This is a genomic window from Psychrobacillus sp. (genome assembly GCF_032154225.1).
Taxonomy (GTDB): Bacteria; Bacillota; Bacilli; order Bacillales_A; family Planococcaceae; genus Psychrobacillus.
Genome location: NZ_JALDYF010000013.1, coordinates 57,672 through 103,535, shown reverse-complemented (window position 1 = coordinate 103,535; position 45,864 = coordinate 57,672). Strand labels below are relative to the sequence as shown.

At 36.6% G+C, this 45,864-nt stretch carries 38 protein-coding genes and 2 pseudogenes (1 of these 40 cut by a window edge); all 40 read left to right on the top strand.

The window, feature by feature from the left end; all coding sequences use genetic code 11:
• On the top strand, nucleotides 1–232 hold a 232-nt coding region (locus RUH95_RS15545), incomplete at its 5' end, for a hypothetical protein (RefSeq protein ID WP_313893805.1).
• 128 nt (nucleotides 233–360) lie between these two features.
• Entirely contained in the window at nucleotides 361–786 is a 426-nt protein-coding gene (locus RUH95_RS15540; protein WP_313893804.1) for an RbsD/FucU family protein, read from the top strand.
• 18 nt (nucleotides 787–804) lie between these two features.
• Nucleotides 805–1,572, top strand: a complete 768-nt coding sequence (locus RUH95_RS15535; RefSeq protein ID WP_313893803.1) for a DeoR/GlpR family DNA-binding transcription regulator — start codon at nucleotides 805–807, stop codon at nucleotides 1,570–1,572.
• Between the two features lie 153 nt (nucleotides 1,573–1,725).
• Nucleotides 1,726–3,204, top strand: coding sequence for a sugar ABC transporter ATP-binding protein (locus tag RUH95_RS15530; RefSeq protein WP_313893809.1), 1,479 nt, complete (start codon nucleotides 1,726–1,728; stop codon nucleotides 3,202–3,204).
• A gap of 50 nt (nucleotides 3,205–3,254) precedes the next feature.
• Nucleotides 3,255–4,214 carry an ABC transporter permease gene (locus RUH95_RS15525; RefSeq protein WP_313893808.1) on the top strand — a complete coding sequence of 320 codons (960 nt, stop codon included), beginning with the start codon at nucleotides 3,255–3,257 and terminating at the stop codon, nucleotides 4,212–4,214.
• Between the two features lie 58 nt (nucleotides 4,215–4,272).
• Nucleotides 4,273–5,256, top strand: a complete 984-nt coding sequence (locus RUH95_RS15520) for an ABC transporter substrate-binding protein (RefSeq protein WP_313893802.1) — start codon at nucleotides 4,273–4,275, stop codon at nucleotides 5,254–5,256.
• A 223-nt stretch (nucleotides 5,257–5,479) separates the two neighbouring features.
• Nucleotides 5,480–6,451, top strand: a complete 972-nt coding sequence (locus RUH95_RS15515; protein WP_313893801.1) for a Gfo/Idh/MocA family protein — start codon at nucleotides 5,480–5,482, stop codon at nucleotides 6,449–6,451.
• A 15-nt stretch (nucleotides 6,452–6,466) separates the two neighbouring features.
• On the top strand, nucleotides 6,467–7,111 hold the full coding sequence (locus tag RUH95_RS15510) for a class II aldolase/adducin family protein (protein ID WP_313893800.1): 645 nt from the start codon (nucleotides 6,467–6,469) through the stop codon (nucleotides 7,109–7,111).
• Between the two features lie 12 nt (nucleotides 7,112–7,123).
• Entirely contained in the window at nucleotides 7,124–8,560 is a 1,437-nt protein-coding gene (locus tag RUH95_RS15505; RefSeq protein ID WP_313893799.1) for a rhamnulokinase, read from the top strand.
• 14 nt (nucleotides 8,561–8,574) lie between these two features.
• Complete coding sequence (locus tag RUH95_RS15500; RefSeq protein WP_313893798.1) at nucleotides 8,575–10,359, top strand: L-fucose isomerase; 1,785 nt, start codon at nucleotides 8,575–8,577, stop codon at nucleotides 10,357–10,359.
• Nucleotides 10,360–10,371: 12 nt separating this feature from the next.
• Nucleotides 10,372–11,952, top strand: a complete 1,581-nt coding sequence (locus RUH95_RS15495; RefSeq protein WP_313893797.1) for a ribulokinase — start codon at nucleotides 10,372–10,374, stop codon at nucleotides 11,950–11,952.
• Nucleotides 11,949–13,988 carry a bifunctional aldolase/short-chain dehydrogenase gene (locus tag RUH95_RS15490; RefSeq protein WP_313893796.1) on the top strand — a complete coding sequence of 680 codons (2,040 nt, stop codon included), beginning with the start codon at nucleotides 11,949–11,951 and terminating at the stop codon, nucleotides 13,986–13,988. The genes RUH95_RS15495 and RUH95_RS15490 overlap by 4 nt, the downstream gene beginning before the upstream one ends.
• Before the next feature lie 560 nt (nucleotides 13,989–14,548).
• Nucleotides 14,549–15,274 (top strand): (Fe-S)-binding protein, encoded by a 726-nt coding sequence (locus tag RUH95_RS15485; protein WP_313893795.1) that lies wholly within the window; start codon nucleotides 14,549–14,551, stop codon nucleotides 15,272–15,274.
• 2 nt (nucleotides 15,275–15,276) lie between these two features.
• Entirely contained in the window at nucleotides 15,277–16,710 is a 1,434-nt protein-coding gene (locus RUH95_RS15480; protein ID WP_313893794.1) for a LutB/LldF family L-lactate oxidation iron-sulfur protein, read from the top strand.
• Nucleotides 16,703–17,323 carry a LutC/YkgG family protein gene (locus RUH95_RS15475; protein WP_313893793.1) on the top strand — a complete coding sequence of 207 codons (621 nt, stop codon included), beginning with the start codon at nucleotides 16,703–16,705 and terminating at the stop codon, nucleotides 17,321–17,323. Before RUH95_RS15480 ends, RUH95_RS15475 begins: the two co-directional genes overlap by 8 nt.
• A gap of 2 nt (nucleotides 17,324–17,325) precedes the next feature.
• Nucleotides 17,326–18,204, top strand: a complete 879-nt coding sequence (locus RUH95_RS15470) for an ROK family protein (protein ID WP_313893792.1) — start codon at nucleotides 17,326–17,328, stop codon at nucleotides 18,202–18,204.
• A 959-nt stretch (nucleotides 18,205–19,163) separates the two neighbouring features.
• Nucleotides 19,164–21,197, top strand: a complete 2,034-nt coding sequence (locus RUH95_RS15465) for a hypothetical protein (protein ID WP_313893791.1) — start codon at nucleotides 19,164–19,166, stop codon at nucleotides 21,195–21,197.
• 235 nt (nucleotides 21,198–21,432) lie between these two features.
• Entirely contained in the window at nucleotides 21,433–21,951 is a 519-nt protein-coding gene (locus RUH95_RS15460; RefSeq protein WP_313893790.1) for a tetratricopeptide repeat protein, read from the top strand.
• A complete protein-coding gene (locus RUH95_RS15455; RefSeq protein ID WP_313893789.1) occupies nucleotides 21,948–23,495 on the top strand; it encodes an O-antigen ligase family protein in 1,548 nt (515 codons plus the stop codon). Before RUH95_RS15460 ends, RUH95_RS15455 begins: the two co-directional genes overlap by 4 nt.
• Nucleotides 23,492–24,415 (top strand): Wzz/FepE/Etk N-terminal domain-containing protein, encoded by a 924-nt coding sequence (locus tag RUH95_RS15450; protein ID WP_313893788.1) that lies wholly within the window; start codon nucleotides 23,492–23,494, stop codon nucleotides 24,413–24,415. Before RUH95_RS15455 ends, RUH95_RS15450 begins: the two co-directional genes overlap by 4 nt.
• A gap of 16 nt (nucleotides 24,416–24,431) precedes the next feature.
• The gene (locus RUH95_RS15445; RefSeq protein WP_313893787.1) at nucleotides 24,432–26,270 is read left to right on the top strand and encodes a polysaccharide biosynthesis protein; all 1,839 of its coding nucleotides are present in this window, start codon (nucleotides 24,432–24,434) and stop codon (nucleotides 26,268–26,270) included.
• 56 nt (nucleotides 26,271–26,326) lie between these two features.
• On the top strand, nucleotides 26,327–26,725 hold the full coding sequence (locus tag RUH95_RS15440) for a sugar 3,4-ketoisomerase (protein WP_313893786.1): 399 nt from the start codon (nucleotides 26,327–26,329) through the stop codon (nucleotides 26,723–26,725).
• Nucleotides 26,726–26,795: 70 nt separating this feature from the next.
• Nucleotides 26,796–27,992 carry an ankyrin repeat domain-containing protein gene (locus RUH95_RS15435; protein ID WP_313893785.1) on the top strand — a complete coding sequence of 399 codons (1,197 nt, stop codon included), beginning with the start codon at nucleotides 26,796–26,798 and terminating at the stop codon, nucleotides 27,990–27,992.
• 77 nt (nucleotides 27,993–28,069) lie between these two features.
• Entirely contained in the window at nucleotides 28,070–29,164 is a 1,095-nt protein-coding gene (locus RUH95_RS15430; RefSeq protein WP_313893784.1) for a DegT/DnrJ/EryC1/StrS family aminotransferase, read from the top strand.
• Nucleotides 29,165–29,175: 11 nt separating this feature from the next.
• Nucleotides 29,176–30,429, top strand: coding sequence for an O-antigen translocase (locus RUH95_RS15425; protein ID WP_313893783.1), 1,254 nt, complete (start codon nucleotides 29,176–29,178; stop codon nucleotides 30,427–30,429).
• Nucleotides 30,430–30,463: 34 nt separating this feature from the next.
• Nucleotides 30,464–32,017 (top strand): glycosyltransferase, encoded by a 1,554-nt coding sequence (locus tag RUH95_RS15420; protein ID WP_313893782.1) that lies wholly within the window; start codon nucleotides 30,464–30,466, stop codon nucleotides 32,015–32,017.
• Between the two features lie 66 nt (nucleotides 32,018–32,083).
• Nucleotides 32,084–32,965, top strand: coding sequence for a glucose-1-phosphate thymidylyltransferase RfbA (gene rfbA / locus RUH95_RS15415; RefSeq protein WP_313893781.1), 882 nt, complete (start codon nucleotides 32,084–32,086; stop codon nucleotides 32,963–32,965).
• Nucleotides 32,962–33,525 carry a dTDP-4-dehydrorhamnose 3,5-epimerase gene (rfbC, locus tag RUH95_RS15410; RefSeq protein ID WP_313893780.1) on the top strand — a complete coding sequence of 188 codons (564 nt, stop codon included), beginning with the start codon at nucleotides 32,962–32,964 and terminating at the stop codon, nucleotides 33,523–33,525. Before rfbA ends, rfbC begins: the two co-directional genes overlap by 4 nt.
• Nucleotides 33,525–34,376 carry a dTDP-4-dehydrorhamnose reductase gene (gene rfbD / locus RUH95_RS15405; protein WP_313893779.1) on the top strand — a complete coding sequence of 284 codons (852 nt, stop codon included), beginning with the start codon at nucleotides 33,525–33,527 and terminating at the stop codon, nucleotides 34,374–34,376. The genes rfbC and rfbD overlap by 1 nt, the downstream gene beginning before the upstream one ends.
• Nucleotide 34,377: 1 nt before the next feature.
• A complete protein-coding gene (gene rfbB, locus RUH95_RS15400; RefSeq protein WP_313893778.1) occupies nucleotides 34,378–35,400 on the top strand; it encodes a dTDP-glucose 4,6-dehydratase in 1,023 nt (340 codons plus the stop codon).
• Nucleotides 35,397–35,630: pseudogene (locus tag RUH95_RS15395) on the top strand (sugar nucleotide-binding protein). The gene rfbB and the pseudogene RUH95_RS15395 overlap by 4 nt, the downstream one beginning before the upstream one ends.
• A 55-nt stretch (nucleotides 35,631–35,685) precedes the next feature.
• Nucleotides 35,686–36,243, top strand: a pseudogene (locus RUH95_RS15390) (SDR family oxidoreductase); the annotation flags it as partial.
• A gap of 135 nt (nucleotides 36,244–36,378) precedes the next feature.
• Nucleotides 36,379–37,266, top strand: a complete 888-nt coding sequence (locus RUH95_RS15385; protein ID WP_313893777.1) for a glycosyltransferase family 2 protein — start codon at nucleotides 36,379–36,381, stop codon at nucleotides 37,264–37,266.
• Nucleotides 37,267–37,293: 27 nt separating this feature from the next.
• Nucleotides 37,294–38,292 carry a glycosyltransferase gene (locus RUH95_RS15380; protein ID WP_313893776.1) on the top strand — a complete coding sequence of 333 codons (999 nt, stop codon included), beginning with the start codon at nucleotides 37,294–37,296 and terminating at the stop codon, nucleotides 38,290–38,292.
• 122 nt (nucleotides 38,293–38,414) lie between these two features.
• A complete protein-coding gene (locus RUH95_RS15375) occupies nucleotides 38,415–39,491 on the top strand; it encodes an EpsG family protein (protein WP_313893775.1) in 1,077 nt (358 codons plus the stop codon).
• A 59-nt stretch (nucleotides 39,492–39,550) separates the two neighbouring features.
• Complete coding sequence (locus tag RUH95_RS15370) at nucleotides 39,551–40,765, top strand: glycosyltransferase family 4 protein (protein ID WP_313893774.1); 1,215 nt, start codon at nucleotides 39,551–39,553, stop codon at nucleotides 40,763–40,765.
• Between the two features lie 1,069 nt (nucleotides 40,766–41,834).
• Nucleotides 41,835–42,428, top strand: coding sequence for a sugar transferase (locus RUH95_RS15365; RefSeq protein WP_313893773.1), 594 nt, complete (start codon nucleotides 41,835–41,837; stop codon nucleotides 42,426–42,428).
• Nucleotides 42,429–42,447: 19 nt separating this feature from the next.
• On the top strand, nucleotides 42,448–43,077 hold the full coding sequence (locus RUH95_RS15360) for an acetyltransferase (RefSeq protein WP_313893772.1): 630 nt from the start codon (nucleotides 42,448–42,450) through the stop codon (nucleotides 43,075–43,077).
• A complete protein-coding gene (locus RUH95_RS15355; protein WP_313893771.1) occupies nucleotides 43,078–44,217 on the top strand; it encodes an aminotransferase class I/II-fold pyridoxal phosphate-dependent enzyme in 1,140 nt (379 codons plus the stop codon).
• A 402-nt stretch (nucleotides 44,218–44,619) separates the two neighbouring features.
• Nucleotides 44,620–45,864, top strand: partial view of an MBOAT family O-acyltransferase gene (locus RUH95_RS15350; RefSeq protein WP_313893770.1) — the 5' portion only. 240 nt of this gene lie beyond the right edge of the window; the window shows 1,245 of its 1,485 coding nt (coding positions 1–1,245); it begins with the start codon at nucleotides 44,620–44,622; the stop codon falls past the right edge of the window.

Sequence of the window (45,864 nt, the reverse complement as noted above, 5' to 3'; positions counted from 1 at the left end):
AAGGGACAAAGTCACCAGCGAAAGCCCCAAACTAGCTCACGAAAGGGACAAAGTCACCAGCGAAAGCCCCAAACTAGCTCACGAAAGGGACAAAGTCCCCAGCAATAACCCCAAACTAGCTCACGAAAGGGACAAAGTCACCAGCGAAAGCCCCAAACTAGATCACGAAAGGCGCAAAGTCGCCTTCGAAAGACCCAAAGTAGCCTTTGAAAGCCCCAAAGCCGCAATATAAACACCTCAGCCCACCACATAACGACCCGAACTCACCACAAAACCACCACCCAACAAAAAAACTCTTTCAATTTTCCGATTATTTGCTATTATAAAAGAAAACCAAAAACAAACAAAGGAGAAACAAGAATGCTCAAACATATTCCAAAATGTCTTTCCCCAAATTCATTAAAAATCTTAATGGAAATGGGACATGGAGATGAGATTGTCATTGCGGACGGAAACTTTCCTGCAGCGTCGCATGCGCAAAACTTAATCCGGCTCGATGGCTTGAACATACCAGAAATACTAGAAGCAATACTCACTTTAATGCCGCTTGATCCATATGCAGACGCGGCTATATTTTACATGATGCATGGCCCAGAGCTAGCTACACCGCCAATCTGGTCCGAGTACGAAACCATTCTCACAAAAACAGAAAATACCAATTTCACACCAACTAAACTCGAACGATTCCAATTCTACGACCAAGCAAAACAGGCGTACGCAATCATTGCCACGAGCGACCAAGCGCTTTACGCAAACGTCATTCTAAAAAAAGGTGTCATCACTTAAAGAAAGGGGAAATTCAATATGTTAGTTCCAGAAAGACATAAGAAAATCATCAGCATCGTGAATGCCAATAAAACAGCACGCGTTTCCGAACTAAGTAAAAGCTTGAAAGTGACGGAGGAAACAATCCGACGAGACTTAGAAAAACTAGAATCCGAAGGCAAACTTGCGCGTACGCATGGTGGTGCTGTTTCGACAGAACAGGAAGAGGGGGACATCCCGTATTTCCAGCGTGAAGTGATGAATAAGGAAGAGAAATTAGCGGTAGCAAAAGAAGCGGTCAAACTCATACAAGAGGATGACATCATTTTCCTGGATGCAAGTACGACTGCGCTCTACCTTGCGCGCCTAATGCCGAATCACAGAATGACAGTGCTGACAAACTCGATTCGCGTCGGAGTGGAGCTTGCGAATCATTCGAACATACAAGTGGTCGTTGTTGGTGGCAATCTATCACCATCTTCTCTTTCATTAGTTGGCCCATTAACTGTAAGTGCGCTCGAGCGTTACCATGTCAATAAAGTCTTTTTCTCCTGTAAAGGTTTGCATAAACAATGGGGGATTAGTGACTCCAATGAACAACAGGCGCTCATCAAGCGGAAAATGATTGAAATGGCAGATGAAAAAATTCTGCTACTAGACCACACAAAACTGGAGAAAAAAGCATTCGCCTATATCGCAAAAGAAGATGTTATCAACACAATTATTGTAGATGACGAAGCAAATAAAACATATTTAAACTATTTCGAAGAAAAAAACATATCCATTTTGTATGCGCAACTAGGTTGAAGCGCATCTTTGCATCATACAATAAAATAAATATTCAGAAATAATCGAATGTTCTATTGATTTTTAAAAATACTTGTTTTATAATCAACAAAAACACAGAAAAACAAAAGTAAAACAACAAAGGTGGGATGATAAGTGGAACCTTTATTAAAAATGGAGCATATAACTAAATCTTTCCCAGGAGTTAAAGCGCTTTCAGATGTGCAAGTGGACCTACAATACGGCGAGGTACTTGCACTAGTGGGAGAAAATGGAGCCGGAAAATCTACGCTCATGAAAATATTAACCGGCATTTATCAAAAGGATGAAGGAACCATTACACTGCAAGGCAATGAAATCAATGTCACATCACCAAAACAAGCGCAAGAACTTGGAATATCAATTATTCACCAAGAACTTAACTTGATGAGAGATCTCACCATTGCCGAAAATATTTTCATAGGCAGGGAACCAAAAGGAGCGCTGAACCTTCTGGTAGACGACAAAAAACTAAACAACCAAACAAAAGAACTTTTCGAAAAACTCAACTTAGACTTAGACCCCAAGACAAAGGTGCAACATTTGACCGTAGCAAAGCAGCAAATGGTAGAAATAGCAAAAGCACTTTCCTTCAATTCCAAAATACTCATCATGGACGAACCAACAACAGCCTTAACCGAATTAGAAATCGAAGTACTCTTTGAAATTATTAATAGCCTTAGAGAAAAAGGCGTCGGAATCATCTACATCTCCCACAGAATGGATGAACTTAAAAGAATTTCCGACCGAATTACCGTTATGCGAGACGGGACATACGTTGACACGCTAATAACTGCTGAAACAGAAATGAGTAAAGTGATTCAACTTATGGTCGGCAGACATGTGTACATAGAATCGAAGCCGAACATCGCAGAAGGCGAAAAAGAAATAGTGCTTCAGATGAAGAACATTTCCACAAAAGCATTATTAAAAGATGTTTCATTCGAATTAAAAAAAGGAGAAATCCTCGGATTTGCCGGCTTAATGGGAGCAGGACGCACAGAAGTTGCGAGAGTGCTATTTGGAGCAGATCCAGCAACAACCGGAACGATTAATCTCCATGGCAATGAAGTAAAGATAAAATCTCCGGCCGTGGCAGTAAAACATGGAATTGGCTACTTATCAGAAGACCGAAAACAATTTGGATTACTCGTCAACATGGATGTCAAATCGAATATTGCCCTTGCAACGATTAAAGACTATCAATCTAAAGCGATGTTTGTAAGCGATTCCAAAATAAAAAAAATAGCCATCGAATACGTCGACCAGCTCAAAATCAAAACACCATCCGTTGACCAAGAAATTAGATTGCTCTCTGGAGGAAACCAGCAAAAAGTAGTTATCGCAAAATGGTTGCAAAGAGATTGCGACATCCTCATATTCGACGAACCGACGAGAGGAATTGACGTAGGAGCCAAAGGGGAAATTTACAAACTGCTCGACGAACTTGCAGCGAGCGGAAAATCAATCATTATGATCTCCTCAGAACTGCCTGAAATACTTCGAATGAGTCACCGAATTGTCGTCATGGCAGAAGGCAAAATTACCGGAGTACTTTCATCCGAGGAAGCAACGCAAGAAAAAATAATGGAGTATGCAACGCAACTCCACTAACAATAGGGGTGAAGTAAGTGAATATCGAATCAGTAATTGAAAAAGAACCAATGAAGAAAAAGGTTATACCACCCGGAGCAATTCAACAAACACTCGCTTTCGGAAGCTTAATCGCCTTAGTTGTATTTTTCTCCTTTGCATCGAGTAGCTTTCTGCAATGGAGCAATATAATTGGTATTTTATTATCCACAGCAGTAATTGGTATTTTAGCACTTGGGGCAACATTCGTTATTATCACAAGCGGAATCGACTTATCCGTTGGTACTGTAATGACGCTATCTTCGGTTATTACCGGAGTCGTCATTGTAAATGCCGGACTTCCGATCATTGCTGGTGTGTTTGCAGGAATCGCGACAGGTGCGTTTTGTGGATTTCTTTGTGGAATCGCCATAACGAAGCTGAAAATACCGCCTTTCATTGCAACGCTTGCAATGATGATGATTGCAAAAGGGTTAGCACTTGTTATTTCAGGAGCAGCTCCAATTTATTTCACGGATCATAAAATTTTCACGAAAATCGCACTTGGATCAATCATTCCAGGCGTTAACATTCCAAATGCGGTTCTTATTTTCTTCATCTCTGCAATTATCGGAGCAATCATTCTTTCGAAAACGATTTTAGGTCGTTATAATTTCGCAATCGGAAGCAATGAAGAAGCGACAAAGCTATCAGGAGTAAATGTCAACTTTTGGAAAGTGGCTATTTATTCATTAGCTGGAGCTTTCACAGGAATTGCGGGTGTCATTATGGCATCACGATTGAACTCAGCGCAACCGGCACTCGGTCAAGGGTATGAATTAGAAGCAATTGCCGCAGTAGTAATCGGCGGAACTTCGTTAAGTGGTGGTAAAGGGACGATCGTTGGAACAGTAATTGGAGCACTAATCATGAGTGTTCTAACAAACGGACTCCGCATCATGTCGATCCCGCAAGAATGGCAAACGGTCGTTGTCGGCTTAGTTATCATTCTAGCAGTATATATGGATATTCTGAGAAGACGTAAAGAATAAAAACGGTTTTTAGTCCAAGTGACTTCAAATATAAAATAATGGGAATGGGGAGAAATAAATGAAGAAAAGATCTTGGTTTTTAGGAAGTATGCTAGCTGTATCTATGATTTTAGGTGCATGTAACTCAGAAGAAACAGGAACTGAAAGCGGCAGCTCAGACAGCGGAGATAAACAACCTTATGTAGCCATTGTTTCGAAAGGTTTCCAACATCAATTCTGGCAATCAGTTAAGCAAGGGGCAGAAAAAGCGGCAGATGAATTTGATGTGAAAATTACATTTGAAGGACCTGAAACGGAATCACAAGTTGATAAACAAATAGAAATGCTTCGCGCAGCATTAGACAAAAAGCCAGATGCTATTGGCTTTGCAGCTCTTGACTCGCAAGCAGCAACTCCATTATTAGAAGAAATGAAAGAAAAAAATATTCCAGTCATCGCATTTGACTCAGGTGTAGACAGTGATATTCCACTAGCAACAGCATCAACAGACAACAAAGCTGCTGCAGCACTTGCGGCAGACAAAATGGCTGAGTTCATCGGAGAAAAAGGAAAAATTGCGATGATCGTACATGACCAAACTTCTGTAACAGGAGTACAACGTCGTGATGGCTTCAAAGAGCAAATCGAGTCAAAATATCCAAACATCGAAATCGTTGATATCCAATACGGCGGCGGAGATCACTTAAAATCGACTGACCTTGCAAAAGCAATTATGTCAGCTCACAGCGACCTTAAAGGAATTTTCGGTTCTAATGAAGGATCAGCAATCGGTGTAGTAAACGCAGTACAAGAGTTAAACAAATCAGGCGACCTAGTAGTTGTAGGCTTTGACTCTGGTAAACAACAAATTGATGCGATTAAAGACGGCTTAATGGCTGGAGCGGTAACGCAAAACCCAGCAGGTATCGGCTATGAAACAGTAAAAGCAGCAGTAGACGCTATGAACGGCAAAGAAGTAGCAAAAACAATCGACACTGGATTCTACTGGTATGACAAGGACAATATGGAAGACGCAGACATCAAAGCAGCAATATACGAATAAAAAACCAAGGGGCTGACTATAGTCGGCTCCTAAACTAATAAAAACCTAAAGGCGAGGGCCGCGAAAGGCTCAAACAGAGTCACGAAAGCCCTAAACAGGGACACGAAAGCCACAAAGAGGGCCGCGAAAGCCACAAACAGGGTCACGAAAGCCACAAAGAGCGACACGAAAGCCGCAAACAAAAACAATCATCATCATTCAAACCAAAAGGAGGCTTGCTTTAATGAAAAAACTGCGGTGGGGCATTATCGGTGCAGCTAATATTGCAAAAAAACAAGTCATTCCAGCAATCCAACAAACAAGCGACGCAGAAATCATAGCAATCGCAAGTCGAAGTGAAGAAAAAGCACAACAATTCGCAAACGACTTCAACATCCCAAACATATACAACACGTACGAAGAGCTAATCGAATCACCAGAAGTCGATGCAGTGTACATAGCACTTCCGAACACGCATCACAAAAAATGGGCACTTGCAGCAATCCGAGCGAAAAAACATGTGCTTTGCGAAAAGCCAATCGTCATGCATGCTGCTGACTTACAAGATCTTCAAAGTGAAAGCAACAAACACGGCGTCATCTTAATGGAGGCGTTCATGTATCGTTTCCACCCGCAAATTGCCAAAGCCAAAGAACTTCTAAAGCAAGGAGTAATCGGAGACGTACTAACGATCCGTTCTCGATTCCATTTCACGATGGCAGATTGGGACAACGATATTCGGCTGAATCCAAATCTCGGCGGAGGAGCATTCAATGACATCGGCTGTTATCCGTTAAATGCAATTCACCATTTAATAGAAGAAACTCCGATAAATGTCCAAGCATTAGCTGGTAGATCCGACAAACAAGTCGATACGCATATTGCGGTGCAGCTCAATTATCCATCTGGCATACTTGCACAAATCGACGCTAGTTTTTTCGCTCCAATGACCCAAATGATTGATATTATCGGCACAAAAGGAACGATGCAGCTGCCATTCGCATTTCGTTCAGACTTAAACAATCACGAAGGAATTATTCAATACGAATCAAACAACGAAACGTATGTCATTACCGAAACCGCAAATGCATACGTAGAACAAATAAAAGCATTTCAACTAGCGATCCATCAAAACGAATTACCCCCAAATTACACAGCAGCACAAATGCTACAACAAGCAACGGAACTTGAAAAAGTTAACCAATTATTGCGCTAGAAAGGAAGTGTCCAAATGTCCAAAGTCATTGAAGAACTAACAAAATATGCCCACAAACTAGTAGATCAAGGGCTAGTTGTAGGAGCAGGCGGCAACTTAAGTATGAGAGATGGAGACGATATGTACATTTCTCCAAGTGGCTTTGACTTAAAAGAAATCGAGCCGCATCAATGGGTGAAAGTGAACATTACAACTGGGGATATAGCTGGAGATCTACGTCCATCATCCGAAGTATTAATGCATTTGGAGTGTTTTAGAAAAAGCGAGGAAATTCAAGCAGTACTTCATGCCCACCCTACTTATTCAGTTGGCGTTTCATCTGCTGGAAAAGACATTCCTGCTTTATTCCCAGACTTTCCAGCAATGGTGAAAAGCGTTGGGTATATCGACTATGTGATTCCAACGACAAATGAGCTAGCGGAAAAAGTAGCGGAGCTTGTAGGAAAGCACGAAGTAATGATTTTGCGAAACCATGGTGTTCTAACACTCGGTAAAACGATGAAAGAAGCATACTTTTTCATGCAGTTAACGGAGGAATCGGCAAAAGTGTATGCAATTAGCAGCATTTTCGGAGGACCAAGAATTTTAACCGAGCAAGAATGTGTAGATCTTCGAAACCTTTCGGCAGAAAAATATCGTTCTGAATTGCTTAAAGAATAGGAGGTAAACGAGATGAAAACAGTTATTGCCTATGATTTAGGTGCGTCTAGTGGTCGACTTGTTGCCCAAAACTTCAACGGAAACACGCTCGAAATGACCGAAATTCATCGTTTCACAAACAAGCCAGTTTACGAAAACGGACATTATTACTGGGATTATGATCACTTGATTCGCGAACTAAATGCTGGTCTGAGCAAGGTCAATTTCCCTACAGAATCAGTTGGTATCGATACATGGGGCGTAGATTTCGGGCTACTTCAACCAAATGGCACACTCGTTTCCAAACCCTTTTCGTACCGAGACACGTACACCGAACCTTACGTAAACCAAGCAACAAACAGCATTCCAGCATACGAATTATTTCAACAAACTGGCAATGAAATATCCGCCATCAACACATTATTTCAGCTAATGGCAATCCAACAGCGCTACCCGCAATACCTACAACAAACAGCACAAATACTCATGACACCAAACCTACTTATGCACGCATTATCAGGTATCGCGATAAACGAATTTACGATCTCATCTACATCACAGCTAGTAAACGCAAACAAGCAATGGGACGAACATATTCAAAACACTTTTTTCAATAAAACACTCCCATTTGCACCAATCGAAATGCCGCACCAAATCGTCGGTAGCTTAACAGCATACAAAAACATTAAAATGGCACTCGTACCAGGGCATGACACAGCATGTGCATTATCCGCACTGCCGATTCAAAAAGCCGATTCCATTTTCATGAGCATTGGCACATGGGGACTTGTCGGAAAAGAAATGGAAACACCAAATACAACAATAGAAGCGTTCCAAGAAGGCTTTACAAACGAAGGAACGAGCGAAGGGCATTACCGATTCCAAAAAAATGCAATGGGATTTTGGATTCTACAAAAGTTGAGAGAAGAGTGGAAGCAACAAGGACTCCACTTCACATATGAACAAGAAATTCACGAGCTAACAACAGCTACACCGTTTCAAACATTTATCGACCCGGACGATGCAGTCTTTTTCAACCCATCGTCGATGACCGAAGCAATAAAAAACTATTGCAATAAAACAAATCAGCAAGCCCCTACAACAGTCGGGGCACAAATTCGCTGCTTCGTCGAAAGCTTGGCACTAAAATATGCACACACGATCAAACAAATAGAAAAAATCACCCAAACGAACACATCCGAAATTCATATCGGCGGTGGGGGAACGCAAAACAAAAACCTATGCCAATTTATCGCAAATGCAACGCAAAAAACAGTTTACACTGGGTCAGCAGAAGCGAGTTCTATTGGAAACGGATTATCTCAGCTCCGTGCACTTGGAGAAATTCATACGATTGAAGAAGGTCGACAACTTGTCGCAAACTCCTTCAACATGATGGAATATGAGCCACAGCATACAAGCGAATGGCAAGAAGCAACAGCAAAATTTCAACAAATATTACATAACTAATGGAGGGTACAAACATGACAAAAGAACGCTATATTGGAACACTACCGAAAATAGGAATTCGCCCAACGATAGATGGTCGCCGCAATGGAGTGCGTGAATCACTAGAAGGCACGACGATGAATATGGCAAAAAACGTCGCAAAATTTCTATCTGAAAACCTTAAATACTACAACGGCGAACCAGTAGAATGTGTTATTGCCGACACATGCATCGGTGGAGTTGCAGAAGCAGCGCATGCAGCAGAAAAGTTCAAAAAAGAAGGAGTCGGTGTATCTATTACCGTTACCCCTTGTTGGTGCTACGGAAGTGAAACGATGGATATGGATCCACATTTACCAAAAGCAGTTTGGGGCTTTAACGGAACAGAGCGTCCAGGAGCAGTTTATCTTGCTGCCGTACTAGCAGGCTATAACCAAAAAGGATTGCCTGCTTTCGGAATTTACGGGCATGATGTGCAAGATGCTGGAGATCAGAACATTCCAAATGACATACAAGAAAAACTTCTTCGCTTTGCGAAAGCCGGACTAGCTGCTGCAATGTTAAAAGGAAAGTCATATCTTGCAATGGGCTCCGTTTCGATGGGGATTGCAGGAAGTATTGTAAAAGACGATTTTTTCCAAGAGTATCTTGGAATGCGCAATGAATACATCGATATGAGTGAATTTATTCGCCGTATGGACCTTGAAATTTACGATACAGAAGAATACGAAAAAGCACTTCAATGGGCGAATGAAAACCTAACTCGTGGAAAAGACAATAACAAAGAAGCATTCAAACGTACCGACGAAGAAAAACAAAGTGATTGGGAACGTTCAATCAAAATGACGCTCATTTCACGTGACTTAATGGTCGGCAATGAAAAGCTGAAAGAAAAAGGCTTTGAAGAAGAAGCAAATGGCCGCAACGCATTAATCGCTGGATTCCAAGGGCAACGTCAATGGACGGACCACTTTCCGAATGGTGACTTTATGGAAACAATTCTTAACTCATCATTCGACTGGAACGGCAAACGTGCACCGTATTTACTTGCAACGGAAAACGATAGTTTGAACGGTGTCACAATGGCAATGGGTCACTTGCTAACAAACACTGCACAAATTTTCGCCGATGTACGCACATACTGGAGTCCAGAAGCAGTAGAACGAGTAACAGGAAAAAAACTAACTGGCAGAGCGGAAAATGGCTTTATTCATCTGATTAACTCTGGCTCAGCTGCACTAGACGGGGCAGGTCGCCAAAAGATAGATGGCAAGCCAGCGATTAAACCTTTCTGGGAAATTACAGACGAAGAAGTGAAAGAAACACTCGAAAACGTTCAGTGGCGTCCGGCGTCTACCGAATACTTCAGAGGTGGCGGCTACTCGACAGACTTCACAACTAAAGGGGATATGCCTGTCACAATCGCACGTCTCAATTACGTAAAAGGCTTAGGACCAGTACTGCAAATTGCGGAAGGGCACACAATCGAACTCGAAGACGATATGCATGACACATTAGATCTTCGTACAGATCCAACGTGGCCAACAACTTGGTTTGTGCCAAACTTAACGGGCGAAGGTGCATTCACAGATGTCTATTCTGTTATGAACAACTGGGGAGCGAACCACTGTGTCGCAAGCTACGGACATATCGGCGCAGACTTAATCGCACTTGCGTCCATCTTGCGCATTCCTGTTAACATGCATAACGTCGAGGCATCGTCCATTTTCAGACCGAGTGCTTGGAGCATGTTCGGAACAGAACAAAGCGAAGCAGCAGACTTCCGTGCATGTCAAAACTTTGGCCCTCTTTATAAATAGGAGGTTACCTTCATGAAATACACAATCGGCATCGACTATGGAACCGAATCAGGTCGTGTGATTTTAGTAAATATCGCAAACGGCGAAATCGTTGCAACTAGTGTGACGCCATACCCCCATGGCGTCATCGCTGGGCAGCATGGAAAAGAAACCGCACTTCAAGTGCCGCAAGATTATCTAGACGTACTTGCAAAATCGATTCCAGAAGTAATAAAAAACATCGATCCATCTGACGTAATCGGCATCGGCTTAGACTTCACATCGTGTACAATCTTACCTGTGAATGAAAAGCTAATACCGCTATGCGATTTAAAACAGCATAAAGAAAACCTACATGCCTTCGTCAAATTGTGGAAGCATCATGAAGCAGAAGACGAAGCAAAGCAATTAACAAAAATAGTACAAAATGAAAAATGGATTCAACGATACGGGGGCATCATTTCATCTGAATGGATGCTCCCTAAAATAATGGAAATCGCAAATGACGATCCTATACTTTTCAATGAAACTGCATTTTTCCTAGAAGCAGGAGATTGGGTCGTTTCCAAACTAACAAACACACTCACGCGCAATAGCTGTTCCGCTGGCTACAAAGGAACATGGCATAAAGAAACAGGCTATATTGCAAATGAAACATTAAAAAAAATCCATCCTGCGCTCGACAATATATATAATACGAAGCTTGCAGGAGAAGTAAAATCAACAGGCACAAAAGCAGGAACCTTGTCTAAAGAAATGAGCGAACTTACAGGGTTACATGAAGGAACACCAGTAGCGGTAGGCATTATTGACGCACATGCAGCATTGCCAGGAGCGGGAGTAAGTGAACCAGGGACACTTGTTATCGTAATGGGCACTTCTTCTTGCCATCTACTACTCAGTGATAAAGAAGTGCTTGTCTCTGGTATTAGTGGTGTAGTAGAAGATGGAATCCTACCGGGCTATTATGCATACGAAGCTGGGCAAGCGGCAGTCGGCGATCTATTTGCACATCTCGTTAAAAAATATAATGCAGACTTTCAAACATTAACGGAACAAGCGCAAACACTTAAACCGGGAGAAAGTGGCTTAATTGCACTTGATTGGCATAACGGCTGTAGAACGCCGTATGTAGATTCCACTCTCTCTGGACTATTAGTCGGTGAAAAGCTTTCCACACAACCGTATGAAGTTTATCGGGCTTTATTGGAAGCGACTGCTTTTGGAACTCGTGTCATCGTTGAACTATTCGAAAACAACGACATCCCGATAAACAAAGTAGTTGCAACGGGTGGAATACCGAAGAAAAATACATTGCTTATGCAAATTTACGCAGACATTTTACAAAAAGAAATTACCGTCATAGAAAACGACCAAGCACCAGCGCTTGGCGCAGCCATACTAGGAGCAGTTGCAGCAAATGCATACAACTCTTTCCCAGAAGCGATCAACCAAATGGCATCGAAGCAATCCATCACATACAAACCAAACAAAGAAAACGAACAAACTTACAACAAGCTATTCGATATGTATGAAAAACTAAGTACGTACTTTGTACAACAGTCATCCATCATGTACGACCTGCACAAATTGAAAGGGGAGAAACAACAATGATTGAAAACCTATGGGAAACATCCACGAAAACAGTCGAAGCAGACACACTTGAAGAACTAACATTCCGCTCGAACCTAATCGGAACAGATCGTCGCGTCTGTAACTGGGGAGGCGGCAACACATCCTTCAAAACGAAAGCACTTGATTTCCGTGGGCAAGAAGTAGATATTATGTGGGTAAAAGGAAGTGGCTCGGACCTTGCAACGATGAAAGAGTCTAACTTCACAGCACTCCACCTAGAACATATTCTCCCACTTCAAGAGCGTGAAGACATGACGGACGAAGAGATGGTCGACTTTTTAGGGCATTGTATGATCAACAAATCGCATCCACGTGCCTCCATCGAAACACTTTTACATGCGTTCCTTCCATACAAACATGTGGACCATACGCACCCAGATAGCATCATTAGCATTTGCTGCGCACCAAACGGCAAAGAAATCGCCAAAGAAATTTTCGGTGACCGATTTGTGTGGGTTCCATACATACGGCCAGGATTTCTTCTATCTAAAATGATTGCAGACGGCGTAAAAAACAACCCAAACGCAGAACTAGTCCTAATGGAAAAACACGGCCTAGTCGTATGGGGAGAAACAGCGCGCGAAAGCTACGACAAAACACTCGAAGTGATTAACGAAGCAAAAGCATATATCGATGGAAAACTAGCAACAGCACCTGCATTCGGTGGCCAAACAGAAGAAGTATTTTCAGCCGAAAAACGACAAGAAGTATTAAACGAGATCCTTCCACTTATCCGTGGTCAAGTATCGAAAAACAAAGGAATGATGGTCTCATACGACGACGCCGATGACGTACTTGAATTCGTCAACAGCGCACGAGCAAGCGAACTATCACAAGTCGGAGCTGCATGCCCAGACCATCTCGTACACACAAAACGTGTTCCATTATTCGTTGACGATATCGCAACACTTGAAACAAGCATCGAAAACTACCAAAACGACTACAAAAAATATTTTGAAACATACGCATCAGAAAACGACGAAATGTTCGACCCATCGCCACGCGTTATTCTAATAAAAGGCATCGGAATGATCAACACAGGAAAAGACAAAGCATCCGCATTAGTAAGTGGAGCACTTTACCACCGAGCAATTTCCGTTATGAAAGGCTCCGACGCATTAGGCGGATTCACATCCCTATCAGCAGAAGAATCATTCGGCATCGAATACTGGCCGCTTGAACTATACAAACTATCACTTGCACCAAAAGAAGCCGAATTCTCCAGAAAAGTAGCATTCGTTACAGGAGGAGCAGGCGGAATCGGTTCCGAAACTTGCCGACTATTCGCATCCCAAGGTGCACATGTAGTCCTAGCTGACCTAAACCTTGAGGGTGCAGAAAAAATCGCAAGCGACATAAATGCCACATACGGAGCAGGTCGTGCAATAGCAGTGCAAATGGACGTAACGAATGAAGAGCAAATTATCGCATCGTTCCAGCAAGTCATCCGCACATACGGCGGAATCGACATACTAGTCAACAACGCAGGACTAGCAACATCTAGCCCATTCGAAGAAACAACATTAAAAGAATGGAACCTAAACATGAACGTACTAGGAACAGGCTACTTCCTCGTATCGCGCGAAGCATTCAAAGTAATGAAAACACAACAAACAGGAGGCAGCATGGTATTCATCGGCTCGAAAAACTCGATCTACGCCGGCAAAAATGCCTCTGCCTATAGCGCAGTAAAAGCACTCGAAGTCCATCTTGCACGATGTATCGCAGCAGAAGGTGGAGACTTCGGCATCCGTGCCAACTCAGTCCTACCAGACGCAGTCCTACAAGGCTCCGCAATCTGGGGCTCCAAATGGCGCGAAGAACGAGCAGCAGCATACGGCATCGAACCAGACGAACTAGAAAATCACTACAAAGAACGCACAGTACTAAAACAAAACATCTACCCAAGCGACATCGCCGAAGCAATCGCCTTCTTCGCATCCAGCAAATCAGCCAAAACAACCGGCTGCATGCTAACAGTAGACGGCGGCGTAGCAGCAGCGTTTACAAGATAAAACCAACGCTGGGGAAACTGCCAAACTAACTGTCGAAAGCCCCAAAGAGCGACGCGAAAGCCACAAACTAGTCATCGAATGCCACAAATCTTAAAGAAGGGAGCTTTTCGCCCGCGAAAAGCAATCTAAATGCAAAAGGAAACTTGCTGTACCAGCAAGTTATTTAAACAAAACCTGGGGAAACCGCTAAACTAAATGTCGAAAGCCACAAAGAGTGACGCGAAAGCCCCAAACTAGTCATCGAAAGCCACAAAGAGCAACATGAAAGACCCAAACTAGTCAACGAAAGCCACAAACAGCAACATGAAAGCCACAAACCTTAAAGAAGGAAGCTTTTCGCTCGCGAAAAGCAATCTAAATGCAAAAGGAAACTTGCTGTACCAGCAAGCTATTTAAAACAAACCAAACTAAGTAGTACAAATGAATCATTCACCACATAAACTACTCAGAGCACCACATAACCAAGCAAAACAAACACATAAAGCACCAAAATCACCACATAAAAAAACAAAAAAGTCGCTTCCCACAGAAGCGACTTTTTCAGAAAGGACCGATAACCGATGCGTGTAACCTTATTTTCCACCTGCCTAATCGACCTATTCCAGCCAAGCGCCGGCATCGCAACAGTAGAACTACTCGAAAAACTCGGCTGTAAAATCGACTACCCAACTGGCCAAATCTGCTGTGGCCAACCAGCCTACAACAGCGGTTACCTAAACGAAGCCAAACCAGCAATGATCCACCTGCTCGAAACATTTCAACACGCCGAATACATCGTCACACCATCCGGCTCCTGCGCCGTCATGCTAAAAGAATACGCACATATATTCCAAGACGACCCAAAATGGAGCAAAATCGCAAAATCCGTCGCCGACAAAACGTACGAACTTACACAATTCATCGTCCACGTACTCGGCGTCACAAAAATCGACACATCACTACCCGGAACTGCCGTATTCCACACATCTTGCCATATGACTCGTTTACTCGGCGTTCGCGAAGAACCAAAGCAACTACTAGACCAAGTTGCCGATTTAACAATGAAACCCCTTAAAGGTGCCGACCAATGCTGCGGCTTCGGTGGAACATTCTCTGTCAAAATGGGTGACATCTCAGCAGAAATGGTCAAAGAAAAAGTCAGCAACATCGTAAACGCAAACGTCGACTACCTCATTGGAGCAGACTGCGCATGCCTCATGAACATCGGCGGCCGACTATCACGCGAAAACCAACCAGTCCAAGTATTACATATTGCCGAAGTACTAAACCGAGGAATGGAGGGATAACCATGTCAATCAAAATAAAAGCAGGACCATTCAAAAAACGCATGACTGCCGAACTCAAAAACGACTTCATGCGAAAAGCAGTATCTGGCGCACAAGACGGCCTGGGCGCTAGAAGAAACCTCGCAACCGAACAACTCGGCGAATGGGAAAAATGGCGTGAAGCCGGACAAGAAATCCGCCAACACACAGTTAACAACCTAGCACATTACCTAGAACAATTCAGCGAACAAGTAACGAAAAGCGGAGGTCACGTCTACTTCGCAAAAGACGACCAAGAAGCAACACGCTACATCCAAGAAGTCGTACAAAAAAAGAACGCCAAAAAAATCGTCAAAGCAAAATCGATGGTTACCGAAGAAATCGGTCTAAACGCCGCACTCGAATCAATCGGCTGTGAAGTAGTCGAAACCGATCTAGGGGAATTCATTCTTCAAGTCGACGACCACGACCCGCCATCGCATATCGTCGTACCGGCATTACATAAAAAGAAAGAACAAATCCGAGACGTTTTCGTCAAAAAACTAGGCTACACAAAATCCGCCGACCCAGACGAACTCGCAAAACACGCACGCTACACACTCAGAGAAAAATTCTTACAAGCCGATGTCGGTATTACTGGCTGTAATTTTGGAGTAGCCGAAAGCGGAACAATCTGTCTCGTGACGAATGAAGGAAATGCCCGCCTTGTCACCACTATCCCTAAAACACAAATTACCGTCATGGGAATGGAAAGACTCGTCCCAACATTCGAAGACTTAGACGTTATGGTAAGTCTACTAACAAGAGCAGCCGTCGGACAACGCATCACAAGCTACGTCACACTTCTTACCGGACCTAAAAAACAACAAGAAGTCGACGGTCCAGAGGAACTGCATGTCGTAATCGTCGATAACGGACGCTCGAAAATTCTCGGCACTGATTTTCAAGAAATCTTGCAATGCATCCGCTGCGGAGCTTGCTTAAACGTCTGCCCAGTATACCGTCACATCGGCGGTCACGCATACGGCTCCATCTATCCAGGTCCAGTCGGAGCAGTACTCACACCACTACTCGACGGCTACGAAGATCACAAAGACTTACCATACGCTTCAACCCTATGCGGCGCATGCACAGACGTCTGCCCAGTGAAAATCCCACTGCACGGCTTACTATTAAAACATCGCCAAGTAATCGTCGAAACAGAAGGAAAAGCACCAATTAGCGAACGTCTCATGATGAAAGCATTCGGCTTCGGAGCATCGACAAACTCCGTCTACACAGGAGGCTCCAAAATAGCAGCAGTCAGTCTCAAAATGCTACTCAAAAACAAACAAATGATATCGAACGGCCCAGGACTTCTAAAAGAATGGACAAATAGCCGAGACTTCCCAACGCCAAAACAAAGCCGCTTCCGCGATTGGATGAAAGATCACGAGGAGGCTAAATCACATGAATAAACTCGAACGAAAAAAAGTAGAGATCCCTATTTCAACTGTCTACAGAGAACTCGAAACACACTCATTAAAAAAAGTATTCATCGAATCGGCCAAACTCATTCGTGCAGAAATTTTCGAAACAACACCGGCGGATCTAATAAACGCCTTAAACCTTATTGTAGAAGGAACACATGCAAATGAAATACTATCATCCATACAAGATGCACCCAAAAAGCTAGAAAATTGGCTACAACAACACACGACAAAATGGGACCCGACCCTTGGTAATAAAAACATCCAAACAGCAGAACAAGCCAAATTTGGCATCACATATTGCGACCAAGCCCTAGCAGAGTCAGGAACAGTTGTCCTTTTAAACGAAAATAACAAAGGTAGATCCGTCAGTCTACTACCCGAAATTCATATCGTTCTCATCCTGGCAAACACAATCGTCCCACGCCTACAAGAAAGCATGAGAAAACTACATGAACGAATAAAAGAAGGAAAAGGAGTTCCATCTTGTATAAACTATATAACAGGACCAAGTAACTCCGCAGACATCGAAAGCTACCTAGTCGTCGGAGTCCATGGCCCACTAAGAACCATTTACGTCATCATCGAAGAGGAGGCTTAACTATGCTAGGATCAATAGAAGCTGGAGGCACAAAAATGAACTGCGCTATCGGAGATGAACACGGCAACATCATCAAACAAGCTCAGTTCCCAACAACAACACCCGAACAAAACATGCAACAATTCATCGAATTCTTTCAAACGAACCCGGTCGACGCAATCGGAATAGGTGCATTCGGACCAGTAAACGTCGATCGACAAAGCAAACAATACGGAACAATACTCGACACGCCAAAGTTAGCCTGGCGTTTCTTTCCGTTCCTACAAACACTAAAACAAAACCTAAACATCCCAATCGAACTCCAAAGTGACGTAAACGTAGCGGCTCTCGGAGAAGCGGTACACGGCAGTGGCAAAAACGACCGTGCAGTCCTGTACATTACAATAGGAACTGGAATCGGCGGAGGAGTAGTCACAAACAAACAATTCCTCCAAACAGCCCAACATCCCGAAATGGGTCACGTCTGGATCAAACGAACACCTGAAGACACAGCACTGAGCAACTGCCCATTCCACACCGACTGCTTCGAAGGCTTAGCATCCGGCCCAGCAATCGAAAAAAGATGGAACACAAATGCAAAAAATCTCCCAGCAGATCACCCTGCATGGGAGCTAGAAGCAAACTATATCGCACAAGGCGTCTACCAAATGATGCTCGCCCACGCCCCTAACCGCATCATCATCGGAGGCGGCGTCATGAACCAACCCCAGTTACTACCGAAAATAAAACAAAACATTAAAGCACAGCTAAACGGTTACACCTACTACCAAGCCTTAGCTAACCTAGAAGAAACCATTGTCCTTCCTGAACTAGGTGACAATGCAGGGCTTGTTGGTGGATTGGTCTTTGCCGCACAAATAAAAAATGATAAAATAGTATAAGCAACAGCATAAAGCGGATGGGCGGTCGGCACTCCCTTGAGAAAGGGGGTGTTTATACATGGTGACATATGAAGCGATGAATAAATATGCTATTTCAATTCGGTATATTCCTAGCAACAGCTGCAACTGCAGTTGTTGCACTCGTTGCTCTTTACACCAATAGAAAAAAGTAACCGCCCCTCCTCTCTGACTAAGTAGATGGGTGGTTACTTTTTTTAGTTAAACATTCTTTCCAACTGGTCAACCGCTCTTCATGCGGTATGTTTGTTGCATTGACTGGACGTTTAGTAGACGTTCAGTCATTTTTAATATACGTTTATTTTAGCACAATTATACGAAAAATACACCTGAAATCAACTTTGGTTCCAGCTGCCACCGCAGCAATGTAGCGGAAACTGAAAAAAAAAGCCCTGACCACGGTCAGAACCCCATAAAATAAGAAAAGAAGCATCTGACGTTCAGATGCTTCTTTTCTTGAGCGATAAAACGAAGGAAGTAGAAGGCTGCACACTAATGAATGTACAAACAAGTTTACGGCGTTACACATCTATAAGTAACCTTCTATACAGTACATCATAACACAAATATAAAAAAATGCACGCAATAAATTCAATAAATCTAAAAAAAAATAAAAGTTTTATAAATATGAATATACTTCGATTTATGAAATAAAAGAATGGGAAATCTATCAACCTAAAAAATAGTAAAAATTATTCAGAAAAAAAACTAGCGTTATTGGTTATATTACTGTAATATGGAATATGTAATAGTGTCCTTGGTGCTTCCAAAATGTCAATCTCGAAAAAAACTGGAAATCTTTTAGTATTTTTAGTTGATTTTAGCATATGAGTTTTGTATACTCATATATTAGTTAGGGTGACGATATTGGACGCGATCAGCGACCGGCATTACACACTACAAAAAATTGCACCACACAAGCGAAGGGAGATCACAAGTTTATGAAGAAAAAAGCTATCAAAATTGCAGCTTCAACTGCAGTAGCAGCTTCAGCATTCGTTGCAGCAGCACCAGCACAACAAGCTGACGCAGCAGCTAATGTAAACCAATTAACAACAAACGCACAAAATGCAGGTACAGTATTAAAATGGGCTATCTCAGTAGAAGGTTCTGCTGATTATGTAACTCAACCATTTGCTCAGTACAATGCAGCGAAAGCATCAATCAAAGCAGCAGAGGCAGCAGCAGCTAAACTTTCAGTTTCTGAAAAATTAGCAGTAGATGCTAAACTTGTAGATGCTAAAATCCAAGTTACTCGTGCTGGATACTACATCGATGCAATTACTTCAAGCAACAAAATCAAAGAATTAACAGCTACACTTGATGCAGCAATCGCATCTGGTGATATTGCTAAAGTTGAAGCTGCTTACCACAAAGCAACTGCTGAGTACCGTAAACAAGCTAAACTTTTAGACCGCGTATATGGTCAAACAACTCGTGACGGTATCCGTAACGCAGTTAAACCAGCTCTTGAAGCATCAGTAGCTTCAGTTAAAAACGAAGTAACTGTTAGCATGCTTGTAGCTGCAGCAGCTGCAGACGTTAAAGCTGGAAACATTGCAGATGCACATGCGAAAATTGCAGAAGCACAAGCAATTCTTGACGCTAACGTTCTTAAATGGGAAACTGCTTTACAAAAGTCAGTAACTGATGCTAAAACAGCTCTTCCAGCAATCCCTGGTAACATTACTGTAGAAACAGTAGCATTCCACGGTGAAGCAGGAAACACTTATGCAGTAGTAGCAAACTTAAAAGATTCTAAGGGAGCTGCATACAACGGTCCAGTTTCACTTAGCTTTACTGCTCCTTCAGCTGCTAGTACTGGATCATATAAATTTGTAACTGTAAACGGAGTTGACTATGCAACAGCTGCATCTGCAGATACTGTTTTACCTAAAAATGGTCAATTAGTTATTACGGTTACAACTAATGATACTACTAACCCAGTTGCAGGTGGTAAAATTAAATTCCAAGCTAAACCAAATGGTACTACTGTTAGTGAAACAACATATTCTGGTGCATTGAACTTCTACGCAGTAGCTGATGATAGTACTTTCCCTACTGAAGATGAAGCAAAAGTGAAATATGTAGATGTAGCTAATAAATACTTTGTTACAAACAATCTTGAAAAATATACATTAAAAGCTGCTGGAAACGTGTACCAAGATGTAAACGGTGCTATTCTTTCTCTAGATGCATTTTTAGCTAAGTTAACTGCTGGTGATACTGTTGCTGGATCGTATAAAAAAGTAGGAAACGGATCAGTAATTCAACTTGCTATTGATGCTGTTGCAGAGTCAGAATTCAAAGTAAACCAATATGATACAGCTAAAGATAACGGAATTAAAGACGCATTAAACAATTACGTTTACCGTGTTGAAGGAAATACAGTAACTTTATCTGGTACTGGTGAGGCTGGTAAGAGAGTATCAATCTATAATGGTATTTTAAACAGCGCAGTTGGATCAACAGTAATCGGATCTAACGGTCAATGGAGTCTTACTCTTTCTGCTACAGGTTCAACAACTTTTGTTGCATACCAATCTTCAAAAGTTAATGAAGCAGCACCATTATTTAACAACCTACCAGCTGGAGCTATTCTTTCTGAAAAATTAACAGTAGTTGCTGGTAAATTTGTAGCAAGAGCTGCAGCTTCTGATCTTAACGTAGTTGCTCCTGCTACTTTAACTGGAAACACAGTTGTATTTACTGCTGACCTTGATGCAGATAAAGACGAAACTGCTGTAATTGCTTCAAATGCATCAATTACTTTACAAGATGGTTATTCATTAAGCGCTACTTATACTAATGGTGTAGGTGGTACAGTAATTGAAGAGCATGCAAATGGTTTCCAAGTTACATTTGGTGTACCATCTAAAACTTCTATCGCTGGTAAAGCATTATCAGGTCAATTATCAGTTTCTTCTGTAACTGGTATTACAAATGCTTACAAATTTAAAGCAGAAGTAAAATAAAATTCTGTATTTTAATTAACATTTAGATAGAATCGAACTGTTTGTCAACTTAGGTTGGGAAACAGTTCTTTTTTATTTTTGTGAAATTTAAATATCATTTGTATTTTTTTCTTTATTTATATGTTTTCATTACAAATAGTTCTAGTTTTTACAACAACTCTTTGAAAGTCTCGAAAAAAACATTACATTATGATATAATTTTAAGGATATGTCGTTGTAATAAGGGGAAAAAATAATGAATCAATTAAAGCTTAAAGTTAAAACAAAAAAAAAATATACCAATTTTATTATTACTCTTTTTATTTTAATTGTTTGTTCGATTTTAATTTATGCACAAAATCAAGCTACTAAACAAGATGAGAAGTTGATGGATGATTATGCTTTATATCAGGAAACAAATCTTCTACTGCAAGAAGGAGATATTGAGCATGTTTTACCAATCTTAGAAGAACTGAATAAAAGACACGGTGATGATTTCAACGTGACACATAGACTAGGGTACTCCTATTTGAAGTATCAGCAGTTTAATACTGCGCTAACAATGTATACAAAAGCCTTAGATTTAAATCCATATTTAGTAGAAAATATAAACTTTATGTATGAGTATGCAACTACACTTGCTAGCAATGAACAATATGACAATGCGCTTATTGTCATTGAACGATTGCTAACTCTTCCAATAGATGAATCTTTTAAAGCAACTATAACCGAACTAAAGGATTCTATTAGCGGTATGAAAGGATCGACAAAATGAGCGGACTAAAAGCAAGAAGTATAAACATCGCAAGAGATGAAAAAGAAGATGTAGTATCGACTATTAAAACCGATCGAATAATTTTCAGACTTTTTTTAGTGGCTTTGGCGATAATCCCATTAATTATCGGAGCTAAGGCAAGGTTATTTATAAGCCCAGCGATATCGGGTGTTGGAATTACTTCAACTAACTACCAGTTAGACTTCTTTACATTTTTCAAATTCAGTTTGCTACTATTAGTCATGATAATTACACTTCTATTATTTTTATACAAAGTATTTTTTCTTAATTACAAAATAAAGTGGAGTCCACCTTTATATGCAATAGCTATATTTATCTTCGCACTTTCACTATCAGTTGTATTTGCAGAATATAAAACAATTGCAATGTGGGGTATTTACAATCGCCATGATGGCGCTTTGACATTTATAGCTTATGCAGTCTTAATGTTTATTGCACTTAATATTACTTACCCGAAAAAAGCATTGAATTATTTAGTATATGCAACGTATCCATTTGTTTGGGTTAACGTCATTATTTCATTGCTGAATCTATATGGTATTAATATCCTTGAAAACTCAGTAGTGCATAAGTTATTTACGCTATTCTTAATGGATGAAATGTCGATAGGAGAAGGCTCGATATTAACTGGTACACTAAATCAATGGAACTACATGAGTGGCTACTCAGCAGTAATGGCAATACTATTTTTAACACTAGCAGTATTCCATGGTTCAATAAAATCGAAAATAGTTAATTTACTAACGGCAATTGCTGCCTTTTCAACTATTCTTGCTTCTATTTCGACAAGTGGATTTGTTAGTCTGCTATTAATGTTAGTTCTTCTATTAATACTAATTTTAATGAAAAAAAACATGAAAAAGTCACTAGTATGGTTAGGTAGTTTTATCTTATTAGCCACTATCTCAACAACTGTACTTGCGAAGCATAATCCACAAGTTTGGACGGAATCATTCGGATTTTTCACGAAAAAGAATCCTTTTGTGCAAGTAGAAGAAACGTTCAAAGAATTAGGGAGAATAGATAATAAAGTTTCTGCTGCTGATCCTACGCTTGAATTGCCTGTACTGCCTGAAAGAACAATGTCTGGAGGGTCAGGTCGAGTGTATATATGGGAGAATATGATAACTTTGATAAAAGAAAAACCTATTACTGGATATGGGCTCGATACTTTAATCTATCATTTTCCGCAAAATGATATTAATAAAAGAGATGGTTTTATGTATGAAACAGTCTTAATTGATAAGCCACATAATTTGTTTATAGGGCTTTTATATGGAACAGGTTTTTTGGGTTTACTAAGTTTTCTTAGCATTGTTGTAATATACACGTTTAAGCTAGGAAAATATGTTTTAAAAGATCAACAGTCGCCAAAAATATGGGCCTTTACATTAGGATGGGGAGCTTTTCTTATCCAAGCATTATTAAATGACTCTGTCATTGGAGCGACAATTGTTCCGCTATTAGCAACAGCAATTATATATGCAATAGCAAATACCCAAGATGGGAATGAGATATCATGAATGAAGAAACAATTGATTTAAGGGAACTTATTGAAATAGTTTGGAAAGGCAAGATTATTGTAGTAATATCGATAATTGTAGCAATACTAGTCGCATTACTAATAAGTATCTTTGTTTTAGAGGAAAAGTACGAATCAAATGCCGTAGTTCAAATAACTTCTAATACTGCGGCAGAGGGTCTTGTAAAACAATACATAGATAGTGAATTTACAAGTCAAATTTTTGCTGAAAGAATAAAAAACCAAGCATTTATTGATCAAATATTTAATGTAGATGGGAAACATAATGTTAGTAATAAAAATCTTGGTATAAACATAGATCCAACTACTAATATGATATCATTTACTTATACAAGTAGTGATGCTAAAAAGTCAAAAGAAGTATTAGCAACTCTTATTGAAAAACAAAAAATAGCTATGTCGGAATCACTTCAAAAGGAGTTTACTTTATTAGCAGACTCATATACAAAAGAAAGTCAAAAGCTTTCCAATGAAATTAGAGATTTGATCAAGCTATATAATTCAACTGTCCAAACAAACAACTTACCTGAAATATTGATTCTTCAATCAATGATTTCTAAGGAGTTGATTGTCAACTTAACGGAAGAACAGCAGACGTCTCTTGTAAACGTAGATGGAGAAATTCAAAATGAATTAATGCAATTACAAGCACGAATTGAATCAAAATCAGTAGAATATAGAAAAGTATTAGATCAATATCAAACAGTACTAACAAATATCGAAAGTTTTAGACCGGATCCTTTAATTAAAACAATTATTGAGCCAACTGTTGCAATGGGTGCAAGTTCACCAAATACACTTTTAAATATCGCTATAGGTGTAGTAATGGGGGCAATGATCGGTGTAGGAATTGTATTTATAAGAAAGTACTGGAAAGAAACAAGTCCTGAAAATAAATAGAAACGGAGTGTTGAATATGGGATATAGGCTAAGAATAGCAACATTTGTAATATTAGATTCTATCATAGTAATTACTGCTATTTTCTTTAGTTATTTTCTATTACATCCGACACTAACTGTTTACTCACTTCCTACTCTTATACTCAGTGCGATTACATTGCTAATCTCTCATCATATAGCTGCTTATTATTTTCATTTATACGATCGAATTTGGAGTGTCGCATCTGTAAGTGAATTGTTAACGATTGTTTATTCTGTGATAATTTCTGTTGGTACAGCAAGTATAATGCAATATGCAGTGCAAAAAGATGTTTATTTCCGTGTGATGGCAGTTACTTGGATGCTGCACATAATTGCAATTGGTGGATCTAGGTTTGCATTGAGAGTGTTCAGTGAACAAAAAATGCAAAATACGCATCAACGAAAATATCGAGCACTTATTGTAGGAGCTGGACAAGCAGGTACAGTGTTAGCAAAGCAGATGAGACAATCAGTAAACTCGGATTTAATACCAATTGCCTTTGTTGATGATGATTTAAATAAACAGAAACTGAAAGTACTAGATATAACTGTTCAAGGTACTGTAAGTGATATTCCAAAAATTGTGGAGAAATACGCAATTGATCACATCATTATTGCGATCCCTTCATTAACTAAAGCAAACATACAAGGTATATTTGAACATTGCTCAAAAACAAAAGCAAAAGTAAAAATTATGCCAAGTATAGAAGCAGTAATGACTGGTAAATTGTCTGTTAACGAGATGCGAGAAGTGAAAATCGAGGACTTGCTTGGAAGAGAAGAAGTAGAGTTGGATATGGAATCTATCTCTGAGAAACTAACTAACAGAACAATTTTAGTAACAGGTGCGGGCGGATCAATAGGTTCAGAAATTTGTCGTCAAGTGATGAAGTTTGAACCAAAAAAGATTCTTATTTTAGGACACGGAGAAAATTCTATATACCAAATTGATATGGAACTTCGTCAAAGTTTCACTGAGAATACAGAAATTATTCCACTCATCGCAGATGTACAAGATAGAAATCGAATATTTGATATTGTATCTGAATATAAGCCAGATGTTATTTATCACGCTGCTGCACATAAGCATGTACCTCTAATGGAGTACAATCCAATGGAAGCTGTGAAGAATAATATCTTCGGTACGAAAAATGTAGCAGAAGCAGCAGATACTTTTGGAGTGGGCTATTTTGTGATGATTTCAACAGACAAGGCGGTAAATCCACCAAATGTGATGGGTGCAACAAAACGTTTCGCTGAAATGATTGTGCAAAATTTAGCGAAAGAAAGCGAAACAAAGTTTGCAGCAGTACGCTTTGGTAATGTACTTGGCTCAAGAGGATCGGTTATTCCTTTATTTAAAAAGCAAATTGCACAGGGGGGACCTGTTACGGTAACTGATCCTGAAATGACCCGCTACTTCATGACAATTCCTGAAGCGTCTAGACTTGTTATACAGGCAGGGACCCTTGCGAATAGTGGAAGAATATTTGTGTTAGATATGGGTGAGCCTGTTAAAATTGTAGATTTAGCAAAAGATATTATTCGACTATCTGGATATACAGAGGATGAAATAAAGATAGAATTTACTGGTATTAGACCTGGTGAAAAATTGTACGAAGAATTACTGAATGAAAATGAAATACAAAGTGAAGTGGTATTTCCTAAAATTTACGTTGGAAGAGCAATACCAATTACGGATAGTGAATTGCAAGGATTGCTAGGGAAAATCCCTGTTCTTTCGAATGATGAATTGAAGGACTTACTAATTAGAACTGCTAAACAAAGGAATATTGGAAGTGAAGAAGAAATAAAGGCTACTTCCATAGTTTAATGCCATAACTTTTTGAAAATGAAGTTATAATAAATCCTTGAAAAGGAAGTAAATACATGGAAAATCTAATATTCAATTTTGAAGTAAAAGGGGATAACCGTGGCTCATTAATTTCACTAGAGTCAAACAAATCTATCCCTTTCGATTTAAAAAGAGTTTACTATATTTATGATACGAAAGAAGACGTTTCTCGAGGTTTTCATGCTCACAAAGAACTTCAACAAGTATTAGTTTGTGTTAGTGGTTCTTGTAAAATAATTTTGGATGATGGGCATGTGAAATCAGAGTATATATTAGATAAGCCAGAAAAGGGTCTCTTCGTAGAGAAAATGATTTGGCGTGAAATGCATGATTTTAGTGAGGGTTGTGTATTAATGGTTTTTGCTAGTGAATATTATGATGAAGAAGATTATATAAGAAATTACGATGAATTCATGAAAAAGGTTACATTGTAGGAGGAAATATTTAGAAATTTTTCCTGGGAACTAAAATATATTAGAGGTGTGAGACACAGGAGGAGATACTTTGTTTTGTATAGCTGGTAAAAATGACATTGCTGTTGAAATTGCAGAGCATGCTTTAAATATACTTGGAAAAAAGAGTTTAAAGCTAATAAAAAATTCTACAGATACATGTGAGGATAGTTGGCAAAAATCATTATGGAAATTTGGTAATGATAACGGGATAGAAGTAATCACTCTTGAAGATGCATATAATATAGATGATTTGATATTTCTATCTCTTGAGTTTGATAAAATTATTGATCCTGAGAAATTCAATACAGACAACTTGTACAATATACATTTCTCATTACTGCCGAAATATAAAGGAATGTATACTTCTTATTGGCCTCTAAGAAATGGAGAAGACCATTCTGGGGTGACACTTCACCGAATAGATCATGGAATCGACACCGGTAATATAATAGCGCAAAAGAAGTTTATAATTGGTTCAGGAATGACTTGTAGAGAACTTTATTCTGCATATTTAGAAAATGGCATAGTACTTATTAAAGAGTGGTTTCATGAATTAGTAAATTCAAAGATTACTTGTTCTCCTCAGCCTTCGCAATATTCAAGTTACTATTCAAAAAAAACTCTCAATTTTTCAACTCTCAAAATAGACTTAAATCAAACTGCATTTGATATTAAAAATCAAGTACGTTCCTTAGTATTTAGAGAGTATCAATTGCCAAAAATAAATAACCAATCTATAACACATATTGAAATTAAAAATAGTAGATCATTACAAAAGCATGGAACTATATTAAAAGAAGATGAATGGTCTATGGAGCTTAGTACGGTAGATTATGATATAAAATGCTATAAAGATAATTTAGCAGACTTGATTTACTCATGTGAAATGGATGACATTAATAAAGTTAGACAATTTATAGAGTTTAACTATAATCTAAATGATCAAAATGAAAAAGGGTGGACTCCGTTAATAGTTGCTAGCTATCATGGTAACTATAATATAGTTAATTTACTCTTGGAGAATGGTGCAGACCCAAATCTTTCAAATTTTAAAGGCACGACCCCTTTAATGTATGCAAAGGATTATTGTATTAAGAACAAAGAGTATAAGCTCATTCATCTATTATTATCAAAAGGCGCAGATATAAATAAAAAAGATTATAAAAATTATAATATATTCGACTATCTTAAATTAAATTATACAAAAACCGAAACAGAAAAAATAGAAGAGATACTATATTATTAATTATAAGTAAAAGTTATTTTTCAAACACAATTTTATAACAATTAGATAAACATTAATTTTGTTGAGGGGCATAGAATATGATTCCATTTCTTGATTTAAAAAAAGTAAATGAACAACATTCTCAAGAGTTGAAACTAGCAGCAACTAGGGTTATTGATAGTGGCTGGTATATTAACGGTGAGGAAGTAACAGCTTTTGAGCAAAAATTTGCAGCTTATTGTGGTGTACGTCATTGTATCGGAGTAAGTAATGGCTTAGATGCATTGAAATTAATATTGAGAGCATATGAGATTGGGCCAGGAGATGAAGTAATTGTTCCGTCTAATACATATATTGCGTCGGTTTTAGCTATTTCTGAAGTTGGAGCAACACCGATTCTAGTAGAACCAAATATAGAGAGTTACAATATTGATCCTAGTTTAATAGAGTCAAAAATTACCTCGTCAACAAAAGCCATTTTAGTTGTACATTTATATGGTTTAGTAGCTGATATGGATCTAATTCTTGAAATCGCTGAAAAGCATCAATTAAAAGTAATTGAAGATGCGGCTCAGGCACATGGAGCTATTTATAATGGTAAAAGAACTGGAAACTTAGGGGATGCTGCAGGTTTTAGTTTTTACCCAGGAAAGAATCTAGGAGCGTTAGGTGATGCGGGAGCGATTACAACAAATGATGATGACCTAGCTACCAAATTAATAGCGTTACGTAATTATGGATCACATAAAAAATATGAAAATTTATATAAAGGCTATAATCATCGACTAGATGAAATGCAAGCAGCATTACTACAAGTTAAATTGCCACATTTAGATGGAGAGAATGAGATAAGAAGAATTATTGCTAATAGATATTTAGCCGAAATCGTTAATCCATCTATTATTCTTCCAAAGAAACCAACTGATACGGAGCAAACAGTTTGGCATGTATTTGTAGTACGTACAAAAGAAAGAAATCGTTTGCAAACATATTTTTTAGATAATGGTATACAAACGGTTATACATTACCCAGTACCTCCGCATAAACAAGCAGCGTATAACGAGTGGGAAAGTTTTACTTATCCTATATCAGAGAAAATACATTCTGAGATATTAAGTCTCCCTATTTCATCTGTGCAAACAGAAGAAGAAACTAAGAAAATAATTGAAGCAATTAATAAATATAACGGATAGTTGGTATAGGCATGAACTTCTTGAAAACAAGTTTACTATCAGCAATTTCTACAGTAATTAAATTGGCATCAGGACTAGTCATCAATAAAATTATAGCAGTGTATATTGGGCCAGCTGGAGTAGCATTGATAGGGCAGTTTCAAAACTTTTTAGGAATTATTACGACAATTGGTAATGGTGCTATCAATTCGGGAGTTACTAAATATGTAGCTGAATATAATGAAGATGATCAAAAAAGAACTGATGTTATCAATGCAGCATTCTTAATTACATTATTTTTTTCACTGATATTAGGTGGGATTGTTTTTTTAGGAAGTGCTTATTTTTCGAGCTGGATTTTCCAAACAGAAAAGTATTCAATTATTTTTAAAATTTTGGGAATTACACTTATTTTCAGTGGGTTAAATACCGTACTTCTTTCCATCATAAATGGCATGAAGAAAATTAAGCTTTTCATAGCTATTAATATATCAAGTAGTTTATTATCACTGCTTATTACTTCTATTTTGACGATAAAATATCAGGTTTTTGGTGCACTTTTGGCAATGGTATTTGTACAAGCATTTATTTTATTTATTACATTACCTATAGCAGTAAAAAAGCTGAACATAAATATACGATTCAATAAAATTGTAGATAAAATGTACTTCCGAAAACTTTTTGCCTTCTCGCTAATGGCGATTGTATCTGTAATAGCTGTATCTTTTACACAAATATTAATACGAAATCACTTAATTTTAATGTTCTCAATTGAACAGGCAGGCTATTGGCAATCAGTGTGGATGATATCTACGATGTATTTAATGGTACTAACAACTGCATTTTCGACTTATTATCTACCTAAACTTTCAGAACTTAAAAAAAAAGAAGAACTAAGAAGAGAAATCTTATCAGGCTATAAAATTATTATTCCATTTGTAGTCATCACTGCTAGTGGAATCTACTTCTTACGTGATTTTATTATACTAGTTTTGTTTACACCAGATTTTTATGAAATGAGATCGTTGTTCTTGTTCCAACTTATAGGGGATTTTTTCAAAATGCTGAGTTGGACATTGTCATTCTTAATGATTGCAAAAGCAATGACAAAAACTTTTATTGTAACTGAAATTGCATTTTCATTATCTTTTTATGTATTGACTATTTGGTTAACACAGATAAATGGACTTATTGGTGTAACCCAAGCTTATGCGTTGAGTTACTTAATATATTTAGTTACGATGTCAACCGTATTTAAAGACATCTTAAGTAGTCCTAAAAAATGAAGGTTGGATAAAAATTAGGGGAGGAGAGATAAATTTGTTAACTACTTTCAAAAGGAATTTTGAGTATTATAGCTATGCGAAAAAACAAGCCCAAAAATACTATGCTAAAAAACAGTATAATAAGTCAATTGAATGGATACAAATCGCTGCCACTATAGCATGGACAAATAATTTTGGTGTTTACGTAGATTTGGAGTTAGAGGAATTAATAGCGAAAATAGGAATTGAAGCTAATATACAGGGAAGAAAGAAAGAAATCAAAAGTGATGCGACATCTACTGAATTAAGTATACTACACGTAATGACAGAAGCTTACCTCGTAGGGGGTCACACAAAGTTAGTGGATAATATGATGAAGTCAACATTTAGTATCCATTCTCTTATCATCTTAAATCAAAGTAAAGATGAAGAAGTTCCAGAGTGGCTTAAGTCAACAGTGGAATCTCGAAATGGCCATTTTGAAATATTAGATAAAGATGATAATTATCTGTTGAAAGCGGAACATCTTCGTAAAAAAGTCCTCAATGATTTTGACGTGGTTGTCCTACATACACATCCAAATGATCCAATACCTATTTTGGCTTTCAGCGGTGGTATAGATAGTCTAGTTATAACGGTGAATCATGCAGATCATGTTTTTTGGCTAGGGTCATCTATTACAAATCTGTGTTTGGAAATTACTAAATCAGGTCAAAATATTTCTAAACGATATAGAGGAATAAGAAATAGTGAGCTAATGAGAATACCACTCTCTGAAAATATTTCGAAGTATTCTTGTGATAAGAAAAAAAGATTTAGAGAGCAATATAAAATACCACGAAACGCTACAGTTTTATTATGTATTGCTTCTAGTTATAAATTCACTCCTTTCCAAGAATTTGATTTCAAAGGAATATTTACAGAGGTTTTGAGACAGAACAAAAATACCCATCTTGTAATTGTTGGACCAAGCAACAAGGAGTTGTATTGGAAGTATATTCCAAATGAACTTAAAGGCAGAGTACATATTGTAGGAATGCAAAAGGATATTGAAGCTTATTATGGATTAGCTAATGTGTATATAGAATCGTTTCCTTTTGGATCACATACCTCTTGTCTAGGGGCCATGATTAGAGGTATTCCGGTTTTTCCAGCTCCTAAACCAGTACTACCAGAATTAGTATTAGACGAATATAAAAGTGTCGAAAATGCCTCTGTGAGTAAAGAAGATTATATATCAAATTTGCTGAAATTTTTAAATGATACTGAGCGTTTGAAGGAAAAAGGGATGAGACAAAAAAAAGAAGTAACTGATTTACATTGCAACCCAAACTGGGGGAAGCATATAGAATTTATTATTAAAGAAAATTTGAAAGTAAAAGAAAATCAGGATATTAACCTTGGGGATTTAAGTGGAATTGAAAAACGTAATTTTAATGAAAATCTTCCCTTGATTATAACTGGTATTCAAGATCCAATTATAATTATTTTATCAAAAGTGAGATTGAAGTATAAACTAAGCTTTTTATATCTTGCATTTCAAACAATGAAGAGTAGAAAGGCTAGTACTCAACTACTAAAAAAGATTTATAAAATTTTTAAAAAGTAACTATTATCTCGGTTAGATTAAACTAACGCTAATAATATTATTTAACTTGAAAGGAACGTGACATTAGTGAAAGGCATAATTCTAGCTGGAGGAAGCGGTACTCGTTTATATCCACTTACAAAAGTTATTTCGAAACAACTTTTGCCAATTTACGACAAGCCAATGATTTATTATCCGTTATCGATATTAATGTTGGCAGGAATTAAAGAAATTCTTGTGATTTCAACTCCAGAGGATACACCGCGCTTTGAGCAGTTGTTAGGTGATGGAGAGGACCTGGGTATATCATTATACTATGAAGTACAGGAATCACCTGATGGGCTTGCACAAGCATTTCTAATTGGTGAAGAATTTATTGGAGAAGATTCAGTTGCTCTAATTTTAGGAGACAATATTTTCTATGGTCATAAATTCACATCCATGTTAGAGCGAGCTTCAGCACGGCCAGAAGGCGCTACTGTATTTGGTTATAATGTAAAAGATCCTGAACGCTTTGGAGTTGTTGAATTTGATCAAGATGGTAAGGCAATTTCAATAGAAGAAAAGCCTCATAATCCTAAGTCTACTTATGCTGTAACCGGGCTATATTTCTATGATAATGATGTTGTAGAAATTTCTAAAAAAATTAAACCTTCAGAACGTGGTGAGTTAGAAATTACCTCAGTGAATGAAGAATATCTAAAAAGAGGAAAATTAAGTGTAGAGTTGTTAGGCCGTGGTTTTGCTTGGTTAGATACAGGTACTCATGAATCTCTTTTGGAGGCTTCTACATTTATTGAAACTGTTGAGAAACGTCAAAGTTTAAAGGTAGCTTGTTTAGAAGAAATTTCTTATCGCAAAGGTTACATTACTAAAGAAAAATTAATTGAGCTTGCTCAACCTCTTCAGAAAAATGAATATGGTCAGTATTTATTAAGATTGGCTGCTAAGGAGGGGGGGCTAGAATGAACGTTATTAAAACAGAACTTGAAGGTATCTTGATATTAGAACCAAATGTATTTGGAGACCACCGCGGTTGGTTTACTGAAACATATCATCAAGAGAATTTTAAAAAGCAAGGAATAGATATTGATTTTGTACAAGATAATCAGTCATTTTCAGCACAAAAGGGTACACTGAGAGGATTACATTTTCAAAATAATCCGATGGCGCAAACGAAATTAGTACGTTGCACGAGAGGTGCAATTTTTGATGTAGCTGTAGATATTAGAAGAAATAGCCCTACTTATAAAAAATGGGTCGGAATAGAATTGTCGGCAACAAATTATAAACAATTACTGGTTCCTAAAGGATTTGCGCATGGTTTTATGACATTAACTGAAGATGTTGAAGTACAGTACAAAGTAGATCAATACTACTCTCCAGAGAATGATAGAGGAATCTTATGGAGTGATCCGAAAATTGGTGTAGAATGGCCATTAGATATCATTCCGGTGTTATCCTTAAAGGATGAGCAGGCTCCAGTTTTAGAAGATTCAGATCATAACTTTGTTTATGGTGAAGTTTAATGAAGATTTTTGTGACAGGTAGAAGTGGTCAATTAGGTTTTGATGTGGTCAAAGAAGGATTTTTTCGTGGGCATGAAATGCATGGTTTTGGCTCGAAAGAATTGGACATTACAGATCGTAATCAGGTTCTGAAATATGTTACTGCATTAAAACCTGAAGTAATTATTCACTGTGCTGCATATACAGCAGTTGATAAAGCAGAAGACGATCAAGAGCGTTGTTCGGATGTAAACGTCAACGGAACTAGATATTTAATTGAAGCAGCCAAATTAGTTAGAGCAAAGTTTATCTATATAAGCACTGATTATGTTTTTGATGGACAAGGAATTACTCCTTACAAAGAAGAAGATAAAGTAAATCCAGTTGGATATTATGGATTGACAAAATTACAAGGTGAACAAATTGTTCAAGAAAACCTTGAGGAATTTTTCATTGTAAGAATTTCTTGGGTTTTTGGTATTAATGGAAATAACTTTGTGAAAACGATGTTGAAGTTGGCTGAGTCAAGAGATGAGTTAAACGTAGTAAGTGATCAAGTCGGATCACCAACTTATACAGTTGATTTAGCAAGACTATTGTTAGATATGATTAGAACTGAAAAATTTGGTATATACCATGCATCTAATGAAGGCTTTTGTAGTTGGGCTGATTTTGCAACTGAAATATTTAGACAGGCGAATCTTACAGTGAAAGTTAAACCTATTCCAGCAGTTCAATTTCAAACTAGAGCAAAAAGACCGAATAATTCCAGACTGTCAAAAGATAAACTAGAGAATAATGGTTTTAAAAGACTACCTGGATGGGAAAATGCAGTGAAACGATTTATAGAAAATTTACAAGAAGAGGTGTAAAATGTCTAATTTAAATTTGCTTGTAACAGGTGGAGCAGGATTTATAGGTAGTAATTTTGTACATCATATACTTGGGAAATATCCAGATTGTACAGTAGTAAATTTGGATGTCCTTACATATGCGGGGAATTTAGAAAACTTATCAGATTTAGAAAAAAATATACAACATCATTTTATTAAAGGAGATATATGTAATTACGAGTTAGTTGATTATTTAGTTAAAAAATATGATATAGATGTAATTGTAAACTTTGCAGCGGAATCACATGTGGATCGTAGTATCACAGACCCAAGTGTTTTTGTGAAAACGAATGTATTGGGGACACAAAACTTGCTTGATGTTGCAAAAGCAAATCATATCAAAAAATATGTCCAAGTGTCTACTGATGAGGTATATGGCAGTTTAGGAGAAACAGGCTATTTTACTGAAACAACTCCACTTGCACCAAATAGTCCATATTCTGCTAGTAAGGCCGGGGCAGATATGTTAGTACGTTCGTATTTTGAAACTTTTAACATGAATGTGAATATCACACGTTGCTCAAATAACTACGGTCCATACCACTTTCCAGAAAAGCTAATACCTTTAATGGTAACGAATGCGTTGGAAGGAAAAGACTTACCAATCTATGGAGATGGAAAAAATGTTCGCGATTGGTTACATGTAAAAGATCATTGTGAAGCAATTGATTTAGTAATTCATAAAGGTATAGCAGGTGAAGTGTACAATGTTGGTGGACATAATGAGCGTACAAATAACGACATAGTGCATTTGATTATTGAGAAACTAGGTGTCTCTAAAGAGTTGATTCAATACGTAGAGGATCGTCTTGGGCACGATCGACGTTATGCAATTGATCCAATGAAGCTAGAAAATGAGCTTGGCTGGAAACCACAATATACATTTGATACAGGGATTGTGGAAACAATTCAATGGTATATCGATAATCGTGACTGGTGGAAAAATATTAAATCAGGTTCATATATGAACTACTATAAAAATCAATATGGTGAAAAGCTATGAAAGTATTAGTAACTGGCGCAAAAGGACAACTCGGTACCGATGTTGTCCTTCAATTACAAGAAAGGGATTTCGAGATATTTGGCTTTGGACCTCAAGAATTAGGTATTACAAATCAAGAGCAAGTAAACGATGTAATAGTTTCTATTTAACCAGATGTGGTTATTCATACTGCCGCATATACAAAGGTAGATCAAGCAGAGGATGAACCAGAACAAGCATTTTTAAGTTAATGCAGTTAGTACTCGTAATGTTGCGGTTGCAACTGAAACAGTTGGATCTAAATTAGTATATGTTATTACAGATTATGTGTTTGATGGTACAGCAACAGAACCAATTGACGAAAAAGAACAAACAAACCCAATTAACATATATGGTAAATCAAAATTAGAAGGAGAAAAATTAGTACGTGAATTCCATTCGCAGTACTTTATAGTACTTATCTCTTGGGTGTTTGGAGCTTATGGAAATAACTTTGTTAAAACAATGTTAAAATTAAGTGAAACTAGATCAGAAATTAACGTTGTTGATGATTAATATGGATCTCCTTCATATACAATTGACATATTGAAATTAATATTAGACTTAATTGATACTCAGAATTATGGCATATATCATGCTACGAATGAAGGGTATTGTAATTAGGGAGAATTTGCTTAGGAAATTTTCAAATTGTCGCATATAAATGTATTTGTTAGCCATGTTACAAGTGAACAATATCCAACTAAAGCAAGAAGACCAAAAAACTCAAGTTTGTTTAAGCAAAAAATAAATGATAATGGATTTCAAAGATTACCTCATTGGAAAAATTCATTAGAACGGTTTTTAAAAGAACTAGCAAAATAGATATTAAATCGTATGATACTACTCAAATGTCTTAACATTAAACACAGTTATTATTATTTTCTGTGTTACTTTTACAATCTCTATGAAAAATTGTAGTAAAAGAATAATAAAATATTCAATGGTTAGGAGTACTAAATGTATTGTTATGCAGGTATTGTGTTATATAATCCAGAGATTGATAGGCTTAAAGAAAATATTGATGCAATAAAAAGACAGGTAACTAAAATTATTCTAGTTGATAATAATTCAGATAACATAAATGAAATATCACAACTTTTATTAGAATACGAGAATGTTTCGTTAATTAGGAATAGAGATAATATAGGCATTGCTGCAGCACTAAATCAAATTTGTGAAAAGTCAATTAGTGAAGATTACAAATGGGTACTTCTCCTAGATCAAGATAGTATATGTTCAGATACATTAATTTCAAGTTATAAAAACTATACAGAAGATACTACAATTGCGCTACTCACACCATATATTGTAGATATTAATAAAATGAGTTTAGAAGACTTTTTCAGTATAAATCTACCTAGATATTCACATGTTAATTGGGCAATAACATCGGGTTCACTTATTAGATTGAGTGTTTGGAAAGAGATAGGTAAGTTTGATGAAGATTTGTTTATTGATGGTGTTGATATTGATTATAGTATTCGTATTAGGATAAATGGCTATAGTCAGGTAAGGGTCAATACTGAATATTTGCTACAGGAGGTTGGGAAGGCAGAACCTACCTTTATTTTTCGACCACATAGAGATAACTCCGGTAGATGGACAATAAAAAGATATTACCGGAGTAACCATTCTTTGATGCGACAATACTATATGACAAGAAATAGAATTATTATTTCGAAGAAATATCGATTATATAATTCTATTATTAAAGAGATTGTAATTACAGCTTGTATAACTATTCCAAAGCTAGTATTTGAAAAAAGCAAGTTAAACTTACTTATTAAAATTGTTCAAGGTATCTATGATGGCATTAGATTTAAAGTTGAAAAATATAAAATCTAAATTCAGGATAGAAAGGAAACTTAAAAAATGATTTCTGTAGCTATGACTACTTATAATGGTGAAAAGTATGTAGAAAAGCAGCTTATTTCCTTATTAAATCAAACATGCCTACCTGATGAAGTAATAATTGTAGATGATGGCTCTAGCGATAGTACATGCCGAATAGTTGATAATTTTATAAAAGATTATGGATTAAATGATAGATGGAAATTAATTAGATGCGAAGAAAATAGAGGTCATTTGAACTCTTTTTTTGAAGCTATTTCTTTGGTTGCTGGTGATATAATTTTTTTATGTGACCAAGATGATATATGGTTGCCCCAAAAAATAGAATTAATGAGTAACTTGATGATAGAAAACCCAAATATCCAAGCTTTATCATCAAGTTTCAATAAAATAGACTCATACGGCCATAGTATTAAATCCTACGAGAATTTTCTATCCTCAAATAATGGTATTATAAGAAAGAGAATTAAATCAGGGGAAATTGTAAAGATATCACCATTTACTCTAATTACTTATAATGTTTCACCAGGGTGTACTAGTGCTTTTAGAAAGGAAACAAAAGATATTTTCATTAATAAGCTTGGAAAAGTTGATGATTTTGCATTAGTACATGATTGGAAAATTAACCTTATTGCTGCCTTAAATGATGGACTTTATTTTGTCAATACTCCGACAATTTTATATAGGTTACATTCAGAAAATACTTTAGGGTTGTCTAGGAACTTTGATATCGAAAGTCGTATTAGTGCATATGAAAATGCAAAAAAAGAAAGAATTACTATGTATAGAATATCTGAGTATATTGAATATGGAAATAGCGACGATATTTATAGGAAATCAATAAATGAATACTTTGAAAAAATGATAAAAAGCTATGAAGAAAGACAAGAGAACTTAAAAAAAGGAAATTTATTAGGATGTTTTAAAACAATATTTAAATTTAATTTATTCGTAAATAGAGCCTTTGAAAGTGTATTGGTAGATATTATTGCAATAATAAATAAAAAAAGATTAAAATAAAAAAATATTCGATGTAAATAGTTATTAAACAAAAATCTAAACGTTAAAAAATTGAATACAGTCCTAATCTAGCTTTTAAAATTTGTTCAAACTGAAAATATTAAGAATTGTTGGTGTTTCTAATGCACAATGAGAAAGGTATTGAAAAAAAATTTAGTTTGTCGTTTATTTTCTTATTTATAATAATGTGGTTATTATTTGGTGGAAACACATGGAACGCTGATTATGCAAATTACTCACGATTGTATAATGATATTTCTGAATTTAGTAGCAGAAATACGGAAGTAGGATTTTATATTTTTTCGAAAATATGTAGCTTAATGGGTTTAAGTTACAACACATTTTTAATGATTTATTCTTTAGTAGGTATGTTATTGATAGCTAGTACAATAAAAAAATATTCTAATAACGATACTCTAGCACTGATGTTGATATTTATTTTTCCTTTTTTAATTGATATTGTTCAAATAAGAAATTTTATGGCTATGGCTATTTTAATATATTCAATCCCTTATCTAGTGAGCGGAAAATTAAAAGATTTATTGAAATATATCTTTTTTATTTTTTTAGCTTTTTGCTTTCACAAGACAGCACTATTTTACTTAATATTATTGCTAACGAAAATAAAAAGTATTAGAAAAATTATTTTTTTTAGTTTTAGTTTTTTAATCGTAGCGTTAATTGGTAAATCAGCAATAGTGTCCGTATTTAGTCAAATTTTAAACTTGGAAAGGTATGGGGTGTACTTATCTAACTCAGAAAGCCCAGTTGTTACATTTATATTATTTTTATACATTTTCACTAATATTTTATTAATTGGTTATGTTGCTCGCAAAATGAATACTAATAAGTATAAAGAATTTTCAGACAGTTATGGACTGAGAAAATATGATCAGGGTAAATTTGCTAATTTAATTCTTAAGATAAATATTTTAGGTACTATTTCATTAGTGTTTATTTCAATGGATATCAATTTTTTGAGACTTTTTAGAAATCTAATACCATTAAATTTAATTGTGTTTACAATGATGAAACCAAGAAATAGATTTACAACAAATCTTAATGAGTTTGTGCACAGTATTTTATTTTTTTCTCTAATAATAATATCAAATATAGTATTTATTGTTCTATTATCTTATGATGAAATTTTATATCCTGTATTTGTACATAATATTATTTTTGAATGGTTATCAAGATAAGTATTATCCAAGATATTAATATAAATATTCTAATATACTTAAAAGTGGGGGTTACAAGTTTGAGTAAAATCTGGGTTGTTTCACAGTTTACAGATAAATTTAGTACAGATACATCTAATAGATATTCATATATATTTAATCAATTGAAAAATGACTATCAAAATGATGTTAGATTTGTAACTAGTTCTTTTAGTCATGTAACCAAATCAACCAAAAACATAGAAAATCAAGATATAACATTAATTGATGAACCCGGATATCATAAGAACGCTTCAGTTAGAAGAGTATTTTCTCATTTTTTGTATGCATTGAGATCATATAAGTATTTAAAAAAGAATGTTGATAAAGGAGATATTTTAATAGTAGCCATTCCTTCTAATACTCTTGCTATGCTTTTAGCCATTTTAAAGAAGCGTAAGAACTTTACCTACATAGTAGATATACATGATACATGGCCAGAATCATTGTTTCCTATTTTAAATACTCTTATTAGATTTCTTTCTTTACCATTTTTCTTTTTATGGAGAGAAATGAGACATATTGCTGTAAGGAATTGTGATTTACTTTTAGCGGAATCTAGACAATATAAAGATGATCATAAAGGCTTTTTAAATCCTGGTATTAAATCTCACTCTATATTATTAGGTGCAGATATCACTAATTTAAGGTCCATTTTGCCGATGAATGAAAAGGATGATAAGAAAATAAGGTTAGTTTTTGCGGGTACTCTTGGTGTGAATTATGATCTAGATACCATTATTAGAATGATTAAAAGTTATGATTCGAGTTTTAGAGAAAGTAATCTTGAATTTGTATTCTTTGGAAATGGAGAAAAAGAATTTATGATAAAGGAAGCTGCGCTAGAATACCCTGATTTAATTACACATTTAAATCGTACTAGCTATTTGGAATATATTTCAGTATTAAAATCCTTTGATATAGGTATAAATTCATTTCAAAGAAATACTAATGTGAAATATTCTTATAAATCTGTGGATTACTTAATTAGTGGTCTTCCAGTTTTAAATAGTTTAGAAGGAGAATTTTCCGAAGATGTTTTGCAAAATGATATAGGTGTTGATTATATTGCATCAGATATTGATTCACTATTTTCTGCAATAAAACAGATTACTATAAATTTACGTGAAGACAGAAACTGGTACAAAAAAAATATAGAAAATTATATTAATGAAACCTTGGATAGAGCAAAAATTTATAATCCGCTATTTGAATTTGTGCAAAATGTTTCAAGTGATTCTAGAAAACCTCTTTGAAGAAAATGTGAAAAAAAGTATGCATAAACATTAGAAATGGTTGATTATTAGGTGCTGATTATATAGGAGAGATGAATATCCATTAGATATTTCAAGTGTATACATTTCCAGCTTTATTCCTTAGCTAATAGTTTAAGAGAAGTGGTTGAGCTAGTAAATATAATAGAAGTAGATAGCCCTTTTTTAGGTACTAAAGCTGCCCCTAGGTGCACTTTTTCCTTATTTTGAAAGAAGGTCTGGTGATCTAGAAGTGTTTTATGCAGAACGAAATTTAAGTTGAATCTATTTAAGACAATCCTAATGTTACATGGATAAAATAGAAGTAGCGGTTATTGTTATTACTAAATGCTTTTCTTATTACCTGTATAAATTAGTTAAATATGGTTTTAATGGAAAATTATATCGTTGCAATAACTGATTCTTATGGAGGAGCTCTTAGAGAAATGACAACTAAGGTAGAATTAGCAACATTTGATGTAACTGATGATATATGAGCCAGATGTTCTGTTTTAATAGTAGTTGACCTCTTATCTCTTGGTCTTAAAATAGGGCAAAGGCAGCTGCAGAAGACATATCATGCATGAAGAACAGAGTGATAATATTAATTATCAGTACGCCACTTTAAAAAGTCTCTTATTAACAGAAGGATATAAAATTGAGATTTTAGATATCCATTCTTCAAGTTTTGAAACTTTTCAAAATTGACGGAAAATAATTATTTGGAGAAAGAGAAGAGAAGAGAGGGCGCAGTATCTTTCCTGTTTTCGTCACATATCCAACAGACCTATACTCTCGTGGTCAGTATATTCAAGGTAGTTTGAATTATTTGGATGATGAAGCAGTTAACAGGATTAGTGGAGGCACGTTACTTATCACATTGACTACCTTAATTATTTCTTCCAAATTTCCTGTGCCATGAGTCTTTATTTATGAAACGGAAATCCTTTTGATTAACCAGGAGTTGAGAAGTATAAGACTTATTTTTATGAATTGCTTGAAAATACTTATTATACAAAAATTTAATAGGATTACTACTTTGAAAAAACGTGAAGTTAAGAGGGGAGAAAAATTGAAGAGGCTATTTGATTTGTTTTTTAGTTTATTGTTGTTGTTTTTTTTATCGCCAATAATTGCTCTAACATCTTTACTTATTCGTTTGAAAATAGGTTCTCCTGTTATGTTCAAACAACAACGACCTGGCTTAAAAGGACTACCTTTTTATGTATATAAATTCCGTTCTATGACGGATGAACGTGACACCCATGGTAAGTTACTGTCTGATGATGTTCGATTGACCTCCTTTGGGAAGGTGTTACGGAAATTGAGTTTGGATGAGTTACCACAGCTATGGAATGTGTTAAAAGGTGATATGAGTTTTGTTGGTCCCCGTCCATTGTTAGTGGAGTACTTGCCTTTGTATAATGAACGACAAGCAAAGAGGCATAATGTTCGCCCTGGTATTACAGGTTGGGCTCAAATAAACGGCCGTAACGCAATTTCTTGGGAAGAGAAGTTTGAGTTAGACGTTTGGTATGTGGAAAACCATTCATTGTGGTTAGATATGAAGATATTGTTTATGACAGTGAAAAAAGTGTTTATCAGTGAAGGTATTAGTCAAGAAGGACAGGCTACAATGAAAAAGTTTGAGGGAAGTAAGGATTAACGGAGAGAAGGTATGCATTTTGGAGAAAATTATCCTAATTGGTGATAGTGGACACGCAAAGGTAATTGAAGACTGTATACGTTCTCAAGGTGGTAGTGTTATCGCAAAGTTAGATGATCGATACCAAGAGAGGTTTTACGAGGAGCATCTTATTAAAGGACCTATTGCACTTATAGATGACCTATTGATTGATGATGTAAAAATAGTTATTTCTATTGGATCTAATCATATAAGAAAGAGTATTGTTGAGCGATTAAATATTGCTGATGAGAAATACGCAACCATTATTCATAATCGAGCGATAGTATGCAACTCTGTAAAAGTCGACTATGGAACCGTCATTATGCCAGGAGTTATAGTAAATGCAGATGCTTCTATAGGTTGTCATTCTATTATTAATTCGAATAGTGTAATTGAGCATGACTGCGTAGTCGAGAATTTCACGCATATATCCCCAGGAGCTATATTAACTGGAAATGTGAAAGTTGGACAAGGTAGTCATGTTGGAGCCGGGGCTACTGTCATACCTGGCATTGATATCGGCTCATGGACAACTATAGGTGCAGGATCTTCGGTAATATCGAATATAGAATCTAATGTTACTGCTGTTGGGATTCCAGCTAAAGTGATTAAGAGAGAAGGCTTATAAATGAGTGAACGAATCTTATTATCTTCCCCACATATGTGTGGAAACGAGCAAAAGTACATAAATGAAGCATTTGAAACGAATTGGATTGCTCCTTTAGGAACAAATGTGGATGGCTTTGAGAACGAATTAGCAGAGTACGTTGGTATTCAAGGTGCAGCTGCGGTTAGTGCTGGTACTGCTGCTATTGATTTGGCACTTAATCTACTAGGCGTTGGAGCAGGGGATACTGTATTTTGTTCAAGCTTGACGTTCATTGCGAGTGCAAATCCTATCGTTTATCGTGGTGCAACCCCTATATTTATCGATTCTGAATGGGATACATGGAATATGTCACCACAAGCTTTGGAAAGAGCTTTTGTGGAAGCGGCTGAAGAAGGTAAGCTCCCAAAAGCGGTCATTATCGTCAACTTATACGGACAAAGTGCGAAAATGGATGAACTCATGGAAATTTGTAATTGTTATGATGTCGCTATCGTAGAAGATGCAGCAGAATCATTAGGTTCAACGTATAAAGGAAAGAAAAGTGGAACATTTGGTAAGTATGGTGTTTATTCATTTAACGGAAACAAAATCATCACGACTTCTGGTGGGGGCATGCTCGTTTCAGATGATTTAGAGGCATTAAAACAAGCACGTTTCCTTGCAACTCAAGCCCGAGATGCGGCAAAGCATTATCAGCATAGTGTCATTGGGTACAACTATCGTTTAAGTAATGTACTAGCTGGGATTGGTCGAGGGCAACTAGAAGTACTTGACGAACGTGTAGCTCAAAAACGAGCGATTTTCGAACGATATTCGGAAGCATTAGGGGGTATTAATGGAGTTTCAATAATGCCAGAAATGAAAGATACATTTTCGAATCGTTGGTTAAGTGCGATCCAACTAGATCCGAAAAAAATAACCATCTCTCCTTACGATCTAATTGACGTCCTTAATGAAGTAAATATTGAAGCACGTCCTGTTTGGAAACCACTTCACTTGCAACCAGTTTTTGAAGGATGTAAGTTCTATGCTCACGGAGAAGATGAAATTGTGAGTGAAATTTTATTTGAACGTGGGATTTGCTTGCCTTCGGATTCGAAGATGACTGTGGAGCAGCAGGAGAGAGTGATTGAAGTTCTTGTAGATAATTTAAAGTAGTACTAAATTAACCTCTTACCATATTGTTTATGGTAAGGGGTTAATTTTTGTTTATGACGACGTAAGCGCCACAAGAAATAATAGTATTCTTATTAGAGCGTCAATCTGGGCGTTCTTTTATATATTTACACACTGAAAATAGAGTTTATGAAAAATATATTTAGTCACTATTAACATTTGTCAGTATTGCAATAATTGAACTTTTGTTTATCCTTAAAGAGAGTGTAAAAAAACTCCAAAAAGGGGGAGGAAATATGAAAAGAAAGCTATGGAAAGAAATAATGATGGCAGAATAATTTCTTTCTACTATTTTATAAGATTTCTACTAGTTTGGAGAATGTTTTATATTCCTATTTTGTGTTTATAAGGTATATTTTAGAAATAGAATTAGGAGATTTTAGTATGTTATTTAATTCCTTTGAATTTATATTTATATTCTTGCCTGTAGTGTTTATTATTTATTTTGTTCTGAATCGTAAAAAGTATCTATTAGCGGCCAAAGTATGGTTAGTTGTTAGCTCGCTCTTCTTTTATGCATGGTGGAATATTAACTTTTTGCCGATTATTTGTTTATCTATTTTAGTAAATTATAGTATAGGCAATATATTAAGCACTAAAAAATATACTACGAATCAGAAATGGATTCTTACTGTAGGTATTTTTTTAAATGTTTTATTATTAGGATTCTTTAAGTATGTGGATTTTTTTATTGTGAATTTGAATGCTTTATTTGATGGGGAAATACCGTTATTCCATCTAGCCTTACCGTTAGCTATTAGCTTTTTTACATTTCAGCAAATAGGCTATTTAGTAGATGCGTATCATGGCGAAGTGAAAGAAAGAGATTTTTTAAACTACACATTATTTGTGTCATTTTTTCCTCAGTTGATTGCAGGACCAATTGTTCTTCACAAGAAAATAATGCCCCAATTTGCAGATAGAAGAAATAAATTCTTTAATAGCAAGAATATTTCAGTAGGTATTTTTGTTTTTTCTATCGGATTGTTTAAAAAAGTCATTTTGGCGGATACGTTTGCGATATGGGCGACTCAGGGCTTCGATCAACTACATAGCTTATCGTTCATAGAAGCTTGGATTGTGTCCTTATCATATACTTTTCAGCTATATTTTGATTTTAGTGGTTATATGGATATGGCGACGGGAGCAGCACTGCTATTCAATATAAAACTTCCAGTTAATTTTAATTCCCCCTACAAGGCTTTAAATATTCAAGATACTTGGAGCCGCTGGCATATGACATTAGGACAGTTTCTATATCGTTATATTTATTTTCCAGTTAATCGCTTTTTATTAAGAAAGGTGTTTACGCCTTTACATATAAAAAAATATACAATGTTACGTTCGAATATTGCATTGATGATCCTTTTTTTAATTAGTGGTATTTGGCATGGTGCTGGATGGACATTTGTATTTTGGGGTTTTTTACATGGTGCTGCGACGATTATTCATCGGCATTGGAAGTCAGCTGGTTTTAAAATGAATAAATATATCGCATGGTTTATTACGTTTAATTTTATCAATGCATCCTTAGTTTTTTTTAGAGCAAATAATTTCCCTGAAGCAATGAAGGTGTTAAAAGGGATGAGTGGTTGGAATGGCATTACCTTTCCAGAGCGATTTAGTTTT

What these genes read in the sequence shown, in the direction of transcription:
- RUH95_RS15475 (WP_313893793.1), top strand. Translation starts at nt 16,703, where the DNA reads ATGAATAAACTCGAACGAAAAAAAGTAGAGATCCCTATTTCAACTGTC.
- RUH95_RS15440 (WP_313893786.1), top strand. Translation starts at nt 26,327, where the DNA reads ATGGAAAATCTAATATTCAATTTTGAAGTAAAAGGGGATAACCGTGGC.
- rfbB (WP_313893778.1), top strand. Translation starts at nt 34,378, where the DNA reads ATGTCTAATTTAAATTTGCTTGTAACAGGTGGAGCAGGATTTATAGGT.
- rfbC (WP_313893780.1), top strand. Translation starts at nt 32,962, where the DNA reads ATGAACGTTATTAAAACAGAACTTGAAGGTATCTTGATATTAGAACCA.
- RUH95_RS15535 (WP_313893803.1), top strand. Translation starts at nt 805, where the DNA reads ATGTTAGTTCCAGAAAGACATAAGAAAATCATCAGCATCGTGAATGCC.
- RUH95_RS15480 (WP_313893794.1), top strand. Translation starts at nt 15,277, where the DNA reads ATGTCAATCAAAATAAAAGCAGGACCATTCAAAAAACGCATGACTGCC.
- RUH95_RS15430 (WP_313893784.1), top strand. Translation starts at nt 28,070, where the DNA reads ATGATTCCATTTCTTGATTTAAAAAAAGTAAATGAACAACATTCTCAA.
- RUH95_RS15505 (WP_313893799.1), top strand. Translation starts at nt 7,124, where the DNA reads ATGAAAACAGTTATTGCCTATGATTTAGGTGCGTCTAGTGGTCGACTT.
- RUH95_RS15445 (WP_313893787.1), top strand. Translation starts at nt 24,432, where the DNA reads ATGGGATATAGGCTAAGAATAGCAACATTTGTAATATTAGATTCTATC.
- rfbD (WP_313893779.1), top strand. Translation starts at nt 33,525, where the DNA reads ATGAAGATTTTTGTGACAGGTAGAAGTGGTCAATTAGGTTTTGATGTG.
- RUH95_RS15380 (WP_313893776.1), top strand. Translation starts at nt 37,294, where the DNA reads ATGATTTCTGTAGCTATGACTACTTATAATGGTGAAAAGTATGTAGAA.
- RUH95_RS15510 (WP_313893800.1), top strand. Translation starts at nt 6,467, where the DNA reads ATGTCCAAAGTCATTGAAGAACTAACAAAATATGCCCACAAACTAGTA.
- RUH95_RS15500 (WP_313893798.1), top strand. Translation starts at nt 8,575, where the DNA reads ATGACAAAAGAACGCTATATTGGAACACTACCGAAAATAGGAATTCGC.
- RUH95_RS15385 (WP_313893777.1), top strand. Translation starts at nt 36,379, where the DNA reads ATGTATTGTTATGCAGGTATTGTGTTATATAATCCAGAGATTGATAGG.
- RUH95_RS15425 (WP_313893783.1), top strand. Translation starts at nt 29,176, where the DNA reads ATGAACTTCTTGAAAACAAGTTTACTATCAGCAATTTCTACAGTAATT.
- RUH95_RS15450 (WP_313893788.1), top strand. Translation starts at nt 23,492, where the DNA reads ATGAATGAAGAAACAATTGATTTAAGGGAACTTATTGAAATAGTTTGG.
- RUH95_RS15495 (WP_313893797.1), top strand. Translation starts at nt 10,372, where the DNA reads ATGAAATACACAATCGGCATCGACTATGGAACCGAATCAGGTCGTGTG.
- RUH95_RS15485 (WP_313893795.1), top strand. Translation starts at nt 14,549, where the DNA reads ATGCGTGTAACCTTATTTTCCACCTGCCTAATCGACCTATTCCAGCCA.
- RUH95_RS15520 (WP_313893802.1), top strand. Translation starts at nt 4,273, where the DNA reads ATGAAGAAAAGATCTTGGTTTTTAGGAAGTATGCTAGCTGTATCTATG.
- RUH95_RS15540 (WP_313893804.1), top strand. Translation starts at nt 361, where the DNA reads ATGCTCAAACATATTCCAAAATGTCTTTCCCCAAATTCATTAAAAATC.
- RUH95_RS15375 (WP_313893775.1), top strand. Translation starts at nt 38,415, where the DNA reads ATGCACAATGAGAAAGGTATTGAAAAAAAATTTAGTTTGTCGTTTATT.
- RUH95_RS15530 (WP_313893809.1), top strand. Translation starts at nt 1,726, where the DNA reads ATGGAGCATATAACTAAATCTTTCCCAGGAGTTAAAGCGCTTTCAGAT.
- RUH95_RS15490 (WP_313893796.1), top strand. Translation starts at nt 11,949, where the DNA reads ATGATTGAAAACCTATGGGAAACATCCACGAAAACAGTCGAAGCAGAC.
- RUH95_RS15355 (WP_313893771.1), top strand. Translation starts at nt 43,078, where the DNA reads ATGAGTGAACGAATCTTATTATCTTCCCCACATATGTGTGGAAACGAG.
- RUH95_RS15465 (WP_313893791.1), top strand. Translation starts at nt 19,164, where the DNA reads ATGAAGAAAAAAGCTATCAAAATTGCAGCTTCAACTGCAGTAGCAGCT.
- RUH95_RS15515 (WP_313893801.1), top strand. Translation starts at nt 5,480, where the DNA reads ATGAAAAAACTGCGGTGGGGCATTATCGGTGCAGCTAATATTGCAAAA.
- RUH95_RS15525 (WP_313893808.1), top strand. Translation starts at nt 3,255, where the DNA reads ATGAAGAAAAAGGTTATACCACCCGGAGCAATTCAACAAACACTCGCT.
- RUH95_RS15455 (WP_313893789.1), top strand. Translation starts at nt 21,948, where the DNA reads ATGAGCGGACTAAAAGCAAGAAGTATAAACATCGCAAGAGATGAAAAA.
- RUH95_RS15470 (WP_313893792.1), top strand. Translation starts at nt 17,326, where the DNA reads ATGCTAGGATCAATAGAAGCTGGAGGCACAAAAATGAACTGCGCTATC.
- RUH95_RS15460 (WP_313893790.1), top strand. Translation starts at nt 21,433, where the DNA reads ATGAATCAATTAAAGCTTAAAGTTAAAACAAAAAAAAAATATACCAAT.